The following is a 55798-nucleotide window of genomic DNA, read 5'->3' as shown; positions in this document are numbered from 1 at the left end:
GTCGAGCCGCCGCGACGGCCCTTTCGTGGCGATCAACGCCGGTGCCCTGGCCGAGTCGGTGGTCGAAAGCGAACTGTTCGGCCACGAGCCCGGCGCCTTCACCGGTGCGCAGAAGCGCCGGATTGGCAAGTTCGAATTCGCCAACGGCGGTACGCTGTTCCTCGACGAAATCGAGAGCATGAGCCTGGATGTCCAGGTCAAACTGTTACGCTTGCTACAGGAGCGGGTGGTCGAGCGCCTGGGCGGTAACCAGCAGATCCCGCTGGACATCCGCATCATCGCCGCCACCAAGGAAGACCTGCGCCAGTCTGCCGAGCAGGGGCGCTTTCGCGCAGACCTTTACTATCGCCTGAACGTTGCGCCCCTGCGCATTCCGCCGCTGCGCGAGCGCGGTGATGACATCCTGGTGTTGTTCCAGCATTTCGCCAATGCCGCCAGCGAGCGCCATGGCCTGCCGGCTCACACCCTGCAACCGGCGCAGCGCGCGCTGTTACTGCGCCACGGCTGGCCGGGCAACGTACGCGAGTTGCAAAATGCCGCCGAACGATTCGCCCTGGGCCTGGAACTGGCGCTCGATGGCGAGACCCCGGCGCAGGCCCACGAACAACCGGTCACTTCAGGTAGCGGCAACCTCAGCGATCAGGTCGAACAATTCGAACGTTCGTTGATCGCTGCCGAACTGGCTCAGCCGCATAGCTCCATGCGCAGCCTTGCCGAAGCGCTCGGTATTCCGCGCAAAACCTTGCACGACAAGCTGCGCAAACATGGCCTGAGCTTCGCCGACAGCAACACCAGCGCTGACGAAATGGAGGACAACCGCCCATGACCACAGACAGCCGTTACCTGGAATCCGTACTGCACAACGACATTCCGCTGACCCGCGAAATGGGTTTGCAGGTGCTCGATTGGCAGCAGCAACAGCTGCGCCTGCAATTGCCGCTGGCCGCCAATGTCAACCACAAGAGCACGATGTTCGGCGGCAGCCTGTACTGCGCTGCCGTGCTGGTCGGTTGGGGCTGGCTGCACCTGCGCCTGCGCGAGGCGGGGATCGACGATGGTCATATCGTCATTCACGAAGGGCAGATCAGTTATCCGCTGCCGGTGACCGGCGCGGCGCTCGCCGTGTGCCAAGCGCCGGAGGAGAAGGTCTGGGAACGCTTCGTTGCCACTTACCAGCGCCGCGGCCTGGCGCGCCTGAACCTGCACACCCGGGTCAGCAACGTCGGCAGCGATGAGGCCGCCGTGCTGTTCAGCGGCCAGTACGTGCTACATCGCTGAAGCCAGTTGCAGTAACCGCTCACGCCACGGGGCGGCGGCTGGCAAGGCCAGAAAGTAGGGGTTGAGCAAAGACTCGCGCGGTGGATAGGCAAAGGCCTGGCCATCGAGGCTGAGCACTTCTCCCCCCGCACCCTCCAGTACGCCTTGGGCTGCCGCGGTGTCCCACTGAGAAGTCGGCGCCAAGCGCGGATAGCAGTCGGCAGCACCTTCGGCCAACAGGCAGAACTTCAGTGAGCTGCCGATATTGGCAAGCTCCAGCTCACCTACCGCTGTACTCAATCCGGCCAACAGGGCTTCCTGCTGCGGGCTCGAATGGCGTCGGCTGGCGACCACGGTAAAGCCCACCCCCACAGGTGGAGCCAGGCGAACCTGGATGGCTTGCGGCGCTGCATCGGCTTCGGCGCACCAGGCGCCAATGCCCTGGCCGCCGTAATAACAACGGCCATTGGTGGGAATCGCCACCACGCCGAACACCACGCGGCCTTGCTCGATCAAGGCGATATTGACGGTGAATTCTTCAGTACCGGCGATGAACTCCTTGGTGCCGTCGAGCGGGTCGACCAACCACCAACGCTGCCACTGCTGACGTTCACTCAACGCAATATTGCAGTCTTCTTCAGACAGCACCGGAATCTCTGGGGCCAACGCTTGCAGGCCCTTGGCAATCACTGCATGGGCGGCCAGGTCCGCAGCGGTGACCGGTGAATCATCGGCTTTCGCCGTTACCGCAACATCGGCGCGCCAGAACGGCAGGATCGCCTTACCCGCCTGGCGGGCCAATCCAACCACCGCTTGCATCAATTGCAGATCATTCATGCGCCGAACACCCCACGCTGGGTCAGCAGGTCACGCACCAGGTACAGCGCCGCCAGTGCGCGGCCTTCGGAAAACTGCGGGTGCTGGGCCAGGGCCGAAAGTTCGCGCAGGTTGATCTTGTCGACGCGCATCGGCTCCGGCTCATCGCCTTCCAGGCGTTCTTCATACAGATCAGTGGCCAACACCACCTGGATCTTCTGGCTCATGTAGCCCGGCGACAGCGACAGCTCGGTCAGATGTTCGAGCTGGCGAGCACCAAAGCCGGCTTCTTCCTTGAGCTCGCGGTCAGCCGCCGCCAACACATCCTCACCTGGTTCGATCAGGCCTTTGGGCAAAGACAGCTCATACTCGTCGGTACCGCCGCAATATTCTTCCACCAGCACCGCATGCTCGGCATCGAGCATCGCCACGATCATCACCGCGCCATAACCGTTACCACGCCCCACAAGCCGCTCATACGTGCGCTCGTTACCATTGGCAAAGCGCAATTGCACAGCTTCGACCCGGAACAGGCGGCTGCTGGCGACAATCTCGCGGGAGAGGACGATGGGTTTCTGGCGCATGGGGCGGCTCCTTGGCGTGAACGGGTTACTATACCGTGGCTTGCCCGGCCACTGCTGCCCTGACTGTCCGAGAATTTCATATGCCCGTTTTAGCCTGGTCCACCATCGACACTGTACTGCTGGACATGGACGGCACCCTGCTCGACCTGCACTTCGACAACCACTTCTGGCTCGAACACCTGCCCCAGCGCTATGCCGATCTGCACGGCATCAGCCGGGCGATGGCCGAGCTGGAAATGCAGCCCCTGTTCGAACAGCACGCAGGTTCCCTGAACTGGTACTGCCTGGATTTCTGGAGCCGCGAGCTGAACCTCTCGGTTCGCGATCTGAAGTTGGAAACCGCCCACTTGATCGCCCTGCGCCCAGACGCTGCGCCCTTCCTCCAGGCAATCAAACAGGCCGGCAAGCGGGTGATCCTGATCACCAACGCCCACCGCGACTCGTTGTCATTGAAACTGGAACGGGTTGAGTTGGCACCGTACTTCGAACGCCTGATCAGCTCCCATGACTACGGTTTCCCCAAGGAAAACCCGCAATTCTGGGAGGCCTTGCAGGCCGATATCGGCTTTGCGCCAGAGCGCAGCCTGTTTATCGATGACACCTTGTCGATCCTGCGCAGCGCCCGCGGCTTCGGCGTGGCGCACCTGCTTGCGGTGCGCCAGCCTGACAGCCGTAAAGGGCCGCGTGATACCGAGGAGTTCGCCGCCGTAGAGGACTACCGAACACTGCTCGAAGGGCTTTGAGGGTTACTCGGGGATACGCAAGGTCTGACCGGGGTAGATCTTGTCCGGGTGGCTGAGCAGTGGCTTGTTGGCTTCGAAAATTCTGTTGTACTGATTGGCATTGCCGTACGCAGCCAGCGAAATTGCACTCAGGGTGTCGCCTTTCTTCACCACAACGAAGCGGGCAGCCGCAACAACCGGGCCGGTGACGGTGATCTGATCGTCCACCGAAGCCACGCCAGCAATGTTACCCAGCGCCAGGAGGATTTTCTCTTTCTCTTCCTGACTGGATACCTCACCGGTCACGATAACCCTGTCGCCCTCCACCGTAGTCTGAACGTTCGGACTGCCCAGCCCCACTTTCGCCACATGATCCTTCAACTGCTCGCTGGCATTGGCATTACCTGGGGTCAGCAGGTCGATGATTTTCTCACCGGCCTCTTTGATGAAACTGAAAATGCTCATACCGCTCTCCTTGGTGATGAATCCCGGAGCCTGCAGTCTAGGACAGGTTAGAATGCTTCGCCTGCTTTGCGCCACGGAGCGACGATGGACATCAAACAACTCAAATTCCTCATCGCTCTGGATGAAACCCGCCACTTCGGCCAGGCCGCCGCTCGCTGTCATGTAACCCAACCGACCCTGTCCATGCGCTTGCGCAATCTGGAACAGGAGCTGGACCTGGCCCTGGTCAACCGTGGTCAGCGCTTCGAAGGCTTTACCGCCCAGGGCGAGCGGGTACTGGCTTGGGCCCGCACGGTAATTGCCGCCTACGATGGCCTGCACGCTGAAGCCGCTGCCTGTCGTGGACATCTGGTCGGTAACCTGCGCCTGGGGGTGGTGCCACTGTCGAGCTTCGATCCTTTGCCATTGCTGCAACGCCTGCACCAGCAGCACCCGGAACTGAACTTCGAACTCAGTGCCCTGAGCTCCGAACAGATCCTCGAACAATTGACCAGCAATCGCCTGGACCTGGGTGTGTCCTACCTCGAACGCCTGGACCACGAACGCTTTGTCTCCCTGCCCCTGGGTGAGACCCGTATGGGCCTGCTGTATGACCCAGATCATTTTTGCTTCGACGAGCAACCCTTAAGCTGGCAAGCATTGACCGAACTGCCGCTGGGCCTGCTGACAGCCGGCATGCATTTTCGCCAGTCGATTGATCACAACTTCCACAGCCGGGGTCTGCAACCGCGGCTGCTGCTGCAAACCGATGCCGTCCATCAGCTGGTCCAGGCCGTCAGCGGCGGTTTGTGTTGTGCGATCATGCCACTGGCGGCAGGTCTGGAAGTACTCACCGAACGGCTGCGCCTGCAACCGATCGAGCAAGCCAGCACCCTGGCGCCACTGGGCCTGATCATGCGGCGCACGGCCCCACGCTCGGCCCTGGCCGAAGCCTGCCTGGCTGAATTCCAAGCCATGCAAAGTGGTGCCTGATCGACGCCGTCTATCAAGGCATCAGCATTAGCGATTAGACGATACCCGAGCGCAAGCCTAGGCTTAAGCCAGACCAGCCGCCGGTACCTCTAATGAGCACAAAACCTCCGGCCTGCGCGGCGTCCGCCCTCCTGACTGCGCCCGCGGCCAGCAACCGCTATGACTACAGCCACCTGACCGACGACAACCAGGCCAGCACACCGCTAGCCGAAGAAGTCGCTTTGGGTATTGCCTACAACGGCATCAACCAGGCGGTGATGCTGGTGAGCCCGACCGACCTTGAAGACTTCATTGTCGGTTTCAGCATCGGCAGCGGCATCATAATCTCGCCAGACGACATTTATGACCTCAAGCTCACGGGCCGGGGTTCGGCGATCAGCGCGGAAGTGGAAATTGCCAGCCGCGCCTTCTGGAACCTGAAAAACCAGCGGCGCCAACTGGCCGGCACCAGTGGCTGCGGCCTGTGTGGGGTCGAAGCCCTGGAGCAGGCCCTGCCTGAACTTAAGGTGTTGCCTGGCGCCCCACTGCCGCCAGCGCACTGGCTCGATGGCCTGCGTCAGCGCATCGACACCTTCCAACCGCTGGGCCAGCACTGCGGTGCGGTGCACGCGGCATTATTCATGAACAACCAGGGTGAACTGCTGCTGGGGCGCGAAGACATTGGCCGGCACAACGCCCTGGACAAGTTGATCGGCGCTCTGTTGCGCCAGCACATCAGCCTCGACGGTGGCCTGGCGATTGTCACCAGCCGCTGCAGCCTGGAGTTGATCCAGAAAGTCCTGCGCGCCGGCATCCAGACCCTGGTCAGCCTGTCGTCGCCCACCGGCCTTGCCCTGCAGTGGGCGCGCCGCCACAACCTGAACCTGATCCATCTGCCCAAACACAGTGCGCCACGGGTGTTCAGCCCCGTGCTGGAGAATTGACCGTGAGCCTGCATCACCAAGCCGACCAGAAGCCCGTCCCGCGTTACAAGCCCTACCACGGTGCCGCTGGCGGCTGGGGCGCGCTGCGCAGTGTGGCCCAGGCCTGGATCGGCAGCGACAACGCACTGAAGAATATCCGCGCCCTGCTCAAGACCAACCAGAATGGTGGATTCGACTGCCCGGGCTGCGCCTGGGGCGATTCGCCGGAAAGCGGCATGGTCAAGTTCTGTGAGAACGGCGCCAAGGCGGTGAACTGGGAGGCCACCAAGCGCCGTGTCGATGCGGCGTTCTTCGCCCGCCACAGTGTCACCTCGCTGCTGGCCCAGAGTGATTACTGGCTCGAATACCAGGGGCGGCTGACCGAGCCGATGGTCTATGAGCCAAGCAGCGACCGCTACCGCCCGATCGATTGGGATGCGGCCTTCGCCCTGATCGCCAGCCACCTGCAAAATCTCGCCAGCCCCGACCAGGCCGAGTTCTACACCTCGGGCCGGGCCAGCAACGAGGCGGCCTACCTGTACCAATTGTTTGTGCGCGCCTACGGCACCAACAACTTCCCGGACTGCTCGAACATGTGCCACGAAGCCAGCGGCGTGGCCCTGGGGCAGAGTGTCGGCGTCGGCAAGGGCACCGTGACCTTCGATGATTTCGAACACGCCGACGCCATCTTCGTCTGGGGCCAGAACCCCGGCACCAACCACCCACGCATGCTCGAACCGCTGCGCGAGGCGGTCAAGCGCGGCGCCCAGGTGGTGTGTATCAACCCACTCAAGGAGCGGGGCCTGGAGCGCTTCCAACACCCGCAGCATCCGCTGGAAATGCTGACCAACGGCGACCGCCCGACCAACACCGCCTATTTCCGTCCGGCCTTGGGCGGCGACATGGCCGTGCTGCGCGGCATGGCCAAGTTCCTGCTGCAGTGGGAGCGCGAAGCGCAGGTGAATAACACACCGGCCATCTTCGATCATAACTTCCTCAATCAGCACACCCAAGGTGTGCTCGACTACCTGCAAGCTCTGGATAACACCTCTTGGGCACAGATCGAGGCCCAGTCCGGCCTGAGCCTGGCAGAGATCGAACACGCCGCGCGGATGTACTGCAAAGCCAAAAAAGTCATCATGTGCTGGGCCATGGGCATCACCCAGCACCGCCACTCGGTGGCGACCATCCAGGAAATCGCCAACCTGATGCTGCTGCGCGGCAACCTCGGCGCGCCCGGGGCCGGCCTGTGCCCGGTACGCGGCCATAGCAACGTGCAGGGCGACCGGACCATGGGCATCAACGAACGCCCACCGGTTGCCCTGCTCGATGCGCTGGAGCGTCGTTTCAGCTTCAAGGCCCCGCGCCACAATGGCCATAACACCGTGGAAGCGATTGGCGCCATGCTCGCCGGTCAAGCCAAGGTGTTCATCGGCCTGGGCGGCAACTTTGCCCAGGCAACGCCAGACACCGAACGCACCGCACAAGCCTTGCGCAGCTGCGCGCTGACCGTGCAGATCAGCACCAAGCTCAACCGCAGCCACCTGATTCACGGCAAGCAGGCGCTGATCCTGCCATGCCTGGGCCGCACCGACATCGACTTGCAAAGCGCAGGCCCGCAGGCGGTCACGGTGGAAGACTCGTTCAGTATGGTGCATGCCTCCAACGGCCAGCTGCAACCACTATCACGGCAAATGCGCTCAGAGCCTGCGGTGATCGCCGGAATTGCCGCCGCCACCCTCGGTGCCAAGCCGGTGGACTGGAACTGGCTGGTAGCCGACTACGGACGCATTCGCGACCTGATCAGCGACACCATTCCAGGTTTTGACAACTTCAACCAACGCCTGGAACACCCGGGTGGCTTCTATCTGGGCAACAGCGCCGGGCAGCGGCAGTGGAAGACCGCCAGCGGCCGGGCCAACTTCAAAGCCAACGGGCTGCCTGATGACCTTCTGCACGAGCGTGTGCGTGCGACCGGCCAAGTACCCGACCTGATCATGCAGTCGATGCGCTCCCACGACCAGTACAACACCACTATCTATGGCCTCGACGATCGCTATCGGGGAGTCAAGGGTCAGCGTAACGTACTGTTCGCCAACGAGGCCGACATCATCCGCCTGGGCTTCCACCCGGGGCAGAAGGCCGATATCGTTTCGTTGTGGAGCGATGGCCGCGAGCGTCGGGTCAAGGGCTTCACCCTGCTCGCCTTCGATATCCCGGCAGGCCAGGCGGCGGCGTACTATCCGGAAGTCAATCCGCTGGTGCCGCTGGAGAGCGTCGGCGACGGCAGCCATACCCCGACCTCGAAGTTCGTCGCGATCAAACTGGAAACGGCCAGCGACAACACCCGTATCCTCTGACAGAATTGTCGATCAACACGCACAAAAAAGGCCCTGGCAGTGATGCCGGGGCCTTGTCTCAAGTAGGCTCTGACAGCTGAAATTCAAGAAAGTTTCATAGCAAAAACAGCAACTTAGATAATTGTGCACAACTCGTGCTACTCGTCGGATTTCCATTGCCAGCCCCCTCCGCCAGCCTCAGGATCGCCTCGTCATCCTAATGAGGCTCTCTTGATGAAGTACTCCTCGATTCTGTTGTTGTCTCTCGGCCTGCTCAGTGGCGTTGCCTCGGCAGGTGGCACCACCGAAGCCGGTATCGGCGGCGCATTGGGTGGGGTACTGGGCTCGGTGGTCGGTCAGTCGATCGGCGGCAGCACCGGTGGTGCAATCGGTGCGGGCCTTGGCGGCGCGGCAGGCAGTGCCGTAGGTGCCGACAAACGCAGCCGTGGCGAAGCGGCCATTGGTGGCGCACTGGGCGCAGCCGGCGGCAACGTGGTCGGCCGCAGCATGGGCGGTACCACCGGCAGCTACATCGGTGCAGCCGCAGGCGGCGGTGCCGGTGGTGCCCTGGGTAACTACATGGGCAACAAGAGCGACGACGACGAGCGCCGCTACCGCAACCGTGGCTACGACGACCGTCGTCACTACCACGACCGTGGCCGCCACTATGGCCATCGCAAGCACAAGAAGCACTGGCGCGATGACGACTAAGCACGCTCGGGCTTAAGCCAGAGGCCTGATCCCTGCCTTAACTGGCAGGGACTGCGCACAATCGCTGTAGCGCCACCTGCAACTCGATCGGCAATACCACTGGTCTGCCGCTAGCCCGTTCGACGAACACCTGTACCACCTTCCCAGCAGCACAAGGCTGCGCCTCGCCGACCCGAAACAAACCCAACTGGTACTCCACCGAACTGCCGGCCAGACGCGCTACGCGCAGGCCGACCTCAAGGGTGTCAGGGAACGCTGGCAAGGCGAAGAAGTCGGCCGCCGAGCTGACCACAAAACCCAGCACTTCTCCTTCCTGCGGGTCCAGGCCGGCCTGCTGCTGGAGGAATGCCTGAATGGTCGTGTCGAAGTAGCTGTACACCGTGGCACCGCCGATGTGACCGTTGAGGTCGCTGTCCTGCCAGCGCGTGAGGATGGGCTGCAGGTGCGGATATTCATGGCGTTGGGGTGATTGCGACATAGTGGGCCTGGGAAGTTGGATGCAATAAAGTCCCCATAATACCTGTAAGAGCGGGCTTGCCCCGCGATGCGATGTAACTGACGAAATGCAATCGCGGGCAAGTCGAGTCGTCGCACCGCCGCTCCCAGCAAACGAAAAAGCCGCCCCTGAGGGCGGCTTCTTTGTATCACACCGGTTTGAGCTTACAGCTGTGGACCGGCGGCCTTGATGGCGTCGGACACTTCAAATTTCTTGAAGTTGTCGATGAACAGATTGGCCAGGGCCTTGGCTGCTTCATCGTAGGCCGCTTTGTCAGCCCAGGTGTTGCGTGGATTGAGCAGAACGGTATCGACGCCAGGAACGGCTTTTGGCACATCCAGGTTGATGATATCCAGGTGCTCGGTTTCGGCACCGACCAGCGCGCCACTCTGAATGGCTGCGATCACCGCACGGGTGGTCGGAATGTTGAAGCGCTTGCCAACGCCGTAGCCACCACCGGTCCAGCCGGTATTGACCAGGTAGACCTTGGAGCCGAAGCCACGGATACGCTTGATCAGCAGCTCAGCGTACTCGCCAGCCGGACGCGGGAAAAACGGCGCGCCGAAGCAGGTGGAGAAAGTCGATTTGATGCCGCTGCCCGAACCCATCTCGGTGGAGCCAACCAGGGCGGTGTAGCCCGAGAGGAAGTGGTAAGCCGCTTGCTCTTCGCTGAGGATCGACACTGGCGGCAGCACGCCGGTCAGGTCGCAGGTCAGGAAGATCACCGCGTTAGGCTCGCCGCCGAGGTTCTTCTCGGAACGCTTCTCGACGTGCTCCAGTGGGTAAGCGGCACGGCTGTTCTGAGTCAGGCTGCCGTCGGCGTAGTCAGCCTTCTTGGCGTCGTCCAGAACAACGTTTTCCAGGACCGCGCCATGCTTGATGGCTTTCCAGATGACCGGCTCGTTCTTCTCGGACAGGTCGATGCACTTGGCATAGCAACCGCCTTCGATGTTGAACACCACGCCCTCGCCCCAACCGTGCTCGTCGTCACCGATCAGGTAACGGCTTTCATCAGCGGACAGGGTGGTCTTGCCAGTGCCGGACAGGCCGAAGAACAGGGTAACGTCACCCTCTTCGCCGATGTTGGCAGCGCAGTGCATCGGCAGCACGTCAGCGGCTGGCAGCAGGAAGTTCTGCACCGAGAACATGGCTTTCTTCATTTCACCGGCGTAACGCATGCCAGCGATCAGCACTTTCTTCTGGGCGAAGTTGATGATCACGCAACCATCGGAGTTGGTACCGTCACGCTCTGGCACACATTCGAAGTTGGCAACGTTGAGCACCTGCCACTGATCACGGCCAGCAGGGTTGTACTGCTGCGGATTGATGAACAGGCAACGACCGAACAGGTTCTGCCAGGCGGTCTGGGTGGTCATCTTGACGGCCAGGTAGTGCTCGGCAGCTGCACCTACGTGGACGTGAGAAACGAAATGCTCTTGCGCATTGTTGAAGGCCTCGACGCGGTCCCACAGGGCATCGAACTTGTCGGCCGGGAACTTGCGGTTGATCGGGCCCCAGGCGATGGCATCCTGAGTGGACGGCTCTTCGACGATGAAACGGTCAACCGGCGAACGACCGGTGCGATGACCCGTCTTCACAACCAGCGCGCCAGTATCGGCCAGCTCGCCTTCACCGCGGTTCAGCGCTTCTTTTACCAGCTCATCGACGCTCAGGTCGGTGTACACGGTGTTGTTGGCTTGCGTCATGAGATTCCCCATCCGGCCTGCGGCCGAGTGCTCCAAACGTTTTGTAGTAGAGCTTTGAAAACTACTACAGCGAAAAAAGTGGCCGGATTATGCCAGAAACGCCCAAAAAAAGTAGGGCCCTCCTGTCAGAACGGCGAATTTCCGGCGTTAGACAGGAGATTTACCTGTAGTGAAACGTTTTAGTGACGAGTATCTGACGGCGTGTCTACACCGCCACCGGCGAACAATTGCTCAACATCGGCTGCGTCGAATTGGTAGCGCTGGTTGCAGAACTGGCAGTCGACCTCGATCTTGCCGCCATGCTCGTTGACCAGCGCCAGCGCGTCATGTTCGCCCAGGCTGACCAAGGCATTACCGGAGCGCACTCTTGAGCAGCTGCAACGGAAATGCAGCGGCTGGATATCGAACAGGCGCACAGCGTCCTCGTGATACAGGCGATGCAGTACGGTCTCGTTATCGAGGCCGAGCAGCTCCTCGGCTTTCACGGTGTTGGCCAGGGCCTTCACGTGGTTCCAGCTTTCCTCACGCTCCTCAATATCCTTCTGGCGATCGGCAGGCAACTGCTGCACCAGCAGGCCACGGGCGCAAATACCGTCGGCGGCCAGCGAGATGCAGGTGTTGACCTGCTGCGACATGACGAAGTAGTTGGTGAAGCACTCCGACAGGTCCTTGCCGTCCAGCTCCACCGCACCTTGGTAGCGCTGACCGTTGACCGGGATGATGGTCAGGACCAGATGCCCGCCAGGCATCAGGTCGGCAAGGGTTGCATCATCCTTGATCTGCTCGGCCGCATAGCGTGCCAGGCCGCGAATTTCGTGCTCGCTGGTGCATTCGATGGCCAGCAGGGGCACCGGCCCGCTCGACTGTGCCTGAAGGATCAACAGACCATCGAACTTCAGGGTGCCAACCAGCAGCGCGGCAGCCGCCATCAGCTCGCCGAGCAGCTGTGCGACAGGCTGCGGATAAGGGTGCTTGGCCAGCACTTCCGCGTAACTGCGCTCCAGCCCGACCATTTCACCGCGTACATCGCGATCGTCGAAGATGAAGCGTTGGGTGTAATCGGTATCCGGCAATTCAGACATGGGTTCGGGTATTCGCGTAAATGAGTTAATGGCGCCTAGTTTATCAGTGCGCCCCGCGCCCGTTAACCAGCGCTGTCGTGAAGCTGGTGGAGCTGGCGCCGTTGTTTCTTGGTTGGCCGACCATCGGTCGTCACGCCCAATGCGCCAGCCTTGCGCATGACTGCCGCCTTCTCGCGCCTGTCGATACTCTCGGCAGTCTCTTCATAAAGCGCCTGGGCCTCGGGCGCGCCACGGCGTACCACAGACAGCGCCCTGACCACCACCGTGCGCTCGTCAAAGCCGGTACGCAAGACAAACTCGTCACCTACCCGTGGCTCTTTGCCCGGCTTGCATCGTTCACCCCGACAGTGCACCTTGCCACTTTCGATAGCCGCTTTGGCCAGCGCCCGGGTCTTGTAGAAGCGCGCTGCCCATAGCCATTTGTCCAGACGAACCCTATCGTCCTCTTCCGGCTTTTGTGCCATGACATTTCCCCGCTTAATTTCGTAAAGGGAACTGTACTACCGTATCTGGCGGATGCAAAAAAACCGCGGGGTGCTTACAGTTCACCGACCTGTCGCGCACGCCGGTTCTGGCCTTGCGACTTTCTATGCTGGTTGAGCAATTTGAAGACATTTGACCATTTGACTGTGATCGGCCTACGCGAGTGGGTAGCCTTGCCCGACCTCGGCCTGGCCGGCCTGCGTGCCAAGATCGACACCGGCGCCAGTACCTCGAGCCTGCACGCCACCGAGGTCGAGCCCTTCGAGCGCAATGGCGAGCCCTGGGTACGTTTCAATGCGCACCTGGGCTCGGTCGTGCAACTGCGTCACCGCCGCTGCGAAGCGCCGCTGGTGACCATGAAAACCATCAAGAGCTCCAATGGCCAGGCGCAAACCCGCTATGTGATCCGAACGCCTCTGGCACTGGGTGACCGGGTCTGGCAAGTAGAATTCACCCTGGCCTGTCGCAAGGCCATGCGCTATCGCCTGTTGCTCGGTTCCAAAGCCCTGATCCATGGCCAGTTGGTGGTCAATCCGGGCCTCAAGTATGTTCAGGACAAGCCGGCATTCCCGGCCACTATTTCTCCCCCCACAGGTGTTGCATGAAGATCGCCGTGCTGTCGCGAAACCCGCGTCTGTATTCCACTCGTCGTCTGGTTGAAGCCGGTACTGCACGAGGCCATGAGATGGTTGTGATCGATACCCTGCGCGCCTACATGAACATCGCCAGCCACAAACCGCAGATCCACTACCGCGGCAAGCCTCTCGAAGGCTTTGATGCAGTGATTCCGCGCATCGGTGCCTCCGTGACTTTCTATGGCTGTGCCGTACTGCGCCAGTTCGAGATGATGGGCGTGTTCCCGTTGAACGAGTCGGTCGCCATCGCCCGCTCGCGTGACAAACTGCGCTCGCTGCAGCTGCTGTCGCGGCGTGGCATCGGCCTGCCGGTCACCGGCTTCGCGCACTCCCCGGACGACATCCCCGACCTGATCCAGATGGTCAACGGCGCGCCATTGGTGATCAAGGTGCTCGAAGGCACCCAGGGCATCGGCGTGGTCCTGTGCGAAACCACCAAGGCTGCCGAGTCGGTGATCGAGGCGTTCATGGGCCTGAAGCAGAACATCATGGTCCAGGAGTACATCCAGGAGGCAGGAGGCGCCGATATCCGTTGCTTCGTGGTCGGCGACAAGGTCATTGCCTCGATGAAGCGCCAGGCCAAACCCGGCGAGTTCCGCTCCAACCTGCATCGAGGTGGCAGCGCCAGCCTGATCAAAATCACACCCGAAGAGCGCATGACAGCCATCCGCGCGGCCAAGATCATGGGTTTGAGCGTGGCTGGGGTGGATATCCTGCGCTCCAATCACGGTCCGCTGGTGATGGAGGTGAACTCTTCGCCTGGTCTTGAGGGCATCGAGGTCACCACCGGCAAGAACGTTGCCGGAATGATCATCGAGCATCTGGAGAAGAACGGCGGGCCAAACCTGACCCGCACAAAAGGCAAGGGCTAGACTGCGTCGCGCGGCAGCAGCAGCCCCAGCGGCAGGCGCACCCGAGCTTCCAGCCCGCCGCCGGAGCGGTTGCGCAACTCGACATTGCCGCCATGCTGGGCGGCAATACGCTTGACGATCGCCAGCCCCAGCCCCGTGCCCTTGCCACTTCGGGCACGGTCGCCACGAATGAACGGGTTGAAGATCCCTTCCAGCTCGTTCGGGTCGATGCCCGCCCCTCGGTCCAGCACACTGAGCACCACATAGGGGGCGCTGCTGTCACCCGACACATAAGCCGCAACCTCGACCCCCTTGCCGGCGTGGTACAAGGCGTTGCCAATCAAGTTGTTAAGCAAGCGCTTGAGCGACACCCTGCGTAACGGGAAAGGAGGAATCGGCTCAAGACACAGGCGTACCCGCTCTTCTGGCTGGTTGAAGGGTGCCACCACCTCACGCACCAGATCGCTCAGGTCGACCTCTTCCACCGGCTCATCACGTCCGTCGCGGATGAAGGCGAGGAACTGGTCAAGGATGGCGTCCATGTCTTCGATGTCACGCACCATGTCGTCGGTCAGGTCGTTATCGCTGGACAGCAACGACAAGGACAGACGCAGACGGGTCAATGGGGTGCGCAAGTCATGGGACACACCCGCGAGCATCAACTCCCGCTCTCGCCCGGCCTGTTCGACGTCTTCGGCCATCTGGTTGAAGGCCCGGTAGACCTCAGTCATCTCACTGGGCGTATCGCTGACCGGCAACCGGACGCTACGCCCCTGCCCCAACTGCCGGGCGGCAAACACCAGGCGCTTGAGCGGCTGGCTAAGCTGGCGGACAAAGATCCAGGCCGACGCTGTGGACAATAGGCCAATGGCCAGGAACCAACCCAGCACGCTCCAGATTTTCTGACCGCGCAACGGATGTGGATACAGCGGAACCTTCAACCAGCCGTCACCCAGGCTCGGAGCCCTCACCCACAGGGCCGGTGGCGCGTGGATGCGCAGGCGCACCTCGGTGTCGGCGCCAAGCTCCGCCTGCATCTGGCGCTGGTAGATTTCACTATAAGGCCAGTGCTGCTCACCTTCCGGAACACCGGAGCCCACCACCCGGATCAACCCTGCAGCTTCGGCGATCTTGTCGCGGTCGGATTCATCGGCCGCCCAATAGGCGCGCAGGGTCAGGGCCACCCCGTGGCTGTACTGGCGATCGACCAACACGTCTTCGTTCATCAGCAGGTAAACCAGGGTCAGAGCCTTGGAAAACAGCACGACGATCAGCACCAGCCAGAGGGTGCGGGCGAAGAAGCTTTGCGGGAACCACAAGGGCGTTTTCATCGACAACGGCTACACACTGTGCAGGAACGAGCTTGGCTCGCAGGCTTTGCGGATCTCGGCACACTCAAAAACAGGGCAACCCGAAGGTCCGCCCTGCTTGTAGTGACTGGCTCCTACAATCGAAACATCACTTGCTGTTGTTGCCATCCGGTACGAACACGTAGCCAACGCCCCAGACGGTCTGGATATAACGCGGCTTCGAAGGATCGGGCTCGATCATGCGACGCAGGCGGGAAATCTGTACGTCGATGGAACGCTCCAGCGCATCCCATTCACGGCCGCGGGCCAGGTTCATCAGTTTGTCGCGCGTCAGCGGCTCACGAGCATGCATGACCAGCGCCTTGAGCACGGCAAACTCACCCGTGGTGAGCATGTGCACTTCTTCACCACGCTTGAGCTCACGGGTAGCCAGCGACAACTCATAGTCGCCAAAGGTGACGGTTTCGTCTTCGCTGCCCGGTGCACCCGGCACCGCGGGTGCCTGGCGACGCAAGACGGCTTTGACCCGAGCCATCAACTCATCGGGGTTGAAGGGTTTGGCCAGATAGTCGTCGGCGCCCAGTTCCAGGCCCTTGATCCGGCTCAGTTCATCGCCCTTGGCAGTGAGCATGATGATGGGGATCTGGTTGTTCGCTGCGCGCAGACGTCGGCAGGCGGTAAGACCGTCCTCACCAGGCAACATCAGATCAAGGACCACCATGTTGAAAACTTCACGGGCCAGCAGGCGGTCCATCTGCTCGGTATTGGGTACTGCACGGGCACGGTAGCCCTTGCTGGTGAAGAATCGCTCCAGCAGGCTGCTCAAGCCCGGGTCGTCGTCGACGATGAGAATTTTTTCGCCTTCAGCGGTTTGTGCAGTGCTGCTCATGGATAGCTCCTCTAATCTCGGCAGGCATTATGGCTTAGCCGCCATTGACCGTGCCGTGTGCATTGTTAGCAGATTTTTCCCTGTGCGCCAGTTCTACCTGGCCAAGAGCTGGCGCGCTGCTATCACCGCAACCCCTGCGCGCTGGGTATAATGCGCCCCTTTCAGCCAGCGCCGCATTGATCCGAGCGCCCTATGGTGCCCGCCTGCGGCCTTTGTTTTCACAATTTGTCAGGTGGTTTTATGGACAGCATCAACAGCCGCATCGCCGAGGAACTCGGTGTCCGCCCGCAACAGGTCGAAGCGGCCGTGGCCCTGCTTGATGAAGGCTCGACGGTGCCTTTTATCGCCCGTTACCGCAAAGAAGTAACCGGCAGCCTGGATGACACCCAACTGCGTCATCTGGAAGAACGCCTGCGCTACCTGCGTGAATTGGACGACCGTCGCGCCAGCATCCTGGCCAGCATCGATGAGCAGGGCAAGCTGACCCCTGCGCTTGCCCGCGAGATCAAGCTGGCTGACACCAAGACGCGCCTCGAAGACCTCTACCTGCCTTACAAGCAAAAACGCCGCACCAAGGGCCAGATCGCCCTGGAAGCCGGCTTGGGCGAGCTGGCCGATGGCCTGTTGAACGACCCGCAGCTGAGCCCTGAAGTCGAAGCCGCACGCTTTGTCGACACCGAAAAAGGCGTGGCCGACGTCAAGGCAGCCCTCGAAGGTGCCAAGTACATCCTCATGGAGCGCTTCGCCGAAGACGCCAGCCTGCTCGACAAGCTGCGCAGCTTCCTCAAGCAGGAAGCCGTTCTCAGCGCCCGCTTGGTGGCCGGCAAGGAAGAGGAAGGCGCCAAGTTCCGTGATTACTTCGAACACGATGAGTTGCTCAAGAGCGTGCCGTCGCACCGCGCCCTGGCGATTTTCCGTGGCCGCAACGAAGGTGTCCTGGCCGCCTCGCTGAAAGTCGGCGAAGAGCTGCCTGGCACCCTGCACCCCTGCGAACTGATGATCGCCGAGCGTTTCGGCCTGCAAAACCACAACCGTCCTGCGGACAAGTGGCTCGGCGAAGTGGTGCGCTGGACCTGGAAGGTCAAGCTCTACAGCCACCTGGAAACCGACCTGTTCGGCGAACTGCGTGACAACGCCGAAGGCGAGGCGATCAACGTTTTCGCTCACAACCTGCATGACCTGCTGCTGGCAGCGCCAGCCGGCCCGCGCGCGACCCTGGGCCTTGACCCGGGGCTGCGTACTGGCTGCAAAGTGGCGGTGGTGGATGCCACTGGCAAGCTGCTGGACACCGCCACGGTCTACCCGCATGTACCGAAGAACCAGTGGGACCAGACTATCGCCGTGCTCGCGGCCCTGTGCGCCAAGCACTCGGTGGAGCTGATCGCTATCGGCAACGGCACCGCCAGCCGCGAAACGGACAAATTGGCCGCCGAGCTGATCAAAAAATATCCAGCCCTGAAAATGACCAAGATCATGGTCTCCGAAGCCGGTGCTTCGGTGTACTCGGCTTCGGAACTGGCTGCCCGCGAATTCCCGGACCTCGACGTGTCGATCCGTGGTGCCGTGTCCATCGCTCGCCGCCTGCAGGATCCGCTGGCCGAACTGGTGAAGATCGACCCGAAATCCATCGGCGTTGGCCAATACCAGCATGACGTTTCACAACTAAAGCTGGCCCGCGGCCTGGACGCCGTGGTCGAGGACTGCGTGAACGCCGTCGGCGTCGACGTCAACACCGCCTCGGTAGCCCTGCTGGCACGCATCTCCGGCCTCAACAGCACCTTGGCGCAGAACATTGTCAGCCACCGCGACGCCAACGGCGCTTTCAAGACCCGTGCGGCGCTGAAGAAAGTCAGCCGCCTCGGCGAAAAAACCTTCGAGCAAGCCGCCGGTTTCCTACGCGTGATGAATGGCGACAACCCGCTGGACGCCTCGGCGGTACACCCTGAGGCCTACCCGCTGGTACAGCGCATCGCCGCCGAAACCGACCGCGACATCCGCTCGCTGATCGGCGACAGCGGTTTCCTCAAGCGCCTGGACCCGAAGAAATTCACCGACGAAACCTTCGGCCTGCCGACCGTCACCGACATCCTCCAGGAACTGGACAAACCCGGCCGCGACCCGCGCCCCGAGTTCAAGACCGCTGAATTCCAGGAAGGCGTCGAAGACCTCAAGGACCTGCAGCTGGGGATGATTCTCGAAGGCGTGGTGACCAACGTGACCAACTTCGGCGCCTTCGTCGACATCGGCGTGCACCAGGACGGCCTGGTGCACATCTCGGCGCTGTCGGAGAAGTTCATCAAGGACCCGCGTGAAGCGGTCAAGGCCGGCGACGTGGTCAAGGTCAAGGTCATGGAAATCGACATCCCGCGCAAACGTGTCGGTCTGTCGATGCGCATGAGCGACACCCCGGGCGAGAAGATCGATGGCGCCCGTGGCAGCCGTCCGGGTTCTGCACCGCGTCAACAGAGCGCCCCGGCCCGCGCCAAGGAGAGCCCGGCGCCGGCCAACAATGCCATGGCCGCGCTGTTCGCCAGCGCCAAGCAACTGAAGAAGAAATGATAGAGGCCCGGCAAGAGGTCGCCCTCTAGCCGCAAGCAGCCAAATTGCGATACTTTCGGCAGAGCGCAGGCACTGCCGAAAGCCGGCCAACACCAGGCGACAACGCCAGTTCCTCTGTCCACCCTTGTAGACCGTCATATCCACCCCCATATTGGGGCGACTGATGCGTGAAGGAATCCATCTTGAGCGAACTTCTCAACCGCCGCCTGAGCCTGCTCGGCCAAGGCGACAACCTCTCCCTGCTCAAGCAGTGCCTGCACGGCATCGAGCGTGAATGCTTGCGTGTGACCGAGCAAGGTCGCCTGGCACAGACCCCGCACCCCGAGGCTCTCGGCGCGGCGCTGACCCACGAGCAGATCACCACGGACTATTCGGAGTCGCTGCTGGAGTTCATCACCCCAGCCTTGGCCGACCCGGCGCAGACCCTCGAAAGCCTGGAGAACATCCACCGCTTCGCCTACACCAAACTGGGCACCGAGTACCTGTGGAGTCCGTCGATGCCCTGTCCGCTACCCGCCGAGGAAGACATTCCGATCGCCTGGTACGGCAGCTCCAACATCGGTCAGCTCAAGTATGTCTATCGCAAGGGCCTGGCCCTGCGCTACGGCCGCACCATGCAGTGCATTGCCGGGATTCACTACAACTTCTCGCTGCCGGAAAACCTCTGGCCGCTGCTGCGCGCCGCCGAAGGCAGCAGCCTGGATGACCACGCTTATCAGTCGGCGGCCTACATCGCCCTGATCCGTAACTTCCGCCGTTACAGCTGGTTGCTGATGTACCTGTTCGGCGCCTCGCCGGCGCTGGACGCCGGTTTCCTGCGCGGGCGCCCGCATCAACTCGAGCAGTTCGACGCCGATACGCTCTACCTGCCGTACGCCACCAGCCTGCGCATGAGCGACCTGGGCTACCAGAGCAACGCCCAGGCCGGCCTGACGCCGTGCTACAACAACCTCAGCAGCTACACCGACAGCCTGCGCAAGGCCGTGGCCACACCCTACGCGCCTTATGTCGAGATCGGCACACACAAGGATGGTGAGTGGGTACAGCTGAACACCAACATCCTGCAGATCGAAAACGAGTACTACTCCAATATCCGCCCCAAGCGCGTGACCTACAGCGGCGAGCGGCCGATCCAGGCCCTGATGGCCCGTGGCATCCAGTATGTCGAAGCGCGCTGCCTGGATATCAACCCGTTCCTGCCAACCGGTATCGACCTGCCCGAAGCGCGTTTCCTCGACGCCTTCCTGTTGTTCTGCGCCCTGGAAGACAGCCCGCTGCTGGGTTACCTGGAATGCGGTAACTGCACCAGCAACTTCCTCAGCGTGGTCAAAGAAGGTCGTCGTCCAGGGTTGATGCTGCAACGCCACGGCAAGCCGGTGGAGCTCAAGGAATGGGCCAATGAGCTGCTTGAGCATATTGCGCCGTTGGCCGCACTGCTCGACCGCAGCCAGGACGGTGATGAGCACGCCAAGGCCCTGGAACTGCAGAAGACCAAGGTCAGCGACCCGTCCCTAACCCCGTCGGCCCAGGTGTTGGCGAGCATGAGCGAACACAAGGAAAGCTTCAGCCGCTTTGCCTTGCGCCAGAGCCAGGCGCATGCCGAGTTCTTCCGCGCCAAGGCCCTGCCGGCAGACGAGCAACAGCACTTCGAAGCGGCGGCGCGTGAGTCCCTGGAGGCCCAGGCCAAGCTTGAGCGTGAAGAAGACAAGGCCGACTTCGACCTGTTCGTCAGCGCCTATCAGGCCAGCATCCTGGCGATCAGCAACTGACATGACCCGTACCGTCACCGCGCGCAAACCCCGCGCCCGCAGCCAGGCGCGGATCGACTCGATCCTCGAGGCGGCGCGCATCCTGCTGGCCAGCGAAGGCGTGGCCAGCCTGTCGATCTACAGTGTGGCCGAGCGGGCGCAAATCCCGCCGTCATCGGTGTATCACTTTTTCGCTAGTGTCCCGGCCTTGCTCGAAGCCCTGACCGCCGATGTCCATGGCGCCTTCCGGGCTTGCCTGGCAGCACCAATCGAAGCCTGCGCGCTGCACACCTGGCACGACCTCTCGCGCCTGGTCGAACAGCGCATGCTGAGTATCTATAATCAGGACGCGGCAGCCCGCCAACTGATCCTCGCCCAGCATGGCCTGAGCGAAGTGACCCAGGCCGACCGCCAGCACGACATCGAACTGGGCGATTTGATGCACAAGCTGTTCGCCCAGCACTTCCAATTGCCGGTGCTACCGGATGATGTCGATGTGTTTGCCCTGGCCATGGAACTCGGCGATCGGGTTTATGCCCGCTCGGTGCAATTGCACGGGCAGATCACGCCGCGCATGGCCGAGGAAGGCATGCGGGTATTCGATGCTTATCTGGGGCTGTACCTGCCGCCCTTCTTGCCGAAACGCTGAGGGCCTCATCGCGAGGCAAGCACGCCCCCACACAGACTGGAGCGGGCTTGCCTCACGATGAATCAGAGCTTGGCAATCGACACTTCAGTGGACTTCACAAAGGCAATCACTTCACTGCCAATGGTCAGCTCAAGCTCGCGCACCGAACGGGTGGTGATCACCGAGGTGACAATGCCTGAAGCCGTCTGCACATCGATTTCCGACAGCACCGGGCCTTCGAGGATTTCCTTCACGGTGCCTTTGAACTGGTTACGTACGTTGATCGCTTTGATGGTCATCTGCTTGCTTCCTTCTGGTCAATGAGCCCAACGCAACTGCGTTGGCAAAGGTGCTACAGGTTCCGGTTCGGGCGGTGCGCCTGGCACCGAGAGAACGCGGTTAAGCACTTCGGTTTCCAGCACCGCCAGGCGATGGGAGCCACGCACACGGGGACGTGGCAAGTCGACGATCAGGTCCAGGCCCACTTCACCGTCTTCGATGAGGATCACCCGGTCTGCGACCGCAACCGCTTCGCTGACATCATGGGTAACCAGCAGGACAGTAAAGCCATGCTGGCGCCAGAGCCGTTCGATCAGTTGCTGCATCTCGATACGGGTCAGGGCATCCAGGGCGCCTAGCGGCTCGTCGAGCAGTAACAGGCGCGGCTGGTGGATCAGCGCACGGGCCAGGGCCACTCGTTGCTTCTGCCCGCCAGACAGCGCCGCCGGCCATTCATTGGCGCGCTCGGCCAGGCCGACCGCCTCCAGGGCTTGCAATGCCTGTGGCCACCAATTACCGGACAAACCCAGGCCGACGTTGTCGATCACCTTCTTCCAGGGCAATAGGCGCGCTTCCTGGAACATCAGCCGGGTGTCCTCGCGCGCCTCGCTCAACGGCGCGGAGCCTGCCAGCAGCTCGCCGCCGGTGGGCTGGTCGAGCCCCGCGAGCAAGCGCAACAGGGTGCTCTTGCCGCAGCCGCTACGCCCGACAATGGCCACGAACTGCCCGGCAGGAATATGCAGGTCGATATCACCCAGCACCTGGCGCTGGCCAAAGGTTTTCTGCAGGCTGTTCGCCGCCAGCGGTATGCCGCGCAATAGCCGCGCTGGTGGTTCCTTGAGAATGGTCATGCGCTCTCCCCCCGGGTGGGTTGATAAGCCGGGTGCCAGCGCAGCCAGACCCGCTCCAGGCCACGCGCCGCCAGGTCGGCAAGCTTGCCGAGCACGGCATAGAGAACAATCGCCAGCACCACCACGTCGGTCTGCAGGAACTCTCGGGCATTCATCGCCAGGTAGCCGATGCCGGCGTTGGCCGAAATGGTTTCGGCAACGATCAGGGTCAGCCACATGAAACCCAATGCGAAGCGCACACCGACCAGGATCGAGGGCAAGGCACCGGGTAGAATCACCTGGCGAAACAGCTCGAAGCCGGACAAGCCATAGCTGCGCGCCATTTCCACCAGCGCTGGATCGACGTTGCGGATGCCGTGGTAGGTATTGAGGTAAATCGGGAACAGGGTGCCCAGCGCCACCAGGAAAATCTTCGCCGACTCATCGATGCCGAACCACAGAATCACCAGCGGGATCAGTGCCAGGTGCGGCACGTTACGGATCATCTGCACCGAGCTGTCGAGCAGACGTTCGCCCCACTTCGACAGCCCGGTGACAAAGCCCAGCGCCAGGCCGATTGCGCCACCGATCAGAAAGCCAAGCACGGCGCGCCAGCCACTGATAGCCAGGTGGGTCCAGATTTCACCGCTGCGCACCAGTTCGACACCCGCGCTGAACACTGCGCTGGGTGCCGGCAGGATGCGCGTCGACAGCCAGCCTACGCTGACTGCCAATTGCCAGACCGCCAACAGCAGCAGCGGCAACGCCCAGGGTGCCAGGTGCTGCGGCCAAGGAGTGGATGCACGACTCATGACCCGATCCTCAATGCTGCGCCGTGGACTTGGGCAGGATGTCGTTGGCCACCATCTCGCCGAAGGGGCTCACGTAACCAGCGCTTTTCGGCAGCTCCGCACGCTGCACATCCAGATGCGGGAACAGCAGCTCAGCGACCCGGTACGACTCTTCAAGGTGCGGATAACCAGAGAAGATGAAAGTATCGATGCCCAGTGCGGCATATTCTTTGACCCGCTCCGCCACGGTCGGTCCATCGCCCACCAGCGCGGTGCCGGCCCCGCCACGCACCAGACCGACACCGGCCCAGAGGTTGGGGCTGACTTCCAGGTTGTCACGGTTGCCGCCATGCAGTGCGGCCATGCGTTGCTGGCCAACCGAGTCAAAGCGCGCCAGCGACGCCTGGGCGCGGGCAATTGTGTCGTCGTCCAGGTGCGAAATCAGACGTTCGGCAGCCTGCCAGGCCTCGGCATTGGTCTCGCGCACAATCACATGCAAGCGAATACCGAAACGTACCGTGCGCCCCTGCTTGGCGGCCTTGGCGCGGACTTGCTCGATCTTTTCCGCGACGGCGGCCGGTGGTTCACCCCAGGTCAGATACAGCTCGACCTGCTCGGCTGCCAGATCCTGGGCCGCTTCGGAGGAGCCGCCAAAATACAGCGGTGGACGTGGCTGCTGGATCGGCGGATAGAGCAACTTGGCGCCTTTTACCTGGATATGCTGGCCGTCGTAATCGACAGTTTCGCCTTCCAGTACCCGGCGCCAGATACGGGTGAACTCCACCGAGGCCTGGTAACGCTCTTCATGACTGAGGAACAGGCCGTCACCGGAAAGCTCTTCCGGATCGCCACCGGTCACCAGATTGAACAACGCCCGGCCTTCGGAGAGTCGGTCCAGGGTTGCCGCCTGGCGTGCCGCCACGGTCGGCGAGATGATGCCCGGGCGCAGGGCGACCAGGAATTTCAGACGCTGAGTCACCGGAATCAGCGACGCGGCGACCAGCCAGGAGTCCTCGCAGGAGCGCCCGGTCGGGATCAAGACACCAGCAAACCCCAGGCGGTCGGCAGCCTGGGCAATCTGCTGCAGGTAACCGTGATCGACGGCACGCGCACCTTCCGAGGTGCCCAGGTAGTGGCCGTCGCCGTGGGTTGGAAGAAACCAGAAAACATTGAGGCTCATTGGAGTTGTCTCCTAAGGGGAACGCAAGCCGGGACTGCGTCCCGGCACGGGCGAATCGTCAAGGCGCAGTGGCGACCTTGGCCGGGGGAGTCCAGATCACATCCTTGATACTCAACGGCTTGGGAATCAGCTTTAGCGTGTGGAAGGTGTCGGCGATTTTCTGCTGGGCGCTGACCACATCCGGAGTCAGGAAGTGAGAGCCGTAGCCCTGGCGTTTGACCGAGGTCAGGGTAATGTCGGCCGGCAGGCCAAGCAGCGGTGCGACCTGGTCGGTCACTTCCTGCGGGTTGGCTTTGGACCACTCGCCCACGGCGCGCACTTCCTCGACCAGGGTGTTGATCACTTCCGGGTGCTGCTGCGCGTAAGGTTTGGTCGCCAGGTAGAACTGATGGTTGTCGACGATGCCCTTGCCGTCACGCAGGGTGCGTGCCTGCAACTGCTGTTCGGCAGCTGCCTGATAGGGGTCCCAGATCACCCAGGCATCGACACTGCCACGCTCGAACGCCGCGCGGGCATCGGCAGGGGGCAGGAACACCGGCTGGATGTCGGTGTATTTAAGGCCGACATCCTCCAGGGCGCGCACCAGCAGGTAGTGCACGTTGGAGCCCTTGTTCAGCGCGACTTTCTTGCCCTTGAGTTCTTTGACCGACTGGATCGGCGAGCCCTTGGGCACCAGGATCGCCTCGCTGTGCGGTGCTGGTGGCTCATAGGCCACATACAGCAGGTCTGCTCCGGCAGCCTGGGCGAATACCGGCGGGGTCTCGCCGGTGACACCGAAGTCGATGGAGCCGACGTTCAGGCCTTCAAGCAACTGCGGGCCACCGGGGAATTCAGTCCATTGAACCTGTATGCCCTGGGCCGCCAGACGCTTCTCCAGCGAGCCCTTGGCCTTGAGCAGCACCAGCGTGCCGTATTTCTGATAACCGATCCGCAGGCTTTGGGCCTGAGCTTGAGTAATGGCGCCGAAGGACACAGCCGCAGCAAACAGAGCGACCAGACCACGACGCAAAATGACAGTGCGCATAGCGCTCTCCTTTTGCTGTTGGGGTTCAGGCTGCACCTGCTTGCCCGTTGGCGGGCGAGTAAGGTGGGAATTGCAGAAAATCGGGTGGTGCGCCTCAGATGCTCCAGCGCGCACTGAGCAGACGTTCATTCAACACTCCAGGCGCGACCGGTTTCGGTCGGCGTGCCAGAGCACTGTGAAACAGTTCAAGCGACTCGTTCAGACGTTGCTCCAGGACCGCTGCCAGCTGCGCGGCGACATTGCCTTCGCCGTAGGTGATCTGGCTGTCATCAGCGAAAATTCCTTGCAGGATTTCCTGGGCCTTGAGCGCAGACAACACCGGCTTGAGCGCGTAGTCCACTGCCAGCATGTGGGCGATACTGCCGCCGGTTGCGATGGGCAATACCACTTTGTGGCTCAGGGCGCGCTCAGGCAGCAGGTCGAGCAGGGTTTTCAACGCTCCGGCAAACGACGCCTTGTAGACCGGAGTCGCCACCACCAGGCCGTCGGCTTGCTCTACCAGTTGCAGGAAGTGCTGCACCCTGGGGCTATCGAAACGCGCATGCAGCAGATCCTCGGCCGGAAAGTCGCGGACCTGGAAAGTCACCACTTCGACGCCCTGGCCTTGCAGCCACTGGCGGCTGCGCTCAAGCAGCACACCGGAGCGTGAGCGCAAACTGGGACTACCACCGAGAGAAACAACCAGCATTGGCGCACATCCTTGATCGTGTTCTAGAGGGCCGCGAGGTTGAGTTCTCGCTGGAATGGAATGACCTTAACAGCTCAACATATATATCTATAAATCATATTTATTCATTTATTTATGCATTTTAGAGCTATAAAAACATCGACAAAAAAAGGGCCGTCGAAACGGCCCAAAATCCCTGCTATGGCTAAAGATCAGCGATTGGGTTGCGGGGTCAGGCGCAGGTATGGCTTGACCGCTCGGTAGCCCTTCGGAAAGCGTCGTTTGATTTCGTCTTCGTCCTTGAGCGATGGCACGATCACCACCTCGTCACCGTCCTGCCAGTTGGCCGGGGTGGCGACCTTGTGATTGTCAGTCAGCTGCAACGAGTCGATCACCCGCAGAATTTCGTGGAAGTTGCGCCCGGTGCTGGCCGGGTAGGTGATGGTCAGGCGGATTTTCTTGTTCGGGTCGATCACGAACAAGGAACGCACGGTCAGGGTATCGCTGGCATTGGGATGAATCAGGTCGTAGAGGTCGGAAACCTTGCGATCGGCATCGGCCAGGATCGGGAAGTTGACGAGGGTATTCTGGGTTTCGTTGATGTCTTCGATCCAGCGGTGGTGGGAGTCCACCGAATCCACCGACAGGGCAATGGCCTTGACGCCACGCTCGGCGAATTGCTCTTTGAGCTTGGCGGTGAAGCCCAGCTCGGTAGTGCATACCGGCGTAAAGTCGGCCGGATGCGAGAACAGCACGCCCCAGCTGGTGCCCAGCCATTCATGGAAACGGATCTTGCCGGCGCTGGATTCCTGTTCGAAGTCGGGGGCGATATCGCCGAGTCTGAGGCTCATGGTGCGGCTCCTTGGCTGGGTTCGTTATGGGGTTACTGTGCCTGTAACGGAATAAAAACAAAAAGAATAAATATAGATTTGTTTATAACTTTTAAGCCTATAAATCGGTAGATAAAAAAAAGCCTTGCATAGAGCAAGGCTTCTTGTTTCAACCGGACTTACATGAAGCTGTAAGTGTAGTTGAAGATCAGACGGGTCTGGTCCTGGTCGCGAGCGGACTCAGAACCCTCACCACGGTAAACACCATGACGCAGGCTGGCGCCCAGGCCTTTGAGGGTGCCTTCCTGAATGACATAGTCGACACGAGCGTCGCGTTCCCATTCGTCATAAGTACCGTTGCCGGACTTGAAGCGAACATCATCACCACGCAGGTAATTGACCGAAGCCTTCAGGCCTGGCACGCCCAGTCGTGCGAAATCATACGCGTACTGACCGAAAGTGGTGTTCTCGCCAGCACGGACAAAGGAGTTGATCATGCTGTCAGTGAACAGGTAGAAGCTCGAGCCGCCAGCGCCTTCATTACGACCCCTGCCATCTTGGACGTCACCTTGGCCCAGGTAGACGAAACCACCATCATCGCCGACCTGCTGATGACCAAGCAGGAACGAGTGACCACCCAAGGTGTAGGTGAACATGGCGCTCCAGGTCTTGTTGTCGACCTCGCCTTTGTTCTTGGCATAGCCACCGTTGTTGCTGAAGAAGTGAGTTGCATCACCGTTCGCGCCGTCGCTGCTGCTGTCGAAGTAACGCAGATCGGTTTTGAAGGATTGGTCGTCAGCAATCGGGAAAACGTGGGTCAGGCCCAGGAAGTGCTGTTTGTAGTAGTCTTCCAGGTTCGCATAGTAGTACTGCAGGGTCAGGTCTTTGGTGACCTTCCAGTCGCCACCGGCGAACTGGAACTTGTTGCTGTCCTGGAAACCACCGGCAACGGCCAGACCGGTACGGTTGCTCGACGCACGACCCATGGCGTGGGTCAGCTGACCAGCGTTCAGGGTCAGGTTGTCGATTTCCTTCGACTGGATGGTGCCACCTTCAAACGTTTGCGGCAGCAGACGGCCATCGTTCGCTACGAGGATTGGCAGGTTAGGTGCCAGGGCGCTACCGAAGTGAGCTTCAGTTTTCGAGAAACGCGCTTTGGCATTACCACCGATACGCCCCCAGTTACTGACTGCCGAACCGTCGGAATCGCTTGGGAGGAAGGTGCTACTGTTCGGATGACGACCACGACCGCCATCCAGGTGAATACCCCACAATGCCTGCAGGTCAACGCCGAAACCTACAGTGCCTTCGGTGAAACCAGACAGGTAGTCCAGCTTGAAGCCCTGGCCTGCTTCACGAGTGTCACCATTACGGTTGTTGGCCGGAGTATGAATTTCGCGGTCATCATTATTGAAATACATGGTCCGCGAACTGAGCGACAGTTTGCTGTCTTCAACGAAACCGGCAGCACCCGCCTGCTGGGCCAGAACCCCTACGGCCACGGCGACTGCCAAGGTCGACTTGTACATGTTTTGCTCCTCTACGTTTCTAATTTTTGTGTGTCGCTTACGGCAGGATCTGTTGTCCTGCTCGACGTCGATCGGCGATTAGCACCAAAGCGTGACCGTCAAGTCAATCGTAACGATTCATTTCACGACTTTGGTCTAATGCGCCAGCCCTGGCGTGAAGGATAATGACAATCCTATAATTCCAAAAAGACTTATTTCGTAATTTTTCAGATTATTACGGAATATGGACCGAAATTTTCTCCGCTGCCGCGGCGTTATCGGCACAAAAGCTAATTCCTAAAGGAAATTAACAGTATATTTTTTATACCGTGAAGTCCTTATCACTCCCTGCTTCGACGCGCCCCCTTTCCCCGTCAGACCCCATCATTTCGTTTTCCAGCGGCCACAGCCTTGACCACCGTCAGGTTTACGAGATCGCGACATCCCGCCGAGCACTCCCGGTCGCTTAAATCGATTGGCTCCTAAGCTAATGCTAAAAAGTTATTTATTTTAATTTTCTTAGATCATCTAGTCTTTCAAGCATTGCCTCCCCACCGACCGTCTGACAAGGAGTTCACCATGACCCTGCATGCTCCGCTGCGCCTGTTCGCTGCCCTGACCCTGGCCGGCGCCAGTTGGCTCACCCAGGCGGCCGACCTGACCGTGGCCTACCAGACCACCGTCGATCCGGCGAAAGTCGCCCAGGTCAACGGCGACTATGAGAAGGCCAGCAAGGCCAGCATCGACTGGCGCAAATTCGACAGTGGTGCCGATGTGATCACCGCTGTGGCCTCCGGTGACGTGCAGATCGGCTATCTCGGCTCCAGCCCCCTGGCTGCCGCTGCGACCCGCAAGCTGCCGGTGGAAACCTTTCTGATTGCCACCCAGATCGGCGCTGCCGAAGCCCTGGTGGCCCGCAATGGCGCCGGGATCAATTCGCCCCAGGACCTGATCGGCAAGAAGATCGCCGTGCCCTTCGTCTCCACCGGACACTACAGCCTGCTGGCGGCGCTCAAGCAATGGAACATCGACCCGGCCAAGGTACAGATTCTCAACCTGGCACCACCGGCAATCATCGCCGCCTGGAAACGCGGTGACATTGACGCCACCTACGTTTGGGACCCGGCCCTGGGTGTGGCCAAGGAAAACGGCAAGGTGTTGATCACCTCCGGCGAACTGGCCGAGAAAGGCGCACCAACCTTCGATGCCTGGATTGTGCGCAAGGACTTTGCCGCCAAGCACCCCGAAATCGTCAGAGCCTTCGCCAAAGTCACCCTGGATGCCTACGCCGACTATCGCAAAGACCCACAGGCCTGGCTGGCCAATCAGAGCAACGTCGACAAACTGGTCAAGCTCTCCGGCGCCAAAGCCACGGACATTCCAGCCCTGCTGCAAGGCAACGTGTTCCCGCTGGCGGCCGACCAGATTGCCGCACTCGGTGCGCCGACCACCCAGGCCATCACCGACACCGCCACCTTCCTCAAGGAACAGGGCAAGGTCGAAGCGGTACTGCCGGACTACGCGCCGTACGTCAGCGCCAAGTTCATCGCCAACTGATCGGAGCTCGTCATGGCATTGCTTGAACTGGAGTGCATCAGCGCACAGTACCCCGGCGCAGCCGAACCGGTGCTGGCCGATATCAACCTGAGCCTGGGCCCGCAGCAGTTGCTGGTGGCCATCGGCCCTTCGGGCAGCGGCAAGACCTCATTGCTCAACCTGATTGCCGGGTTCGTTGCCCCCAGTACCGGGCGTATCACCCTCGACGGTGTGCCGGTGCAAGGGCCCGGTGCCGAGCGCGGCGTGGTGTTCCAGGACGATGCCCTGCTGCCTTGGCAGGATGTGCTGGCTAACGTCGCCTTCGGCCTGGAACTGGCGGGCGTGCCGCGCTCCGAGCGTGAACGCAAGGCCCGGGAGATGCTCGTCCTGGTCGGCCTGGCCGATTTCGGCAAGCGCCGGATCTGGCAACTGTCCGGTGGCCAGAAGCAACGCGTGGGCCTGGCCCGTGCATTGGCCGCCGACCCGCGAGTGCTGTTGATGGACGAGCCGTTCGGCGCCCTCGATGCCTTTACCCGTGAACAAATGCAGGAACTGCTCCTGCAGGTCTGGCAACGTACAGCCAAACCGGTGTTCCTGATCACCCACGACATCGAAGAAGCCGTGTTCCTGGCCACCGACCTGATCCTCCTGGCCCCCAATCCCGGACAGATCGTCGAACGTCTGCAGCTGGATTTCGGTCAGCGTTACGCTGCCGGTGAGTCGGCCAGGGCGATCAAATCCGACCCTCGCTTTATCGAAACCCGCGAGCACGTACTGAGTCGGGTGTTTTCTCAACGCAGCGCCGCCGTGCGGCAGGGGTTCGCATGAGCAGCCTGGAAGTGCCGGTTGCGGCCAAACGCAATAGCCCATCAAAGCCGGTTGCGAAGATCCGGCGCAGCCTGAACACTCGCTGGATCAGCGGCCTGACCCTGGCCACCTTGCTCCTGCTGTGGTGGGCGGTAACCGCCGCCGAGTGGATCGAACCGTTGTTCCTGCCGTCCCCTGAGGCGGTGCTGGCCAAGGCCTGGTTGCTGCTGACCCAGGGCTATATGGACTCGAGCCTGTGGCAACACCTGAGCGCGAGCCTGGGGCGCATCGGCCTGGCGCTGGGCGCGGCAATTGTCACGGCGATTCCGATCGGCATCGCCATCGGCCACAACCGTATTGCCCGCGGCATTCTTGATCCGCTGATCGAGTTCTACCGCCCTATTCCTCCCTTGGCCTACCTGCCACTGATCGTGATCTGGTGCGGCATTGGCGAGCTGTCGAAGGTGCTGCTGATCTACCTGGCAATCTTCGCGCCCATCGCCATTGCTACCGCTACTGGCGTGCGCACGGTCGACCCGACCAAGCTGCGTGCAGCGCAATCGCTGGGCGCTTCCCGGGCCCAGCTGATCCGCCATGTCATCCTGCCCAGCGCCCTGCCCGACATTCTTACCGGTGTACGCATAGGCTTGGGCGTGGGCTGGTCGACCCTGGTCGCCGCCGAGCTGATCGCCGCCACCAGCGGCCTGGGCTTCATGGTCCAGTCGGCTGCGCAGTTCCTGGTTACCGATGTGGTGGTGCTGGGCATCCTGGTGATCGCGCTGATTGCCTTCGCCCTGGAAATGGGGCTGCGCGCCCTGCAGCGCAAATTGGTGCCCTGGCACGGCCAGAGTCATTGAAGACCAATCGAGAATAACCATGAGCCTGACCATTATTACCCCGCTGAGCACTGCACTCGGCGCACAGATCAGCGGTATCGACCTCAGCCGCGAAATCAATAAGGAACAACGTGACACCATCGAACAGGCCCTGCTCAAACATCAGGTGCTGTTCTTCCGTGACCAGCCGATCAACCCGCAACAGCAGGCCGCTTTCGCCGCACGCTTTGGCGACCTGCATATCCACCCGATCTACCCCAATGTGCCGGAAACCCCGCAAGTGCTGGTGCTCGATACCGCCGTCACCGATGTGCGCGACAACGCCATCTGGCACACCGACGTGACCTTCCTGCCCACTCCGGCAATGGGTGCGGTACTCAGCGCCAAGCAACTGCCTACATATGGTGGCGATACCTTGTGGGCCAGCGGCATTGCAGCCTTCGAGGCCTTGTCGGCTCCACTCAAGCAACTGCTCGATGGGCTGACCGCGACCCATGACTTCACCAAGTCCTTCCCTCTGGAGCGCTTCGGCACCACACCCGAAGACCTGCAACGCTGGGAAGCGACACGGCGCAGCAACCCGCCACTGTCACACCCAGTGATCCGCACGCACCCGGTCAGCGGACGCAAGGCGCTGTTCGTCAACGAAGGTTTCACCACGCGGATCAACGAGCTGAACGAGGCGGAAAGCGAGGCGATTCTCAAACTGTTGTTCGCCCATGCCACTCGGCCGGAATTCACCATTCGCTGGCGCTGGCAGGAAAACGACGTAGCGTTCTGGGACAACCGCGTGACCCAGCATTACGCGGTGGATGACTACCGGCCGCAGCGACGGGTGATGCATCGGGCGACGATTCTGGGGGATGCGCCGTTCTGATTATTATCGCGAGGTAAGCCCGCTCCTACACTGTGGGAGTGGGCTTGCCCCGCGATGCTTTTAACGCACCAGATGCAAGAACTGCATATGCCGTTCGTACTGGTCGAGGATATCGTTGATGATCTGCTCCTTGCTGTAGCCAACCAGGTCATAGTCCTGGCTGCCTTCGCTCAGATGCACCTCGGCGCGGTAGTAACGGCGGTTCTTCAACTCCTGGGTGCCCAGCCCGCCCAGGGCGAATGACGGTGTGAAGTAGCCGCGCATCTGCACCTGATAGATGAAGGGCTGCTCCTCTCCATGACCAATCTTCAGGCTGACGTTGTCATGGCTCGGGTCTTCCTGGGTAATAACGTTCAGGCCCTTCTCGACGAACACCTCGGTCACCTCGGCAATCGCCGGGCGCACCACGTCGTCCATGAACCGATAGACCTCATCGCGCGAGGGGAAATGCACCGCCTGGCTCAGGCGTTGGCGCCAGCCACCACGGCCGCGGCGCGAGTTGGCGAACGGCGCCAGGGAATGCATCTGCGCAATCTGACGCTGCGACTCCAGGTAGAACGCCTTGTGCAGGCCCCACATCATGGCCAGGAGAATCACCGAGAACGGCAGCGAGGTAAGCACCACCGCCGACTTCAATGAGTCGATGCTGCCGGCGAACAGCAGGCCTATGGTCACCAGGGCGGTCATCACGCCCCAGAACACCCGCAACCAGTTCGGCCCATCTTCGTCAGCGTTGCCGCCGCGGGCGGACAAGGTCGACAGCACCACGGTGCCGGAGTCGGCCGAGGTGACGAAGAACACAAAGCTGATGAACACCGTGACCGCGATGACCGCCTTGCTCCAAGGGTAGGTTTCCAGCAGTAGGTAGAGGGTCATCGAGGGGTTGTCGATGGCTGACTGGCCCAGCGCGGTCATGCCGTGATCGAGCACCTGGGACATTGCACTGTTACCGAAGATCGACATCCACGCCAGGGTGAAACCCAGCGGGATCAGCAGCACGCCGAAGACGAACTCGCGGATGGTCCGGCCCCGGGAAATCCGCGCAATGAACAGGCCGACAAAGGGTGCCCAGGCAATCCACCAGGCCCAGTAGAACACGGTCCAGCCACCCAGCCAGTCTCTGGCTTCGTTATAGGCATAGACATCGAAGCTCTTCCTCGGCAGTGCGCCAAGGTAGTCGCCCAGGTTCTGGATCAGGGTGTTGAACAGGTGCTGGGTAGGCCCGGCGAACAGGACGAACAGCAGCAGCGCACAGGCGAGGAACATGTTGATGTCGGACATCACCCGCACGCCTTTGTCGACCCCGGCCACGGCAACCGCCACCGCCGCGCCCATCATCAGGGTGATCAGCGCCACCTGCACCCATTGGCTATGAGGAATGCCGAACAGGTAATCCAGGCCCGAGTTCAGGTGCAACACGCCAAAGCCCATGTCGGCACCCAGACCGAACACCGTGGCGATTATGCCGAAGCCATCCACCGCATAGCCAATCGGCCCGTTGATGCGCTTGCCGATCAGCGGGTAGAGCGCCGAACGCAGGGCCAGCGGCAGGTTATGGCGATAGGCGAAGTAAGCCAGCGCCATACCGACGAAGGCGAACACGCCCCAGCCGTGCAGGCCCCAATGCAGGAACAGCAACTGCATCGCCTGACGCCCGGCCTCGACCGTTCCGGCTTCACCCTGGGGCGGCTGGAGCATGTGGGTCAGGGGTTCGGAGACGCAAAAGAAGAACAGGGTGATGCTGATACCGGCGGCAAACAGCATGCCGGCCCACGACAGGTAGCTGAACTCGGGTTCGTCGTGGTCGGCACCGAGCTTGATCTTGCCGTAGCCGGACAAGGCGGTGACCACCACGAAGACCAGGTACAGCGTCATCGCCAGCATGTAGTACCAGCCGACCGTATTGGCCGCCCAGTTCTGTGCTGCCAGCAACCATTCACCGGCCGCTTGCGGATTGCTGATGACCACCAATCCGAAAATAAGGATAAAGCTCGCCGCGAAATAGAATACCGGCGGATTCATGCGGATCTTGCCGCTGGGTGAGGAACTTGGTGCACTCATTGAATGTGCACCTCGAAATGAGGGAAAAGGCTTGGATTGAACGGGTTCAGCAAAGGGGTTCCTCCTGTTGAACACCGGCAGCGGACCACCGTTTTAACTTGAACAAGCGTTCAAGTTAAACATGGATGGGGTCCGCAATGCGACCCGATGCCGCAATCCAAGCCCTGGTTCGGCTACTTCTGGGTGCCGTCATCATGCTGCAGATTGGCCTGGGTCAGGTTGCTACCCGGGGCCACACTGCGGGTCAACCAGACGTTGCCACCGATGGTCGAACCCTTGCCGATGGTGATTCGTCCCAGAATAGTTGCGCCGGCATAAATCACCACATCGTCCTCGACAATCGGGTGACGCGGATGGCCCTTCTGCAACTGGCCGTCCTCGTCCGCCGGGAAGCGCTTGGCGCCCAGGGTCACGGCCTGGTAGATACGCACCCGCTCGCCGATGATCGCCGTTTCGCCGATCACCACACCGGTGCCGTGGTCGATGAAGAAGCTTTGGCCGATTTGAGCACCCGGGTGGATGTCGATACCGGTGGCCGAATGCGCCAGCTCCGAACTGATCCGCGCCAGCAAGGGCAGGCCGGAGCGGTAAAGGTGATGAGCAAGACGGTGATGGATCACCGCAAGGATACCCGGGTAGCACAGCAACACCTCATCGACGCTGCGTGCCGCCGGATCGCCATGGAAGGCTGCCAGCACATCGGTGTCGAGCACGCTGCGCAGGCCCGGCAAAGCGGCAGCGAAGTCCTGGATCAGGCGCAGCGCCGTGGCGTCGACGTCGGCGGTGTTGCACTTGCCATGGCGAGCGACATAGCGCAGTTCCAGGCGTGCCTGGGCAAGCAAGGCGGTCAGGGCCGAATCGAGGGTATGCCCGACATAAAAGTCCTCGCTCTCCTCACGCAGGTCCACCGGCCCCAGGCGCATGGGAAACAGCGCCCCGCACAGTTGCTCGAGGATGTGCCGCATGGCTTCTCGCGAAGGCAGCTCACGCCCACCTTGCTCGCCACTGCTACGACCATTGCTGCTGCGCCACTTGTCACGGGCGCTACGCAAGCCGGCAACGATGCCCTGCAGTTGCCAATACCCTGTTTGCGCGTTTTCGCTCACGGTTACGTCTCCTGACGCGGCGGCGATAATGGAATGAGAAGGCCGCCAGATAGGCACTCACTTTACGGCAAATGGCCGTGAGGGAAAAAATAACCCTTTATTCCATAACGCTATAAAGACGGCATAAGCCCGGTAGTTGCCCACCGGCCTGTGGCTGCCTATAGTCGGATTTTCCCTTGCAGACGGATTGCCATGATCGACCGACAGCTATCGCGCTTCAATCGTCTGGACCTGCTTGGCGCGCCTACCGCGCTGGAAAAGCTGCACCGCCTCTCGGCCTGGGCCGGCCGCGACATTTATGTCAAACGCGACGACTGCACGCCTCTTGCCCTGGGCGGCAACAAACTGCGCAAACTCGAATACCTGGCTGCCGATGCCTTGAGCAAGGGTGCCGACACCCTGGTCACTGCCGGGGCGATCCAGTCCAACCATGTGCGTCAGACCGCAGCCCTGGCTGCCAAACTCGGCCTCGGATGCGTGGCCCTGCTGGAAAACCCCATCGGCACCGACTCGCTCAATTACCAGCACAACGGCAATCGGCTGTTGCTCGACCTGTTCGACGCCAAGGTCGAGTTGGTCGACAACCTCGACACTGCCGACGAACAACTGCAAGCACTGTCGGTACGCCTGCACGCCAGCGGACGCAAGCCATACATCGTGCCGATTGGCGGCTCCAATGCACTCGGCGCGCTGGGTTATGTGCGCGCCGGCCTGGAGCTGGCAACCCAGATCGAGCACTGCGGTGAACAGTTCGCCGGGGTGATCCTCGCCTCCGGCAGTGCCGGGACCCACAGTGGCCTGGCCATCGCCCTGGCCGAGACATTGCCACAGCTGCCGGTGATCGGCGTTACCGTATCGCGCAGCGACGAGGCGCAGCGGCCGAAAGTTGAGGGGCTGGCAGAACGTACCGCCAAGTTGCTGGGCGTCCGCCTGCCGGAGACGTTCAAGATCGAACTGTGGGACGAGTACTTCGCCCCCCGCTATGGTGAACCGAATGCCGGAACGCTAGCTGCCATCCGCTTGCTGGCCAGCCAGGAGGGGTTGCTGCTGGACCCAGTGTACACCGGCAAGGCCATGGCCGGCTTGCTCGACGGTATCGCTCGCCAGCGATTCGACGACGGCCCGCTGATTTTCCTGCATACCGGTGGGGCACCGGCATTATTCGCCTACCCTGAGGTCTGGAATAGCTGAACACGTTATTCATAAACAATATAATAAAATGAATTTATATTATTTTTAAGCCTATTAGCGTCACCCTATAGTCGCCATCCACTACACAACAACATTGGGGCTTCGTCATGACAGTAATCACTAAACAGATTCTCAACGCAGGCGTCGCCCTGCTGCTTGGCGCCAGCCTGCTCGGCCAGGCCGTTGCCGGTGAGCAACTGAAGACGATCAAGGACAAGGGCACGATCAGCGTCGGCCTCGAAGGCACTTACCCACCGTTCAGCTTCGTCGATGCCGACGGCAAGCTCGCCGGTTTCGAGGTGGAGCTGTCCGAAGCCCTGGCCAAGGAATTGGGCGTCAAAGCCAAGCTGCAACCGACCAAATGGGATGGCATCCTCGCCGCCCTGGAGTCCAAGCGCCTGGATGTGGTGATCAACCAGGTGACCATTTCCGAGGAACGCAAGAAGAAGTACGACTTCTCCCAGCCTTACACCGTTTCCGGCATTCAGTCGCTGGTGCTGACCAAGAAAAAGGATGAGCTCAATATCAACACCGCTGCCGACCTTGCCGGTAAAAAAGTCGGGGTGGGCCTGGGTACCAACTACGAACAGTGGCTGAAAGAGAACGTCCCGCAAGCCGACATCAAGACCTATGACGATGACCCAAGCAAGTTCCAGGACCTGCGCGTTGGCCGCATCGACGCCACCCTGATCGACCGCCTCGCCGCCCTGGAGTACGCCAAGAAGGCCACGGATACTAGCGTCGCCGGTGAAGCTTTCTCGCGCCAAGAAGCCGGCATCGCCCTGCGCAAGGGAGAGCCGGAACTGCTCGACGCCATCAACAAGGCACTGGACAAGCTGCGCGCCGACGGCACCCTGGCCAAGCTGTCCGAGAAGTACTTTGGCGCCGACGTGACTAAATGATCGAAAACAGCCTGCAGCTTGCGCTGGACAGTGCGCCCTTTCTGCTCAAGGGCGCGTACTACACCGTCATCCTCAGCCTCGGCGGGATGTTCTTCGGTCTGCTGCTGGGTTTCGGCCTGGCGCTGATGCGCCTGTCGTCGCTCAAGCTGCTAAGCTGGACAGCGCGGGTCTACGTGTCGTTCTTCCGTGGCACGCCGCTGCTGGTCCAGCTGTTCATGATCTACTACGGCCTGCCGCAACTGGGCCTGGAGCTTGATCCGCTGCCGGCGGCGCTGATCGGCTTCTCGCTGAACATGGCCGCCTATGCCTGTGAAATCCTGCGCGCCGCCATCGGCTCCATCGATCGCGGCCAATGGGAAGCGGCTGCCAGTATCGGCATGACCCGCGGCCAGGCCATGCGCCGGGCGATCCTGCCCCAGGCCGCGCGCACGGCCTTGCCACCACTGGGCAACAGCTTCATCTCACTGGTCAAGGACACCGCCCTGGCCGCCACCATCCAGGTGCCGGAACTGTTCCGCCAGGCCCAACTGATCACCGCACGCACCTTTGAAATCTTCACCATGTACCTTGCCGCCGCACTGATCTACTGGGTGCTGGCCAGCGTTCTCGCACACCTGCAGAACCGCCTGGAAGTGCGGGTCAACCGGCACGACCAGGAGTAACGCGGCATGATCGTGGTAGAGCGACTGAGCAAGCAGTTCAATGGCCAGACGGTATTGAACGACATCAGCCTGAAGGTCGAGGCGGGCGAAGTAATCGCCATCATCGGCCCCAGCGGCTCCGGCAAGACCACCTTCCTGCGCTGCCTGAACCTGCTGGAAACCCCCAGCAGCGGCCGCATCCAGGTCGGTAACGTGGCGATCGATGCCAACCTCCCCCTCACCAAACAGCAAGGGCTGATCCGCAAGCTGCGCCAGCAGGTCGGTTTCGTGTTCCAGAACTTCAACCTGTTTCCCCATCGCACGGCGCTGGAGAACGTCATCGAAGGCCCGCTGGTGGTCAAGAAGATGCCTCGTGAGCAGGCCGTCGCCCTGGGCATGAAACTGTTGGCCAAGGTCGGCCTGGCGGGCAAAGAGGCGTCCTATCCGCGCAAGCTGTCCGGCGGCCAGCAGCAACGGGTGGCGATTGCCCGGGCCCTGGCCATGGAGCCTGAAGTGATTCTCTTCGACGAACCGACCTCGGCACTGGACCCGGAACTGGTCGGCGAAGTGCTGGCGACCATTCGCGGCCTGGCCGAAGAAAGGCGCACCATGATCATCGTCACTCACGAAATGAGCTTCGCCCGCGATGTCGCCAACCGGGTGATCTTTTTCGACAAGGGTGTGATTGTCGAACAGGGCGAAGCCCGGGCGCTGTTCGCTCATCCCCGGGAAGAGCGAACCCGGCAGTTCCTCGGCAAGTTCCTCGGCACCCAGAACACTGGGTACTGAGTTCCCCGCCAGATCCCCAAACGCTCCTCGCCCGCAGGCTTCCCCTGTGGGCGTAGTCCTGTTCCGAAGTTGGCCGCTGCCGACCAAATGGCAATGTTCGGGCTTGACCCTTTACCTCTGCTGACCAATAACCGCCAATCCTGCAGATGCTCATGCCAAGGATGCGCGCCATGCCCAATGTCAGCCAAGGCCCCGAACTTTCCCCACCGATCCTCCCCGGCATCAATGCGGCCGGCATTGGCTGCCACAGCGCCGCGCGATTACGGGCGCGCGTGCCGATCCAGCCGCCCATGGAAGCTGGCGACCTGCTGACCTTGTTCTGGGGCCAGCGCTTTGTAACCGCCCACACCCTGCAAGCCCATGAGCCGGATGACAGTATCGACCTGCGCATACCCGCCGGCTTGCTGCACAACGGTATCCACCGCCTGCATTACCGCCTGCTCAAACCCGGCAACCACCCGCTGCGCTCACCCGAACTACAGGTCCTGGTCAAACTCGACTGCCCCGGAGGCAACAGCACACATGAGCACTTGCAGCCATTGCAGCTGGCGGGCCGGTTACGTCGCGAAGGCCTGTTTCTGCACACCTTGAACAACGACCTGCCCCGCACACTGGCGCCTTACCGGAACATGGCTGCAGGTGACCGGATCACCTTGCGCTGGGGCGACCTGCGCCTGGACCTGCCCAGCGTGAATGCCTGTCAGGTCGGCCACCCGCTGCAGGCCAGGATCCCCCTGGCATTGATCCAGGAAAGCGGCCCCGACCCACATCTGGAACTGAGTTACTGCATTCTCGACCGGGTCGGCAACCGCTCGCAGTGGGCGCCTGCGGTGCACCTGCGGGTGTTCGCCGGGCGACCGTTGAGTACTTCTATTCATATTCCGATAAGTTAGTTTATTTAATTTTTATACAGCATTAGGGTATATGAACCGGACCACCGGACCAGCGCATTTCAGTCGGCGCAGCCTGCGCCGACCTTTCCAATACGTGAGGTAAGGTATGGTCAGGAACACAATCACCCCAGTGCGTAACGTCAGGGCATTGAGTGCAGCCAAGGAGCGGCACTGATGTCCAGTCTGGCAGATACCAACGTCCACAGTGACCTCGACAGCGCCCCGCTGCTGTTGCCGGCCAAGGTGCTACGCAATGACGCTGAAGCCTTGCAAGCCGCCCATGAGCTGGCCGAGGTTGCCCGCAGCCAGGCCGCTCGACGCGACCAGCAGCGCAAGCTGCCCTGGGCCGAAATCGAACAGTTCACCCGCAGTGGCCTGGGCAGCATTTCCATTCCCCGCGCCTACGGCGGTGCACAGGTGTCCTTTGTCACCATCGCCGAAGTGTTTCGCATCATCAGCGCCGCCGACCCGGCGCTGGGGCAAATCCCGCAAAACCAGTTCGGCATCCTGCAGTTGCTCAAAGGCACCGCCAGTGAGCGCCAGAAGGACCTGCTGTTCAAATCGGTGCTCGACGGTTGGCGGATCGGCAACGCCGGGCCCGAACGCGGTAGCAAGCACACCCTGGAGCTCAAGGCACGGATCACTCGCGAGGGCGATCACTATGTGCTCAGTGGGCAGAAGTTCTATTCCACCGGTGCGCTGTTTGCCCACTGGGTGGCGGTCAAGGCGCTGAACGATGAAGGCCGCCAGGTCATGGCCTTTGTCCGTCGCAGCACGCCAGGGCTGCGTATCGTCGATGACTGGTCCGGGTTCGGCCAGCGCACCACGGCCAGCGGCACCGTGCTGCTGGACCGGGTTCAGGTCAATGCGCAACTGGTAATCGACAACTGGCGCCAGAACGAGGTGCCGAATATCCAGGGCGCCGCTTCGCAACTGATCCAGGCTGCCATTGATGCCGGTATCGCCGAAGCCGCCGTCGCTGACGCCATCACCTTTGTGCGGGAAAAGTCACGGCCATGGATCGATGCCAAGGTCGAGCGCGCCAGCGATGACCTCTACGTGATCGCCGATATCGGCCGCCTGCAACTTGAGCTGCATGCTGCCCAGGCCTTGTTGAGCAAGGCTGCGCGCACCCTTGATGAGTTCAACGCAGCACCTGTGGATGCTGCCGCGGCAGCCCGGGCCTCGATTGCCGTGGCCGAAGCCAAGGTGCTGACCACCGAGATCGCCCTGCAGGCCAGCGAGAAACTCTTCGAGCTCGCCGGCAGCCGCGCCACTCTCGCCGAGTTCAACCTCGACCGGCACTGGCGCAATGCCCGCGTACACACCCTCCACGACCCGGTGCGCTGGAAATACCACGCCGTTGGCGCCTATCACCTCAACGGTGCCTTGCCTGCCCGGCATTCCTGGGTCTGACCAGACCACTGGAGCCTACTTATGAGCCTTCTGCCGCAACCGCACGAAAACGTCGCGGTCATCCACACTGACGCCCAGGCATTACAGACTGCCGAAGCACTGGCCGGCGAGCTGCGCCGCGACAGCATTCTGCGCGACCGCGAACGACGTCTGCCATATCCTGAACTGGCACTCTTTTCTCATTCCGGGCTGTGGGGCATCAGTGTCCCTAAAGCCTTTGGCGGCGCAGGCGTGTCGAACGTCACCCTGGCCAAAGTCATCGCCCGTATCGCCCAGGCCGACGCTTCGCTTGGGCAGATTCCACAGAATCATTTCTATGCCCTGGAAGTGCTGCGGGTAAATGGCAGCCCGCAGCAACAGCAGCGCCTGTACGCCGAAGTACTGGCAGGCAAACGCTTCGGCAACGCCCTGGCGGAACTGGGGACCAAAACCGCCCACGACCGCACCACTGCGTTGAGCCGTGACGGTCACGCCTACCGGATCAACGGGCGTAAGTTCTACGCCACTGGCGCCCTCTATGCCCAGCGCATCCCTACTTCAGTGATCGACGAGCAGGGTGTACAACAATTGGCCTTCGTCCCAGCCGAGAGTGCCGGGCTGCAAGTGATCGACGACTGGAGCGGCTTCGGCCAGCGCACCACCGGCAGCGGCTCGGTGCTGTTTGAGAATGTCCGGGTCGCCGCTGAGGATGTAATTCCTTTCCAGAGCGCCTTCGAACGGCCGACCACCGTTGGTCCGCTGGCGCAGATCCTTCATGCTGCGATCGACACCGGCATCGCCCGCGCCGCCTATGAAGACGCCCTGCAGTTCGTGCGCAGCCGCAGCCGCCCGTGGATCGATGCTGGCATCGACAAGGCCAGCGACGACCCACTGACCCTGAAGTCCTTCGGTCGCCTGGCGATCCGTCTGCACGCAGCCGAGGCGCTGCTTGAACGCGCCGGCGAGTACCTCGACCAGGCCCAGGCCGAAGCCAATGCCAGCACCGTGGCCGCCGCCTCCATCGCCGTGGCCGAAGCCCGCGCGATCAGCACCGAAATATCCCTGGCCGCCGGCACTACCCTGTTCGAACTGGCCGGCAGCCAGGCCACCCTCGCCGAACATGGCCTGGATCGCCACTGGCGCAACGCCCGCGTACATACCCTGCACGACCCGGTACGCTGGAAGTACCACGCCATCGGCAACTACTACCTCAACGATGAGAACCCACCGCTGCGGGGGACCATCTGATGAACAAGAAAAAAATCCTCCTCAATGCCTTCAACATGAACTGCATTGGCCACATCAACCACGGCCTGTGGACCCACCCGCGGGACACATCGGCCCAGTACAAAACCCTGGAGTACTGGACCGAGCTTGCCCAGTTGCTGGAGCGTGGACTGTTCGACGGGCTGTTCATCGCCGACATTGTCGGGGTCTACGATGTCTACCAGAACAGCGTCGAGGTACCGCTCAAGGAGTCGATCCAGCTGCCGGTCAACGACCCTTTGCTGCTGGTGTCGGCCATGGCTGCGGTCACCCGTCACCTGGGTTTCGGCCTGACCGCCAACCTGACCTACGAGCCGCCCTACCTGTTCGCCCGCAAGCTCTCGACCCTCGACCACCTGAGCCAGGGCCGGGTGGGCTGGAATATCGTCACCGGTTACCTGGACAGTGCTGCCCGGGCCATGGGTCTTGAACAGCAAGTGGAGCACGACCGCCGCTACGACCAAGCCGACGAGTACATGCAAGTGCTGTACAAACTCCTGGAAGGCAGCTGGGAAGACGGCGCGGTGGCCAACGATCGGCAACAGCGGGTCTATGCCCACCCGGACAAGGTGCACAAGGTGAACCACCAAGGCGAGTTCTACCGGGTCGAAGGCTATCACCTGTGCGAACCCTCGCCACAACGCACCCCGGTGCTGTTCCAGGCGGGCAGCTCCGAGCGCGGCCTGGGCTTTGCCGGCAAGCATGCCGAGTGCGTGTTTATCAGTGGCCAGACCAAGACCGGCACCCGTGCCCAGGTCGACAAGGTACGCGCTGCTGCCGTGGCCGCCGGCCGTGATCCCGGGGCGATCAAGGTATTCATGGGCCTGACCGTTATCGTCGCCCGCAGCGAGGAACAAGCCTGGGCCAAGCACGCCGAGTACCTGCGCTACGCCAGCGCCGAGGCAGGTGTTGCGCATTTCGCCAGCTCCACCGGTATCGACTTTTCCGTATACGAACTGGACGAGCCGATCCAGTACGTCAAAAGCAACGCCATCCAGTCGGCGACCAAGACCCTGCAGAACAACGACTGGACCCGGCGCAAGCTGCTCGACCAGCACGCCCTCGGCGGGCGCTACATCACCGTGGTCGGGTCAGCGGCCCAGGTCGCCGACGAACTGGAAAGCTGGATCGCTGAAACCGGCCTCGACGGTTTCAACCTGACCCGCACCGTAACCCCGGAAAGCTACGTCGACTTCATCGACCTGGTGATCCCCGAGCTGCAGCGTCGTGGCGCCTACAAGACCGCCTACGAGCAAGGCAGCCTGCGCGAAAAACTCTTCGCCAGTGACCAGCCCCTGCTGCCCGCCGACCATCCCGGCGCCAGCTATCGCCACACCACCCCGACTGGAGCGCTATAGCATGCTTAAGACCTTCCTTGCCCGCCCCGTCGCGGCCCTAGCCCTGACCCTCGGTCTGTTTGCCACCACCCAGGCCGCTGATGCGTTAAAAGTCGGCACCACCGCAGCCTTCGCGATCCCGCTGGAAGCGGCCGTCAGTGAAGCGAAAAAACAGGGCCTGAGCGTCGAACTGATCGAGTTCAGCGATTGGATCGCACCGAATGTCAGCCTGGCCAGCGGCGATATCGACGTAAATTATTTCCAGCACATCCCCTTCCTGGAAAACGCCAAGGCTGCGGCGGGTTTTGATCTGGTGCCCTATGCACCGGGGGTGATCAACAACGTCGGCCTGTACTCGAAAAAGTACAAAAGCTTTGATGAATTGCCCCAAGGCGCCAGCGTGGCCATCGCCAACGATCCGATAAACAGCGGACGCGGCCTGCAGCTGCTGGCCAAGGCCGGTCTGATCACGCTCAAACCCGGCGTTGGCTACAAGGCCACCGAAGAGGACATCGTCGCCAATCCCAAACAGTTGAAGATCCTTCAGGTCGAGGCGGTGCAACTGGTGCGTGCCTACGATGATGCCGATCTGGTCCAGGGTTATCCGGCCTACATCCGCCTGGCCAATACCTTCGACGCCACCTCGGCCCTGCTGTTCGACGGCCTCGACCACAAGGAATACGTGATCCAGTTCGTCATCCGCCCGCAGAACAAGGACGATCCGCGCCTGGCCAAATTCATCGACATCTACCAGCACTCGCCTGCCGTACGTGCCGCCCTGGACAAGGCCCACGGCAAGCTCTACCAGCCAGGCTGGGAGAGCTGACATGAGCACCGCCACCGCCCTCCTGGCGCCGGAGGAACAGCCCTTTGCGCCACTGCACCAGGCTCAGCAACTGGCCCTGCATCCTGAGCTGGGCAGCGCCCATGTACGCTTCATCGGTCTGGGCAAGACCTACCCGGGGCAAGCTGCCCCGGCGCTGGAGGCCATCGACCTGAACATCCAGCGCGGCGAGATCTTCGGCATCATCGGCCGCAGTGGTGCTGGCAAGTCGTCGCTGATCCGTACCATCAATCGCCTTGAGCAACCCAGCGCTGGCCGTGTGCTGATCAACCAGGTGGACATCGGTGAGTTCGATGAGGACCGTCTGGTGCGCCTGCGCCGACGCATCGGCATGATCTTCCAGCACTTCAACCTGATATCGGCGAAGACGGTGTGGCAGAACGTCGAACTGCCACTCAAGGTAGCCGGTGTGGCCAAGGCCCAGCGCCAGCGCAAGGTTGCCGAGCTGCTGGAGCTGGTCGGTCTCGAGCAAAAACACCACGCCTATCCCGCGCAATTGTCGGGCGGGCAAAAGCAACGTGTCGGCATCGCCAGGGCGCTGGTTCACGACCCGGATATTCTTCTGTGCGATGAAGCGACCTCGGCCCTTGACCCGGAAACCACGGCTTCCATCCTTGAGCTGCTGCGCGACATCAACCAGCGTCTGGGCCTGACCATCGTGCTGATCACCCACGAGATGGCGGTCATCCGCGATATCTGCCAACAAGTGGTGGTGCTTGAGCGCGGACGCATCGTTGAGCAGGGCGCGGTCTGGCAGGTTTTCGGCGATCCCCGGCACGAGGTCAGCAAGACCTTGCTCGCCCCCTTGCAGGCCGCTTTGCCGGCCTCGCTGCAGGCACGTCTGCAGACCCAGCCGAGCAGCGCCGCAGCGTCCCTGGTGCTGAACCTCAAGGTCACTGGCACTGACCGCCAGGCCCCAGAGTTATCCACATTGTTCGCCAACCTCGGTGGCCGGATCAGCCTGCTGCAAGGCGGGATCGAACCCATTCAGGGGCGACCTTTGGGGCAACTGGTAGTGTCGGTGGCGGACTCGCCGCACAGCCATGAGCAGATCATCGAATGTGCCCGGCAGTGGGCCACGCAGGTAGAGGTGCTGGGTTATGTGGACTGATCGCCTGCTCCAGGGTGTACTCGATACCCTGCTGATGGTCGGAGTGTCATCGCTGATTGCTTTACTGGCCGGGATCCCGTTGGCGGTGATCCTGGTGACCAGCGGCAAGGGCGGGATCTTCGCAGCGCCCAGTCTGAACCGGGTGCTCGGGGCCTTCGTCAACCTGTTCCGCTCGATCCCGTTTCTGATCCTGATGGTCGCGTTGATCCCCTTCACCCGCCTGATCGTCGGCACCACCTATGGTGTCTGGGCGGCCGTGGTGCCCCTGACCATTGCCGCCACGCCCTTCTTTGCCCGGATCGCCGAAGTCAGCTTGCGTGAAGTCGACCATGGCCTGATCGAAGCCGCCCAGGCCATGGGTTGCCGACGCTGGCATATCGTCTGGCACGTACTGCTGCCCGAGGCCCTGCCGGGCATCGTCGGCGGCTTCACCATCACCCTGGTGACCATGATCAATTCCTCGGCCATGGCCGGTGCCATCGGTGCTGGCGGTCTGGGCGACATCGCCTACCGCTACGGCTACCAGCGTTTCGACAGCCAGATCATGCTCACCGTGATTGTCATGCTGGTGGTGCTGGTGGCATTGATCCAGCTTGGCGGCGATCGCTTGGCCAAAGGCTTGAACAAGCGCTGACCGCTCCCACTCATTGGATCTGCTCAGGCGTGACAATCACCCAGTTTTTATCCGCCGTCACCGGCAAGCCCTCTTTGGCCTGGGCTGCCGCGTTCTGGGCAATCATGCCGTTGAGCAGGTCCATGTACTTGGCTTTGCGGTTTATCCACAGGTGAATGCCACCCTTGCTGACATCGACACTGTGAAACTGCATGTAGCCGTCGCTGGTGGGCGTGTCACCGCCAACCAGCACCGGCTTCTTCCACTGATCGATGTATGTAAGAATCGCTGCCTGCTTGCCAGCCATCCAGGTTGCCGGGGTCCACAGGTAAGGGGTCAGTTCCAGGCCCATGTTGGCCTGAGGGTCATAGTTGCCAGCGCTGATCTGCTTGCGCGCGGTGGTCAGGGCGCCATTGTCGCGATCCTTGAGCAACAGGCTGACGCCAATGACATTCTGCGGTTTGACGTTGTAGCCGTACTTGGGGTCGGAGGCGACCATACGCACCAGCTCTTCGGACGCGGCGGTCATGACATACACCTCGATGCCATTGGCCATCAGCTTGTTGAACAGCTCGGTCTGGCCGGTGAAGATCTTTGGTGGCTGCACCTCGATGGTCTTGACCTGATTGCCCTCGTAATAGGTACTGGGAATCGGCTTGCCAGAGGCCATCAGTTCATCGACATAGCCCTTGAGTTCCTTGAGCGTGAAACCGGAAAACACCTGCGCAACCCAGGGATAGCAGACCATGTCGTCGATTTCGCAGAGCCGGTAGTAGTAGCTGAACAGGCTCTCCTTGTGTTCGGCGGTGTCCTTGAATGGCATCAACTTCAACGAGGGATCGAGCTTTTCACGGCTGAGTAGTCCTTTGTTTTCCATGAACGGCAGCAACGACTCTTCGAGGTCGAAGCGGTAGCTGGTGTTGTCCATGTCAAACACCGCGTAATTGCCCTTGTTGGCATTGGCCGCGATCATAGTATCCAGTTGCTTGGCAGCGTCAGCAGGCCAATGCTTGAGTTCGCTGGCCCAGGTTTGACCGGTCAGCAGTAGTGCCAGGCCGGCGGCGAGAGCTTTCGGAGCAGACGTCATGTGCATTTCTCCAGAAAAGAGGCTCGCCCACGCTAGCCAAAACAAAGGGCTCAGCACGACCTGACAGCGACGCCAACACAGCCCTCAGCGGCGCCGCAGATGCCATTTACGACATGCCTATATTCCAAAAACGACTATGCAAATTACCTTTTGATATAAATTCGTTCGTTTTCATGCTGTTAGCATTTCTGTTCGCAATCGCACACAGAGGCGATGCCCCCGCTTTTTCTCTGGAGCTTCAATGAATCTGCCGCTGTCACTCAATCTGCTGGCGTTCCTGGCATTGCTGCTAGGCCTGGCCCAAACCCGTCATGGCAACTGGAGCCTGGCCAAGAAGGTCCTGGTCGGCCTGGTCCTCGGCGTGCTGTTCGGTGCTGCCCTGCATGCCATCTATGGCGCTGGCAACCCGGTGCTCAAAGCCACCATCAGCTGGCTCGATATGGTCGGCAACGGTTATGTGCAGTTGCTGCAGATGATCGTCATGCCGCTGATCTTCGCCTCGATCCTCAGCGCCGTGGCGCGTCTGCACAATGCATCGTCACTGGGCAAGATCAGCTTCCTGACCATCGGCACCCTGCTGTTCACCACGGCCATTGCCGCGCTGATCGGCATTGTCCTGACCAACCTGTTCGGCCTGACCGCCGAAGGCCTGGTCGCCGGCACTGCCGAAACCGCGCGGATGCAGGCGATCCAGAGCGATTACGTGGGCAAGGTCGCCGACCTGAATATCCCGCAGTTGCTGCTGTCGTTCATCCCCAGCAACCCGGTGGGTGACCTGGCCCGGGCCAAGCCGACCTCGATCATCAGCGTGGTGATCTTTGCCGTGTTCCTCGGCATGGCCGCCCTGCAGTTGCTCAAGGATGACGCGGAAAAGGGTAACCGCGCCCTGGCCGCCATCGACACGCTGCAGGCCTGGGTGATGCGTCTGGTGCGCCTGGTGATGAAGCTCACCCCCTATGGTGTACTGGCGCTGATGACCAAGGTGGTGGCCAGCTCGAACCTGGACGACATCCTCAAGCTCGGCAGTTTCGTCGTGGTGTCCTACATCGGCCTGGGGTTGATGTTCGTCGTGCATGGCGTGTTGCTGGCGATCAGCGGCGTCAACCCGCTGCGCTTCTTCCGCAAGGTCTGGCCAGTACTGACCTTTGCCTTCACCAGCCGCTCCAGCGCCGCCAGCATCCCGCTGAGCATCGAGGCGCAAACCCGTCGCCTGGGTATTCCGCAATCGATCGCAAGCTTTGCCGCTTCGTTCGGCGCGACCATCGGCCAGAACGGTTGCGCCGGTCTGTACCCGGCAATGCTGGCAGTGATGGTAGCTCCGGCCGTTGGCATCAACCCGCTGGATCCGCTGTGGATTGCCACACTGGTGGCTATCGTGACCCTGAGTTCGGCCGGTGTCGCCGGTGTCGGTGGCGGTGCAACCTTCGCTGCGCTGATCGTACTGCCAGCCATGGGCTTACCCGTGGAACTGGTGGCTTTGCTGATCTCGGTTGAACCGCTGATCGACATGGGCCGTACGGCGCTGAACGTGAATGGTTCGATGACGGCGGGGGCGATTACCAGCCAGATGCTCAAGCAGACTGACAAGTCAGTGCTTGATGCTCAGGAGCATGCGCAGCTGACGCATTCCTGAGCTTTTTGCTGCCTTTGATGGCCTCAACGCCGGCTCCTACGGCGCCCTGTAGGAGCCGGCATTGCCGGCGAAGCGTTCTTAGATCCTTTCCCAAACCTCAAAGTGATACGCCGGCTTCTCTCCCTCCGCCGGATTCTCCTGGCTCGACGCCAGCGCCCACTGCGCCGCATCAAACTCAGGAAACCACGCATCCCCTTCCGGGCTCAGCTCAACGCGCGTCAGATACAGCCGATCCGCCAGGCCACGCTCAATGGCCTGGGTATACAGCTGCGCGCCACCAATCAGCATCAGCTCATCAACGCCCTGCTCCAGCGCCCACTGCTCGGCGCGCAGCATGGCCTCATCGAGCGAAGCAAACACTTCGGCACCTTCGAGCTGCAGCCCAGGCTGGCGGCTGACCACCAGGTTCAAACGCCCAGGCAATGGCCGGCCCAACGAATCCCAGGTCTTGCGCCCCATGATGATCGGCTTGCCTAGGGTGGTGGCCTTGAAATACTTGAAGTCCCCCGGCAGGTGCCAGGGCATGCGGTTGTCGATGCCGATCACACGGTTCTCGGCGAGCGCCGCGATCAGGCTGAGGGGAAGTGATGTTTTCATGCCGGCGAGGATAGCAAAGCCCGATCTTCGATGCCTGGGTTATGCTTGGGCTGACTTGATCAATGGAAGACCGTGTGACTGCACTGACTGACCTGGACAAACGCTGGCTCACTGAAGCGGTACGCCTGCGCGAGGAACACGCAGGCCCCCTGGAGGATCAGGAAGCCAATCGCCGCGCCCGGCAACTGGGCGGCGACCTGCCGACGCGCATTGAACAGCGTGCCCTGTGGCTGGCCGAACGCGACGGCATGCGCAGCGCCCTGCAGCACTGCAAGCAAGGTGCGCGGTTGGCGCTGGCGTTGCTGCTAGTACTGGCGATCGTCAGCGGCGCCGGTCTGGCCCTGGCCGCCCTGGGCGACAGCCAGCGCCCGGTGAATGTGTTCTGGGCGCTGGGCAGCCTGCTCGGCTTGAACCTGTTGTTGTTGACAGGATGGGCCGTGGGCTTTTTCTTCGCTGGGGAGCAAGGCGCGCCCCTGGGCAAGCTGTGGCTGTGGCTCAGCGAGAAATTCGCCCGCGATGCCCAGGCCGCGCATTTAGCGCCCGCCCTGCTGGTGTTGCTGCAACGCCAGAAGCTCAATCGCTGGCTGCTCGGGCTGCTGGTCCACAGCCTGTGGCTGGTGGCCTTGGGCACCGCGCTGGTGATGCTGCTGATTCTGTTGGCCACCCGGCGTTACGGTTTCGTCTGGGAGACCACCATTCTCGGCGCCGACACCTTCGTCGGACTGACCCAGGCCCTTGGCGCCCTCCCTGCGTTGCTGGGTTTCAGCGTGCCGGACATCACCATGATCCGCGCCAGCGGCGACAGCCAACCCGCCCTCGAACTGGCCCGCCAGGCCTGGGCCAGCTGGTTGCTCGGGGTGTTGCTGGTGTTCGGCATTTTCCCGCGCCTGCTGCTCGCAGCCTTGTGCCTGTGGCGCTGGCGCAGCGGCCGCAAGCGCCTGGGCCTGGACCTTAAGCTTCCCGGCTACAGCCAGCTGCGCGAGGCGCTGATGCCCAGCAGCGAACGCCTTGGCGTCAATGACGCCGCGCCGGACGCCTTGCCAGAGATCGTCCGTGGTGTAGGCGACGAGCACAGCGACGGTGCCTTGCTGGTTGGCCTGGAGCTGGACGACCAGCGCACCTGGCCGCCCGCCCTGCCCGCCACGGTCAACAACGCCGGCATCCTCGACAGCCGCGAATCGCGCAACAAGCTGCTGGAACAACTCAGCCGCTTCCCTCCGGCGCGCCTGGCCATCGCCTGCGACCCGCTACGCTCGCCGGATCGCGGTAGCCTGGCGCTGCTTGCCGAGCTAGCACGCAACGCCGGTGCTACGCGTATCTGGCTGCTGCAGGCAGCGCCCGGCCAGGCCCTGGACGCCGATCGCCTGGGCGATTGGCATCAGGCGCTGGACCAGCTTGGGCTAGAGCACGCCGACAGCGCCCCACTGAACTGGCTGGAGCATGGCCATGACTAAGCCACTGAAACTGGCTGTGGTCGGCCATACCAACGTCGGCAAGACTTCACTGCTGCGTACCCTGACCCGTGATGTCGGCTTTGGTGAAGTGTCCCACCGGCCAAGCACCACCCGCCATGTTGAAGGCGCGCGCCTGTCGGTGGAGGGTGAGCCCTTGCTGGAGCTTTACGACACCCCGGGCCTGGAGGACGCCATTGCCCTGCTCGATTACCTTGAGCGCCTGGAGCGACCGGGCGAGCGCCTCGACGGCCCGGCGCGCCTGGAGCGTTTTCTTCAGGGCAGTGAAGCGCGCCAGCGCTTCGAACAGGAAGCCAAGGTACTGCGCCAACTGCTGGCCAGCGATGCCGGCCTGTATGTGATCGATGCCCGCGAGCCGGTGCTGGCCAAGTACCGGGATGAGCTGGAAGTGCTCGCCGGTTGCGCAAAACCGCTGTTGCCGGTGCTCAATTTCGTCGCCAGCAGCGGCCATCGCGAACCTGACTGGCGTGAAGCGCTGGCCCGCCTTGGCTTGCATGCGCTGGTGCGCTTCGACAGTGTCGCGCCCCCGGAAGATGGCGAGCGCCGCCTCTATGAAAGCCTGGCACTGATGCTGGAAAAGTCCCGCCCGGCCCTGCAACGGCTGATCGACGATCAACAGGCCCAACGTCTGGCCCGCCAGCTCAGCGGCAAGCGCCTGATAGCCGAGCTGCTGCTCGATTGCGCCGCTTGCCGTCGCAGCGTGGTGGCCGAGCCTGGCGCCGAAGCGGCTGCCATCGAAGCGTTGCGCAAGGACATTCGCCTGCGCGAACAACGCTGCGTCGAGGCCTTGCTCAAGCTGTATGCCTTCCGCAAGGACGACGCCAGCGCCAGCGAGTTGCCGCTGCTGGACGGGCGCTGGGGCGATGATCTGTTCAATCCCGAAACGCTCAAGCTGCTGGGCGTGCGTCTGGGCAGCGGTGTGGCGGCCGGTGCTGCGGCCGGTGCCGGTATCGACCTGCTGGTCGGCGGCTTGACCTTGGGTGCCGCGGCGCTGGCCGGGGCCATTGCCGGTGGTGCGTTACAGACCGCGCGCAGCTACGGCTCACGCCTGCTCGGCAAGCTCAAGGGGCAGCGGGAGTTGACGGTGGATGACAGCGTGCTGCGTTTGCTGGCCCTGCGTCAGCATCAGCTGATTCAAGCGCTGGACAGCCGCGGGCATGCAGCGATGGAGCGGATCAGATTGACGGCGCCACAAGAGCAAAGCTGGCGCGAAGGCAAGCTGCCGGAAGCGTTGAACAAAGCGCGGGCGCATCCGCAGTGGTCATCGCTCAGTCCGGGGGCGCGGTTCAATCAGGCTGAGCGGCAGGAGCAGATCGACGCTTTGGTGCTCGAGCTTTAGCGCCTCAAATGCAATGCAAAAGCGCCAGAGCCTTGCCCTTGAGCACATCCAGGTCAATCACCGGCACGTTCATCTCCTTGGCCAGTTCATCCCACTCGCGCATGCGCAGGCTCACCGTACACAACGGGTCACGCTCGAAGGCATCGGCCTCGGCTTCGCTCATCACGCCCCCCTGGTACTCCAGAGTGCGACGACTGGCTTCGCTCAAGCGCTGGTAGTAGCCCGGTTTTCGTAGCGTCAGGTAACGCTTGGCCTCGACGTGGTATTGCACCAGGGTCGCCAGGCGCTGACTGAATCCGCAGCGAAGCAAATAGTTGGCGCCAACCTGCTCGTGGCTGACTACGCCGTAGCCGCCCATGTCACCTTCGGCGCCGCCGCAGATGTGGCTGATGTCATGGAAGAACGCCGCCAGCACCACTTCATCATCAAAACCTTCGTCCATGGCCAACCGGGCCGCCTGGGACATGTGCTCCAACTGCGACACCGGCTCGCCGATGTAGTCCTCATCACCATGCTGCTGGTACAGGGCAAAGATCTCGCTGACAACCTGCTCGGCTGTTCTCATTGTTTTCCCCTCAAGCGGTTTCGTTGAGCAATCGAGCGATATGCCGCTCGGCCAGGGCCGGACCGACGCTCATGCCAACACCACTGTGCATCAGCGCAGCACTGACGCCTGGCGTCACCTGCAACAGTGAAAACGGCCCGGGACCGCCAGAACCATAGACGCCCTGCCAGCGCTCAACCACCTCGATGCGACCACCGAGGGTGTGCTCGGCCAGTTCGATCATCCAGTTATCGACCTGCTCGGCATTGAAGGGCGAGGCATCGCTGCCATAGGCATGGGAATCGCCGATGATCAGCTCGCCATGGGGCGTGGGGCTGATCAGCAGGTGAATGCCGTGCGCCATCAGGTGCGGACTGTCGTTGTGCAATTGCGCCTTGAGGGCCTGGGCCTGAGGCAGGTCGGCGAAAGCGCCGTAATGTACGCAGCTCAGCCCAGTCAGCAGGGCATGTTGCAGGTTCAGATTGAAACATGGTCGGGCACGCAGCATCTGTAAACGACAGACTTGCGCTTGCAGCTTGGCGATGGGTTCGGCAAGCAGGGTCTGGTAGTCATGCCCGGAGCAGACCACGATCTGAGCGGCGCTGAAATCACCTGCGGTGGTCGACACCTTTCCAGGTTCGATATCGCGAACCAAGGTGGAGAAATGAAACTGCACATCCAGTTCCTGTTGCAGGAAGCGGATCAGCGTGGGGATAGCTTCTCGGGAGTACAACTGCTGGTCGTCCAGCCCGCGCAAGGCCGCGCGGTGGTGGCGGAACTGGCCGCCATACAGATCGTTGAGGGCCGCGCCCGACAATAGTTCGACCTTGTAGCCCTGCTCCACGGCCCGTTCGGCACAGAAGGCTTCCAGCAGTTCTTGCTCAAGGGTGGTGCGCGCGAACAACAGCGAACCATTGCTCTTCAATTCGAAGCCGGCCTGACGCGACCAGTGTGCCCAGATCCCGCGGCTGGCCTTGGCCAGTTCAAGCATCTCACCCAGTGGTTGGCCGGTGACCAGCGCCTGGCCGAAGTTGCGCACCGAAGCGCCCAGTGGCGTGGCGCTGCGCTCGAATACCCGGACCTTGAGGCCGCGCCGGGCAGCGGCGTAGGCGTGGGACAGGCCGAGGATGCCGGCGCCGACAATCAGTAGATCGGTCATGGGGTAAATCCTTGAAAGCGGTGTTGAGTCATTCGCCGGCAAGGCCGGCTCCTACAAGAGGACGATGTACCCCACCCTGTAGGAGCCAGCCTTGCTGGCGATGAACGTGACGCGGTCTTACTGCTGCGCCACCTTCTCCGACTTGCCGTCATAGCGCTTGCGCCATTCAGCCAGAATGCTGTCGCGGTTCTTCGAGGCCCAGGCGAAGTCGTTCTTGATCAGGCGTTGCTCGTAGTCAGCCGGCAGTTCGGTCTGCGGCTTGGCGATACCTGGCTGGGCGAGCACAGCGAAGTTTTCCTTGTACAGCTCCATCGCCGCCGGGCTTGCGGAGAAGTCGGCCAGGCGCTTGGCAGCGTCTTCATGCTTGCTACCCTTGAGTACTGCGGTGGCTTCGATTTCCCAGCCCAGGCCTTCCTTCGGCAGGACGATGTCCAAAGGCGCTCCCTGACGCTTGAGCTGCACGGCCGGGTATTCGAAGGAGATGCCAATCGGGAACTCACCGGCCGCTGCGAGCTTGCACGGCTTGGAGCCAGAGTGAACATACTGGCCGATGTTCTGGTGCAGGCCGTCCATGTACGCCCAGCCCTGCTTCTCACCAAAGGTCTGCAGCCAGGCGCTGACATCCAGGAAGCCGGTGCCGGACGATGCCGGGTTAGGCATGACAATCTTGCCCTTGTACTCAGGCTTGGTCAGATCCTGCCAGCTCACTGGTTTGCTCAGGCCCTGTTTCTCGGCTTCGATGGTGTTGAAGCAGATGGTCGCAGCCCAGACGTCCATGCCGACCCAGGCCGGTGGATTGGCAGCATCGCGATAGTTGCCGCCGATCTTGTCCAGATCCTTCGGTGCATAGCTTTGCAGCATGCCCTGCTGATCGAGGATCGCCAGGCTGGAAGCGGCCAGGCCCCACACCGCGTCAGCCTGCGGACGGTCTTTTTCGGCTAGCAGCTTGGCGGTGATGATGCCGGTGGAATCACGTACCCACTTGATCTCGATATCCGGGTTGGCCTTTTCGAAGGCCTGCTTGTAGCTCTTGAGCTGTTCGGCTTCAAGTGCGGTGTAGACCGTCAGCTGAGTTTCGGCGGCAGTGGCCTGCAGACTGAACGCAGTGAGGACGGCAGCGGCAAGAGCAAGTGGCTTGAACATGATGCGGTTCCTTTGAACGGTACGAGGGAGGGGTAAGGCAATCACTGACCCGGCGCACGCTGGCGCCAGGCTTGGGAACGTTGCAGCAGGCCACGCGAGGTCCAGGCCAGGAGCAGCGATACGCTGGCGCTGGTCAGCAGGATCAAGGTCGACATCGCCGCCGCGCCGCCAACATTGCCGGCATCGTCCATGTTCAACACGGCGACAGCGGCAAGGATGGTGTCCGGGCTGTAGAGGAAGATCGCCGCCGACACCGTGGTCATCGCCGAAACGAACAGGTAGCGGACGATGTCCAGCAGCGCCGGCAGGCAGATCGGCACGGTGACCCGCAGGAAGTGCCGGTACAGCGGCGCCT

Annotated in this window: 55 protein-coding genes (2 of these 55 only partly in view); 30 read left to right on the top strand and 25 right to left on the bottom strand. The window is 61.7% G+C overall.

Annotation, left to right across the window (positions count from 1 at the left end; genetic code table 11):
- Nucleotides 1–826, top strand: partial view of a sigma-54-dependent transcriptional regulator gene (locus tag ACRESH_RS03220; RefSeq protein WP_431740582.1) — the 3' portion only. The gene continues 587 nt to the left of window position 1, outside the view; only the last 826 of its 1413 coding nucleotides appear in the window; its start codon lies beyond the left edge, outside the window; the stop codon is at nt 824–826.
- Nucleotides 823–1278: a YiiD C-terminal domain-containing protein gene (locus ACRESH_RS03215; RefSeq protein WP_431740581.1), complete on the top strand. Its 456-nt coding sequence runs from the start codon at nt 823–825 to the stop codon at nt 1276–1278. The genes ACRESH_RS03220 and ACRESH_RS03215 overlap by 4 nt, the downstream gene beginning before the upstream one ends.
- Here ACRESH_RS03215 and cysQ read toward each other — a convergent pair.
- Nucleotides 1267–2094, bottom strand: coding sequence for a 3'(2'),5'-bisphosphate nucleotidase CysQ (cysQ, locus tag ACRESH_RS03210; protein WP_431740580.1), 828 nt, complete (start codon nt 2092–2094; stop codon nt 1267–1269). The genes ACRESH_RS03215 and cysQ overlap by 12 nt on opposite strands.
- Nucleotides 2091–2657 (bottom strand): ADP compounds hydrolase NudE, encoded by a 567-nt coding sequence (gene nudE / locus ACRESH_RS03205; RefSeq protein WP_431740579.1) that lies wholly within the window; start codon nt 2655–2657, stop codon nt 2091–2093. Before nudE ends, cysQ begins: the two co-directional genes overlap by 4 nt.
- An 80-nt stretch (nt 2658–2737) precedes the next feature.
- Here nudE and yrfG point away from each other — a divergent pair, with 80 nt between their 5' ends.
- Nucleotides 2738–3400: a GMP/IMP nucleotidase gene (gene yrfG, locus ACRESH_RS03200; protein ID WP_431740578.1), complete on the top strand. Its 663-nt coding sequence runs from the start codon at nt 2738–2740 to the stop codon at nt 3398–3400.
- A gap of 3 nt (nt 3401–3403) precedes the next feature.
- Here yrfG and lysM read toward each other — a convergent pair whose 3' ends face one another.
- Nucleotides 3404–3844 (bottom strand): peptidoglycan-binding protein LysM, encoded by a 441-nt coding sequence (gene lysM / locus ACRESH_RS03195; protein ID WP_431740577.1) that lies wholly within the window; start codon nt 3842–3844, stop codon nt 3404–3406.
- 84 nt (nt 3845–3928) lie between these two features.
- Here lysM and ACRESH_RS03190 point away from each other — a divergent pair, with 84 nt between their 5' ends.
- The 4 genes from ACRESH_RS03190 (at nt 3929) to ACRESH_RS03175 (ending at nt 8768) form a co-directional block, all read left to right on the top strand.
- The gene (locus ACRESH_RS03190; RefSeq protein WP_431740576.1) at nt 3929–4816 is read left to right on the top strand and encodes a LysR family transcriptional regulator; all 888 of its coding nucleotides are present in this window, start codon (nt 3929–3931) and stop codon (nt 4814–4816) included.
- Between the two features lie 92 nt (nt 4817–4908).
- Complete coding sequence (fdhD, locus tag ACRESH_RS03185; protein ID WP_431740575.1) at nt 4909–5739, top strand: formate dehydrogenase accessory sulfurtransferase FdhD; 831 nt, start codon at nt 4909–4911, stop codon at nt 5737–5739.
- A 2-nt stretch (nt 5740–5741) separates the two neighbouring features.
- Complete coding sequence (locus ACRESH_RS03180; protein ID WP_431740574.1) at nt 5742–8078, top strand: FdhF/YdeP family oxidoreductase; 2337 nt, start codon at nt 5742–5744, stop codon at nt 8076–8078.
- A 210-nt stretch (nt 8079–8288) separates the two neighbouring features.
- Nucleotides 8289–8768: a glycine zipper domain-containing protein gene (locus tag ACRESH_RS03175; RefSeq protein WP_431740573.1), complete on the top strand. Its 480-nt coding sequence runs from the start codon at nt 8289–8291 to the stop codon at nt 8766–8768.
- A gap of 37 nt (nt 8769–8805) precedes the next feature.
- On the opposite strand, the gene ACRESH_RS03170 is transcribed toward ACRESH_RS03175, so the two are convergent.
- From ACRESH_RS03170 to ACRESH_RS03155, 4 genes are all read right to left on the bottom strand, one after another.
- Nucleotides 8806–9246, bottom strand: a complete 441-nt coding sequence (locus ACRESH_RS03170) for an acyl-CoA thioesterase (RefSeq protein ID WP_431740572.1) — start codon at nt 9244–9246, stop codon at nt 8806–8808.
- 182 nt (nt 9247–9428) lie between these two features.
- On the bottom strand, nt 9429–10970 hold the full coding sequence (locus tag ACRESH_RS03165; protein ID WP_431740571.1) for a phosphoenolpyruvate carboxykinase: 1542 nt from the start codon (nt 10968–10970) through the stop codon (nt 9429–9431).
- Between the two features lie 179 nt (nt 10971–11149).
- A complete protein-coding gene (gene hslO, locus ACRESH_RS03160) occupies nt 11150–12052 on the bottom strand; it encodes an Hsp33 family molecular chaperone HslO (protein ID WP_431740570.1) in 903 nt (300 codons plus the stop codon).
- A 62-nt stretch (nt 12053–12114) separates the two neighbouring features.
- The gene (locus ACRESH_RS03155; protein ID WP_431740569.1) at nt 12115–12516 is read right to left on the bottom strand and encodes an RNA-binding S4 domain-containing protein; all 402 of its coding nucleotides are present in this window, start codon (nt 12514–12516) and stop codon (nt 12115–12117) included.
- A 141-nt stretch (nt 12517–12657) separates the two neighbouring features.
- On the opposite strand from ACRESH_RS03155, the gene ACRESH_RS03150 reads away from it, so the two are divergent.
- Nucleotides 12658–13140 carry an ATP-dependent zinc protease family protein gene (locus tag ACRESH_RS03150; RefSeq protein ID WP_431740568.1) on the top strand — a complete coding sequence of 161 codons (483 nt, stop codon included), beginning with the start codon at nt 12658–12660 and terminating at the stop codon, nt 13138–13140.
- Nucleotides 13137–14042 carry a 30S ribosomal protein S6--L-glutamate ligase gene (rimK, locus tag ACRESH_RS03145; protein ID WP_431740567.1) on the top strand — a complete coding sequence of 302 codons (906 nt, stop codon included), beginning with the start codon at nt 13137–13139 and terminating at the stop codon, nt 14040–14042. The genes ACRESH_RS03150 and rimK overlap by 4 nt, the downstream gene beginning before the upstream one ends.
- Here the strand turns inward: rimK and ACRESH_RS03140 are convergent.
- On the bottom strand, nt 14039–15352 hold the full coding sequence (locus tag ACRESH_RS03140; protein WP_431740566.1) for an ATP-binding protein: 1314 nt from the start codon (nt 15350–15352) through the stop codon (nt 14039–14041). The two genes, rimK and ACRESH_RS03140, sit on opposite strands and share 4 nt — an antisense overlap.
- A gap of 127 nt (nt 15353–15479) precedes the next feature.
- Complete coding sequence (ompR, locus tag ACRESH_RS03135) at nt 15480–16220, bottom strand: osmolarity response regulator transcription factor OmpR (protein WP_431740565.1); 741 nt, start codon at nt 16218–16220, stop codon at nt 15480–15482.
- A gap of 240 nt (nt 16221–16460) precedes the next feature.
- Between ompR and ACRESH_RS03130 the strand changes: the two genes are divergently transcribed.
- The 3 genes from ACRESH_RS03130 (at nt 16461) to ACRESH_RS03120 (ending at nt 21176) form a co-directional block, all read left to right on the top strand.
- Complete coding sequence (locus tag ACRESH_RS03130; protein WP_431740564.1) at nt 16461–18779, top strand: Tex family protein; 2319 nt, start codon at nt 16461–16463, stop codon at nt 18777–18779.
- Between the two features lie 182 nt (nt 18780–18961).
- The gene (gene gshA / locus ACRESH_RS03125; protein WP_431740563.1) at nt 18962–20548 is read left to right on the top strand and encodes a glutamate--cysteine ligase; all 1587 of its coding nucleotides are present in this window, start codon (nt 18962–18964) and stop codon (nt 20546–20548) included.
- A 1-nt stretch (nt 20549) separates the two neighbouring features.
- Nucleotides 20550–21176, top strand: a complete 627-nt coding sequence (locus ACRESH_RS03120; protein WP_431740562.1) for a TetR/AcrR family transcriptional regulator — start codon at nt 20550–20552, stop codon at nt 21174–21176.
- 62 nt (nt 21177–21238) lie between these two features.
- On the opposite strand, the gene ACRESH_RS03115 is transcribed toward ACRESH_RS03120, so the two are convergent.
- The 8 genes from ACRESH_RS03115 to ACRESH_RS03080 all read right to left on the bottom strand — a co-directional run bounded on the left by ACRESH_RS03115 (nt 21239) and on the right by ACRESH_RS03080 (nt 28285).
- Nucleotides 21239–21454 carry a TOBE domain-containing protein gene (locus ACRESH_RS03115; protein WP_010221227.1) on the bottom strand — a complete coding sequence of 72 codons (216 nt, stop codon included), beginning with the start codon at nt 21452–21454 and terminating at the stop codon, nt 21239–21241.
- A gap of 18 nt (nt 21455–21472) precedes the next feature.
- Nucleotides 21473–22285 (bottom strand): aliphatic sulfonates ABC transporter ATP-binding protein, encoded by an 813-nt coding sequence (ssuB, locus tag ACRESH_RS03110; RefSeq protein WP_431740561.1) that lies wholly within the window; start codon nt 22283–22285, stop codon nt 21473–21475.
- The gene (gene ssuC, locus ACRESH_RS03105; RefSeq protein WP_431740560.1) at nt 22282–23076 is read right to left on the bottom strand and encodes an aliphatic sulfonate ABC transporter permease SsuC; all 795 of its coding nucleotides are present in this window, start codon (nt 23074–23076) and stop codon (nt 22282–22284) included. The genes ssuB and ssuC overlap by 4 nt, the downstream gene beginning before the upstream one ends.
- A 10-nt stretch (nt 23077–23086) precedes the next feature.
- Complete coding sequence (gene ssuD / locus ACRESH_RS03100) at nt 23087–24235, bottom strand: FMNH2-dependent alkanesulfonate monooxygenase (protein ID WP_431740559.1); 1149 nt, start codon at nt 24233–24235, stop codon at nt 23087–23089.
- Between the two features lie 58 nt (nt 24236–24293).
- Nucleotides 24294–25259: a sulfonate ABC transporter substrate-binding protein gene (locus tag ACRESH_RS03095; RefSeq protein WP_431740558.1), complete on the bottom strand. Its 966-nt coding sequence runs from the start codon at nt 25257–25259 to the stop codon at nt 24294–24296.
- A 94-nt stretch (nt 25260–25353) separates the two neighbouring features.
- On the bottom strand, nt 25354–25947 hold the full coding sequence (ssuE, locus tag ACRESH_RS03090) for an NADPH-dependent FMN reductase (protein ID WP_431740557.1): 594 nt from the start codon (nt 25945–25947) through the stop codon (nt 25354–25356).
- Between the two features lie 191 nt (nt 25948–26138).
- On the bottom strand, nt 26139–26777 hold the full coding sequence (locus ACRESH_RS03085) for a peroxiredoxin (RefSeq protein WP_431740556.1): 639 nt from the start codon (nt 26775–26777) through the stop codon (nt 26139–26141).
- Between the two features lie 158 nt (nt 26778–26935).
- Nucleotides 26936–28285: an OprD family porin gene (locus ACRESH_RS03080; protein ID WP_431740555.1), complete on the bottom strand. Its 1350-nt coding sequence runs from the start codon at nt 28283–28285 to the stop codon at nt 26936–26938.
- A 558-nt stretch (nt 28286–28843) separates the two neighbouring features.
- Between ACRESH_RS03080 and tauA the strand changes: the two genes are divergently transcribed.
- Genes tauA through tauD form a run of 4 tightly spaced genes read left to right on the top strand, consistent with a single transcriptional unit; the run spans nt 28844 to nt 32320 of the window.
- Entirely contained in the window at nt 28844–29821 is a 978-nt protein-coding gene (tauA, locus tag ACRESH_RS03075; RefSeq protein ID WP_431740554.1) for a taurine ABC transporter substrate-binding protein, read from the top strand.
- Nucleotides 29822–29833: 12 nt separating this feature from the next.
- Nucleotides 29834–30628 (top strand): taurine ABC transporter ATP-binding subunit, encoded by a 795-nt coding sequence (gene tauB / locus ACRESH_RS03070; protein WP_431740553.1) that lies wholly within the window; start codon nt 29834–29836, stop codon nt 30626–30628.
- Nucleotides 30625–31464, top strand: a complete 840-nt coding sequence (tauC, locus tag ACRESH_RS03065; RefSeq protein ID WP_431740552.1) for a taurine ABC transporter permease TauC — start codon at nt 30625–30627, stop codon at nt 31462–31464. Before tauB ends, tauC begins: the two co-directional genes overlap by 4 nt.
- A gap of 19 nt (nt 31465–31483) precedes the next feature.
- A complete protein-coding gene (tauD, locus tag ACRESH_RS03060; protein WP_431740551.1) occupies nt 31484–32320 on the top strand; it encodes a taurine dioxygenase in 837 nt (278 codons plus the stop codon).
- 60 nt (nt 32321–32380) lie between these two features.
- Here tauD and betT read toward each other — a convergent pair whose 3' ends face one another.
- Nucleotides 32381–34342, bottom strand: coding sequence for a choline transporter BetT (betT, locus tag ACRESH_RS03055; protein ID WP_431740622.1), 1962 nt, complete (start codon nt 34340–34342; stop codon nt 32381–32383).
- 212 nt (nt 34343–34554) lie between these two features.
- Nucleotides 34555–35487, bottom strand: a complete 933-nt coding sequence (gene epsC, locus ACRESH_RS03050) for a serine O-acetyltransferase EpsC (RefSeq protein WP_431740550.1) — start codon at nt 35485–35487, stop codon at nt 34555–34557.
- A gap of 192 nt (nt 35488–35679) precedes the next feature.
- On the opposite strand from epsC, the gene ACRESH_RS03045 reads away from it, so the two are divergent.
- The 11 genes from ACRESH_RS03045 to ACRESH_RS02995 all read left to right on the top strand — a co-directional run bounded on the left by ACRESH_RS03045 (nt 35680) and on the right by ACRESH_RS02995 (nt 46490).
- The gene (locus ACRESH_RS03045; protein ID WP_431740549.1) at nt 35680–36678 is read left to right on the top strand and encodes a D-cysteine desulfhydrase; all 999 of its coding nucleotides are present in this window, start codon (nt 35680–35682) and stop codon (nt 36676–36678) included.
- Between the two features lie 107 nt (nt 36679–36785).
- Complete coding sequence (gene tcyJ, locus ACRESH_RS03040) at nt 36786–37580, top strand: cystine ABC transporter substrate-binding protein (RefSeq protein ID WP_431740548.1); 795 nt, start codon at nt 36786–36788, stop codon at nt 37578–37580.
- Nucleotides 37577–38242: a cystine ABC transporter permease gene (gene tcyL, locus ACRESH_RS03035; RefSeq protein WP_431740547.1), complete on the top strand. Its 666-nt coding sequence runs from the start codon at nt 37577–37579 to the stop codon at nt 38240–38242. The genes tcyJ and tcyL overlap by 4 nt, the downstream gene beginning before the upstream one ends.
- A 6-nt stretch (nt 38243–38248) precedes the next feature.
- Nucleotides 38249–39010 (top strand): L-cystine ABC transporter ATP-binding protein TcyN, encoded by a 762-nt coding sequence (gene tcyN / locus ACRESH_RS03030; RefSeq protein ID WP_431740546.1) that lies wholly within the window; start codon nt 38249–38251, stop codon nt 39008–39010.
- A 170-nt stretch (nt 39011–39180) separates the two neighbouring features.
- On the top strand, nt 39181–39903 hold the full coding sequence (locus ACRESH_RS03025) for a hypothetical protein (protein ID WP_431740545.1): 723 nt from the start codon (nt 39181–39183) through the stop codon (nt 39901–39903).
- A gap of 174 nt (nt 39904–40077) precedes the next feature.
- Entirely contained in the window at nt 40078–41319 is a 1242-nt protein-coding gene (locus tag ACRESH_RS03020; protein WP_431740544.1) for an SfnB family sulfur acquisition oxidoreductase, read from the top strand.
- Between the two features lie 21 nt (nt 41320–41340).
- Nucleotides 41341–42546, top strand: a complete 1206-nt coding sequence (locus tag ACRESH_RS03015) for an SfnB family sulfur acquisition oxidoreductase (RefSeq protein WP_431740543.1) — start codon at nt 41341–41343, stop codon at nt 42544–42546.
- Nucleotides 42546–43922, top strand: coding sequence for an LLM class flavin-dependent oxidoreductase (locus tag ACRESH_RS03010; protein WP_431740542.1), 1377 nt, complete (start codon nt 42546–42548; stop codon nt 43920–43922). The genes ACRESH_RS03015 and ACRESH_RS03010 overlap by 1 nt, the downstream gene beginning before the upstream one ends.
- 1 nt (nt 43923) lies before the next feature.
- Nucleotides 43924–44727 carry a MetQ/NlpA family ABC transporter substrate-binding protein gene (locus tag ACRESH_RS03005; RefSeq protein WP_431740541.1) on the top strand — a complete coding sequence of 268 codons (804 nt, stop codon included), beginning with the start codon at nt 43924–43926 and terminating at the stop codon, nt 44725–44727.
- A 1-nt stretch (nt 44728) separates the two neighbouring features.
- Nucleotides 44729–45856 carry a methionine ABC transporter ATP-binding protein gene (locus ACRESH_RS03000; protein WP_431740540.1) on the top strand — a complete coding sequence of 376 codons (1128 nt, stop codon included), beginning with the start codon at nt 44729–44731 and terminating at the stop codon, nt 45854–45856.
- Nucleotides 45846–46490: a methionine ABC transporter permease gene (locus ACRESH_RS02995; RefSeq protein ID WP_431740539.1), complete on the top strand. Its 645-nt coding sequence runs from the start codon at nt 45846–45848 to the stop codon at nt 46488–46490. Before ACRESH_RS03000 ends, ACRESH_RS02995 begins: the two co-directional genes overlap by 11 nt.
- Before the next feature lie 10 nt (nt 46491–46500).
- Here ACRESH_RS02995 and ACRESH_RS02990 read toward each other — a convergent pair whose 3' ends face one another.
- A complete protein-coding gene (locus tag ACRESH_RS02990) occupies nt 46501–47556 on the bottom strand; it encodes a haloacid dehalogenase-like hydrolase (RefSeq protein ID WP_431740538.1) in 1056 nt (351 codons plus the stop codon).
- A gap of 241 nt (nt 47557–47797) precedes the next feature.
- Here ACRESH_RS02990 and ACRESH_RS02985 point away from each other — a divergent pair, with 241 nt between their 5' ends.
- Nucleotides 47798–49189 (top strand): L-cystine transporter, encoded by a 1392-nt coding sequence (locus ACRESH_RS02985; RefSeq protein WP_431740537.1) that lies wholly within the window; start codon nt 47798–47800, stop codon nt 49187–49189.
- 78 nt (nt 49190–49267) lie between these two features.
- On the opposite strand, the gene ACRESH_RS02980 is transcribed toward ACRESH_RS02985, so the two are convergent.
- The gene (locus ACRESH_RS02980) at nt 49268–49786 is read right to left on the bottom strand and encodes a dihydrofolate reductase (protein ID WP_431740536.1); all 519 of its coding nucleotides are present in this window, start codon (nt 49784–49786) and stop codon (nt 49268–49270) included.
- 62 nt (nt 49787–49848) lie between these two features.
- On the opposite strand from ACRESH_RS02980, the gene ACRESH_RS02975 reads away from it, so the two are divergent.
- Nucleotides 49849–51240: a DUF2868 domain-containing protein gene (locus tag ACRESH_RS02975; RefSeq protein WP_431740535.1), complete on the top strand. Its 1392-nt coding sequence runs from the start codon at nt 49849–49851 to the stop codon at nt 51238–51240.
- Nucleotides 51233–52597, top strand: a complete 1365-nt coding sequence (locus ACRESH_RS02970) for a GTPase/DUF3482 domain-containing protein (RefSeq protein ID WP_431740534.1) — start codon at nt 51233–51235, stop codon at nt 52595–52597. The genes ACRESH_RS02975 and ACRESH_RS02970 overlap by 8 nt, the downstream gene beginning before the upstream one ends.
- A gap of 4 nt (nt 52598–52601) precedes the next feature.
- Here ACRESH_RS02970 and ACRESH_RS02965 read toward each other — a convergent pair whose 3' ends face one another.
- The 4 genes from ACRESH_RS02965 to ACRESH_RS02950 form a co-directional block, all read right to left on the bottom strand.
- The gene (locus ACRESH_RS02965; RefSeq protein WP_431740533.1) at nt 52602–53162 is read right to left on the bottom strand and encodes a phosphonate degradation HD-domain oxygenase; all 561 of its coding nucleotides are present in this window, start codon (nt 53160–53162) and stop codon (nt 52602–52604) included.
- Between the two features lie 10 nt (nt 53163–53172).
- On the bottom strand, nt 53173–54300 hold the full coding sequence (locus ACRESH_RS02960; protein WP_431740532.1) for a TIGR03364 family FAD-dependent oxidoreductase: 1128 nt from the start codon (nt 54298–54300) through the stop codon (nt 53173–53175).
- A 117-nt stretch (nt 54301–54417) separates the two neighbouring features.
- Entirely contained in the window at nt 54418–55443 is a 1026-nt protein-coding gene (locus ACRESH_RS02955; protein WP_431740531.1) for a putative 2-aminoethylphosphonate ABC transporter substrate-binding protein, read from the bottom strand.
- Nucleotides 55444–55484: 41 nt separating this feature from the next.
- A protein-coding gene (locus ACRESH_RS02950) for a putative 2-aminoethylphosphonate ABC transporter permease subunit (protein WP_431740530.1) crosses the window boundary here: on the bottom strand, nt 55485–55798 show its 3' end. It continues 1411 nt past the right edge of the window; the window shows 314 of its 1725 coding nt (coding positions 1412–1725); the start codon falls outside the window, past its right edge; the stop codon is at nt 55485–55487.

Origin of the sequence: Pseudomonas sp. (assembly GCF_050739775.1) — a bacterium.
In the GTDB taxonomy this organism is placed as follows: domain Bacteria; phylum Pseudomonadota; class Gammaproteobacteria; order Pseudomonadales; family Pseudomonadaceae; genus Aquipseudomonas.
The sequence above is the reverse complement of the archived record's forward strand: the minus strand, read 5'-3'. Positions and strand labels throughout refer to the sequence as shown.

Excerpts from the sequence above, each read along its gene's own strand:
- ACRESH_RS03115 (WP_010221227.1), bottom strand. The coding sequence starts at position 21,454 with ATGACCATCAAAGCGATCAACGTACGTAACCAGTTCAAAGGCACCGTG.
- ACRESH_RS03215 (WP_431740581.1), top strand. The coding sequence starts at position 823 with ATGACCACAGACAGCCGTTACCTGGAATCCGTACTGCACAACGACATT.
- ACRESH_RS03000 (WP_431740540.1), top strand. The coding sequence starts at position 44,729 with ATGAGCACCGCCACCGCCCTCCTGGCGCCGGAGGAACAGCCCTTTGCG.
- ACRESH_RS03025 (WP_431740545.1), top strand. The coding sequence starts at position 39,181 with ATGCCCAATGTCAGCCAAGGCCCCGAACTTTCCCCACCGATCCTCCCC.
- betT (WP_431740622.1), bottom strand. The coding sequence starts at position 34,342 with ATGAATCCGCCGGTATTCTATTTCGCGGCGAGCTTTATCCTTATTTTC.
- ompR (WP_431740565.1), bottom strand. The coding sequence starts at position 16,220 with ATGAGCAGCACTGCACAAACCGCTGAAGGCGAAAAAATTCTCATCGTC.
- tauA (WP_431740554.1), top strand. The coding sequence starts at position 28,844 with ATGACCCTGCATGCTCCGCTGCGCCTGTTCGCTGCCCTGACCCTGGCC.
- ACRESH_RS03085 (WP_431740556.1), bottom strand. The coding sequence starts at position 26,777 with ATGAGCCTCAGACTCGGCGATATCGCCCCCGACTTCGAACAGGAATCC.
- ssuD (WP_431740559.1), bottom strand. The coding sequence starts at position 24,235 with ATGAGCCTCAATGTTTTCTGGTTTCTTCCAACCCACGGCGACGGCCAC.
- ACRESH_RS02980 (WP_431740536.1), bottom strand. The coding sequence starts at position 49,786 with ATGAAAACATCACTTCCCCTCAGCCTGATCGCGGCGCTCGCCGAGAAC.
- ACRESH_RS02955 (WP_431740531.1), bottom strand. The coding sequence starts at position 55,443 with ATGTTCAAGCCACTTGCTCTTGCCGCTGCCGTCCTCACTGCGTTCAGT.
- ACRESH_RS02970 (WP_431740534.1), top strand. The coding sequence starts at position 51,233 with ATGACTAAGCCACTGAAACTGGCTGTGGTCGGCCATACCAACGTCGGC.
- lysM (WP_431740577.1), bottom strand. The coding sequence starts at position 3,844 with ATGAGCATTTTCAGTTTCATCAAAGAGGCCGGTGAGAAAATCATCGAC.
- ACRESH_RS02990 (WP_431740538.1), bottom strand. The coding sequence starts at position 47,556 with ATGACGTCTGCTCCGAAAGCTCTCGCCGCCGGCCTGGCACTACTGCTG.
- ssuB (WP_431740561.1), bottom strand. The coding sequence starts at position 22,285 with ATGACCATTCTCAAGGAACCACCAGCGCGGCTATTGCGCGGCATACCG.
- ACRESH_RS03190 (WP_431740576.1), top strand. The coding sequence starts at position 3,929 with ATGGACATCAAACAACTCAAATTCCTCATCGCTCTGGATGAAACCCGC.
- ACRESH_RS03020 (WP_431740544.1), top strand. The coding sequence starts at position 40,078 with ATGTCCAGTCTGGCAGATACCAACGTCCACAGTGACCTCGACAGCGCC.
- ACRESH_RS03140 (WP_431740566.1), bottom strand. The coding sequence starts at position 15,352 with ATGAAAACGCCCTTGTGGTTCCCGCAAAGCTTCTTCGCCCGCACCCTC.
- ACRESH_RS02985 (WP_431740537.1), top strand. The coding sequence starts at position 47,798 with ATGAATCTGCCGCTGTCACTCAATCTGCTGGCGTTCCTGGCATTGCTG.
- ssuE (WP_431740557.1), bottom strand. The coding sequence starts at position 25,947 with ATGCTGGTTGTTTCTCTCGGTGGTAGTCCCAGTTTGCGCTCACGCTCC.
- fdhD (WP_431740575.1), top strand. The coding sequence starts at position 4,909 with ATGAGCACAAAACCTCCGGCCTGCGCGGCGTCCGCCCTCCTGACTGCG.
- ssuC (WP_431740560.1), bottom strand. The coding sequence starts at position 23,076 with ATGAGTCGTGCATCCACTCCTTGGCCGCAGCACCTGGCACCCTGGGCG.
- hslO (WP_431740570.1), bottom strand. The coding sequence starts at position 12,052 with ATGTCTGAATTGCCGGATACCGATTACACCCAACGCTTCATCTTCGAC.
- tauB (WP_431740553.1), top strand. The coding sequence starts at position 29,834 with ATGGCATTGCTTGAACTGGAGTGCATCAGCGCACAGTACCCCGGCGCA.
- ACRESH_RS02965 (WP_431740533.1), bottom strand. The coding sequence starts at position 53,162 with ATGAGAACAGCCGAGCAGGTTGTCAGCGAGATCTTTGCCCTGTACCAG.
- ACRESH_RS03005 (WP_431740541.1), top strand. The coding sequence starts at position 43,924 with ATGCTTAAGACCTTCCTTGCCCGCCCCGTCGCGGCCCTAGCCCTGACC.
- nudE (WP_431740579.1), bottom strand. The coding sequence starts at position 2,657 with ATGCGCCAGAAACCCATCGTCCTCTCCCGCGAGATTGTCGCCAGCAGC.
- ACRESH_RS02995 (WP_431740539.1), top strand. The coding sequence starts at position 45,846 with ATGTGGACTGATCGCCTGCTCCAGGGTGTACTCGATACCCTGCTGATG.
- yrfG (WP_431740578.1), top strand. The coding sequence starts at position 2,738 with ATGCCCGTTTTAGCCTGGTCCACCATCGACACTGTACTGCTGGACATG.
- tcyN (WP_431740546.1), top strand. The coding sequence starts at position 38,249 with ATGATCGTGGTAGAGCGACTGAGCAAGCAGTTCAATGGCCAGACGGTA.
- cysQ (WP_431740580.1), bottom strand. The coding sequence starts at position 2,094 with ATGAATGATCTGCAATTGATGCAAGCGGTGGTTGGATTGGCCCGCCAG.
- ACRESH_RS02975 (WP_431740535.1), top strand. The coding sequence starts at position 49,849 with ATGGAAGACCGTGTGACTGCACTGACTGACCTGGACAAACGCTGGCTC.
- ACRESH_RS03170 (WP_431740572.1), bottom strand. The coding sequence starts at position 9,246 with ATGTCGCAATCACCCCAACGCCATGAATATCCGCACCTGCAGCCCATC.
- ACRESH_RS03165 (WP_431740571.1), bottom strand. The coding sequence starts at position 10,970 with ATGACGCAAGCCAACAACACCGTGTACACCGACCTGAGCGTCGATGAG.
- ACRESH_RS03010 (WP_431740542.1), top strand. The coding sequence starts at position 42,546 with ATGAACAAGAAAAAAATCCTCCTCAATGCCTTCAACATGAACTGCATT.
- rimK (WP_431740567.1), top strand. The coding sequence starts at position 13,137 with ATGAAGATCGCCGTGCTGTCGCGAAACCCGCGTCTGTATTCCACTCGT.
- ACRESH_RS03015 (WP_431740543.1), top strand. The coding sequence starts at position 41,341 with ATGAGCCTTCTGCCGCAACCGCACGAAAACGTCGCGGTCATCCACACT.
- tcyL (WP_431740547.1), top strand. The coding sequence starts at position 37,577 with ATGATCGAAAACAGCCTGCAGCTTGCGCTGGACAGTGCGCCCTTTCTG.
- ACRESH_RS02960 (WP_431740532.1), bottom strand. The coding sequence starts at position 54,300 with ATGACCGATCTACTGATTGTCGGCGCCGGCATCCTCGGCCTGTCCCAC.
- tauC (WP_431740552.1), top strand. The coding sequence starts at position 30,625 with ATGAGCAGCCTGGAAGTGCCGGTTGCGGCCAAACGCAATAGCCCATCA.
- tcyJ (WP_431740548.1), top strand. The coding sequence starts at position 36,786 with ATGACAGTAATCACTAAACAGATTCTCAACGCAGGCGTCGCCCTGCTG.
- ACRESH_RS03155 (WP_431740569.1), bottom strand. The coding sequence starts at position 12,516 with ATGGCACAAAAGCCGGAAGAGGACGATAGGGTTCGTCTGGACAAATGG.
- ACRESH_RS03080 (WP_431740555.1), bottom strand. The coding sequence starts at position 28,285 with ATGTACAAGTCGACCTTGGCAGTCGCCGTGGCCGTAGGGGTTCTGGCC.
- tauD (WP_431740551.1), top strand. The coding sequence starts at position 31,484 with ATGAGCCTGACCATTATTACCCCGCTGAGCACTGCACTCGGCGCACAG.
- ACRESH_RS03045 (WP_431740549.1), top strand. The coding sequence starts at position 35,680 with ATGATCGACCGACAGCTATCGCGCTTCAATCGTCTGGACCTGCTTGGC.
- ACRESH_RS03130 (WP_431740564.1), top strand. The coding sequence starts at position 16,461 with ATGGACAGCATCAACAGCCGCATCGCCGAGGAACTCGGTGTCCGCCCG.
- ACRESH_RS03120 (WP_431740562.1), top strand. The coding sequence starts at position 20,550 with ATGACCCGTACCGTCACCGCGCGCAAACCCCGCGCCCGCAGCCAGGCG.
- ACRESH_RS03095 (WP_431740558.1), bottom strand. The coding sequence starts at position 25,259 with ATGCGCACTGTCATTTTGCGTCGTGGTCTGGTCGCTCTGTTTGCTGCG.